Source organism: Mediterraneibacter agrestimuris (assembly GCF_943193195.1).
Lineage (GTDB): Bacteria > Bacillota > Clostridia > Lachnospirales > Lachnospiraceae > Schaedlerella > Schaedlerella agrestimuris.
In genome coordinates this window covers 1-57,671 of record NZ_CALPDG010000020.1, presented here as the reverse complement: position 1 = coordinate 57,671, position 57,671 = coordinate 1, and the positions used below count along the sequence as shown (strand labels likewise).

Annotated in this window: 50 protein-coding genes, 1 tRNA gene, 1 other RNA gene and 1 pseudogene; 4 read left to right on the top strand and 49 right to left on the bottom strand. The window is 43.6% G+C overall.

What is annotated here, in order from left to right:
* Nucleotides 1-105: 105 nt before the first annotated feature.
* Together NFS18_RS10975 and NFS18_RS10970 are read right to left on the bottom strand one after the other, a co-directional pair.
* Complete coding sequence (locus tag NFS18_RS10975) at nt 106-480, bottom strand: hypothetical protein (protein WP_251390077.1); 375 nt, start codon at nt 478-480, stop codon at nt 106-108.
* Between the two features lie 515 nt (nt 481-995).
* Nucleotides 996-2,305: pseudogene (locus NFS18_RS10970) on the bottom strand (RNA-binding domain-containing protein).
* Nucleotides 2,306-2,917: 612 nt separating this feature from the next.
* Between NFS18_RS10970 and NFS18_RS10965 the strand changes: the two are divergent.
* Nucleotides 2,918-3,391, top strand: a complete 474-nt coding sequence (locus NFS18_RS10965) for a hypothetical protein (RefSeq protein WP_251390076.1) — start codon at nt 2,918-2,920, stop codon at nt 3,389-3,391.
* Nucleotides 3,392-3,746: 355 nt separating this feature from the next.
* Here the strand turns inward: NFS18_RS10965 and NFS18_RS10960 are convergent, their stop codons facing one another.
* The 15 genes from NFS18_RS10960 to NFS18_RS10890 form a co-directional block, all read right to left on the bottom strand.
* A complete protein-coding gene (locus NFS18_RS10960) occupies nt 3,747-4,421 on the bottom strand; it encodes a V-type ATP synthase subunit D (RefSeq protein ID WP_251390075.1) in 675 nt (224 codons plus the stop codon).
* Nucleotides 4,422-4,588: 167 nt separating this feature from the next.
* Nucleotides 4,589-5,959 (bottom strand): V-type ATP synthase subunit B, encoded by a 1,371-nt coding sequence (locus NFS18_RS10955; protein WP_251390074.1) that lies wholly within the window; start codon nt 5,957-5,959, stop codon nt 4,589-4,591.
* Nucleotides 5,960-7,726 (bottom strand): V-type ATP synthase subunit A, encoded by a 1,767-nt coding sequence (locus tag NFS18_RS10950; protein WP_251390073.1) that lies wholly within the window; start codon nt 7,724-7,726, stop codon nt 5,960-5,962.
* Nucleotides 7,727-8,048: 322 nt separating this feature from the next.
* Entirely contained in the window at nt 8,049-8,369 is a 321-nt protein-coding gene (locus tag NFS18_RS10945) for a V-type ATP synthase subunit F (protein WP_251390072.1), read from the bottom strand.
* The gene (locus tag NFS18_RS10940) at nt 8,362-9,333 is read right to left on the bottom strand and encodes a V0D/AC39 family V-type ATPase subunit (protein WP_251390071.1); all 972 of its coding nucleotides are present in this window, start codon (nt 9,331-9,333) and stop codon (nt 8,362-8,364) included. The genes NFS18_RS10945 and NFS18_RS10940 overlap by 8 nt, the downstream gene beginning before the upstream one ends.
* Nucleotides 9,334-9,350: 17 nt before the next feature.
* Entirely contained in the window at nt 9,351-9,944 is a 594-nt protein-coding gene (locus tag NFS18_RS10935) for a V-type ATP synthase subunit E (protein WP_251390070.1), read from the bottom strand.
* A 19-nt stretch (nt 9,945-9,963) separates the two neighbouring features.
* Nucleotides 9,964-10,440 (bottom strand): V-type ATP synthase subunit K, encoded by a 477-nt coding sequence (locus NFS18_RS10930; protein ID WP_251390069.1) that lies wholly within the window; start codon nt 10,438-10,440, stop codon nt 9,964-9,966.
* Nucleotides 10,437-12,458: a V-type ATP synthase subunit I gene (locus tag NFS18_RS10925; RefSeq protein WP_251390068.1), complete on the bottom strand. Its 2,022-nt coding sequence runs from the start codon at nt 12,456-12,458 to the stop codon at nt 10,437-10,439. Before NFS18_RS10925 ends, NFS18_RS10930 begins: the two co-directional genes overlap by 4 nt.
* A 61-nt stretch (nt 12,459-12,519) precedes the next feature.
* On the bottom strand, nt 12,520-12,828 hold the full coding sequence (locus tag NFS18_RS10920) for an ATPase (RefSeq protein WP_251390067.1): 309 nt from the start codon (nt 12,826-12,828) through the stop codon (nt 12,520-12,522).
* A gap of 198 nt (nt 12,829-13,026) precedes the next feature.
* A complete protein-coding gene (locus NFS18_RS10915) occupies nt 13,027-13,518 on the bottom strand; it encodes a tRNA (cytidine(34)-2'-O)-methyltransferase (RefSeq protein WP_251390066.1) in 492 nt (163 codons plus the stop codon).
* Nucleotides 13,519-13,848: 330 nt separating this feature from the next.
* Entirely contained in the window at nt 13,849-15,018 is a 1,170-nt protein-coding gene (locus tag NFS18_RS10910; RefSeq protein ID WP_251390065.1) for an aminotransferase class I/II-fold pyridoxal phosphate-dependent enzyme, read from the bottom strand.
* Nucleotides 15,018-15,518, bottom strand: a complete 501-nt coding sequence (locus NFS18_RS10905; RefSeq protein ID WP_251390064.1) for an Lrp/AsnC family transcriptional regulator — start codon at nt 15,516-15,518, stop codon at nt 15,018-15,020. The genes NFS18_RS10910 and NFS18_RS10905 overlap by 1 nt, the downstream gene beginning before the upstream one ends.
* 54 nt (nt 15,519-15,572) lie before the next feature.
* Complete coding sequence (locus tag NFS18_RS10900) at nt 15,573-16,586, bottom strand: AIR synthase-related protein (protein WP_251390063.1); 1,014 nt, start codon at nt 16,584-16,586, stop codon at nt 15,573-15,575.
* 98 nt (nt 16,587-16,684) lie between these two features.
* Nucleotides 16,685-18,211: a VanW family protein gene (locus tag NFS18_RS10895; protein WP_251390062.1), complete on the bottom strand. Its 1,527-nt coding sequence runs from the start codon at nt 18,209-18,211 to the stop codon at nt 16,685-16,687.
* A 423-nt stretch (nt 18,212-18,634) separates the two neighbouring features.
* Nucleotides 18,635-20,551, bottom strand: coding sequence for a B12-binding domain-containing radical SAM protein (locus NFS18_RS10890; protein ID WP_251390061.1), 1,917 nt, complete (start codon nt 20,549-20,551; stop codon nt 18,635-18,637).
* A 486-nt stretch (nt 20,552-21,037) separates the two neighbouring features.
* Between NFS18_RS10890 and ffs the strand changes: the two genes are divergently transcribed.
* An RNA gene (gene ffs, locus NFS18_RS10885) (signal recognition particle sRNA large type) lies at nt 21,038-21,301 on the top strand.
* Between the two features lie 72 nt (nt 21,302-21,373).
* Here ffs and NFS18_RS10880 read toward each other — a convergent pair.
* Nucleotides 21,374-22,246 carry a DegV family protein gene (locus NFS18_RS10880; protein WP_251390060.1) on the bottom strand — a complete coding sequence of 291 codons (873 nt, stop codon included), beginning with the start codon at nt 22,244-22,246 and terminating at the stop codon, nt 21,374-21,376.
* A gap of 214 nt (nt 22,247-22,460) precedes the next feature.
* On the opposite strand from NFS18_RS10880, the gene NFS18_RS10875 reads away from it, so the two are divergent.
* Together NFS18_RS10875 and NFS18_RS10870 are read left to right on the top strand one after the other, a co-directional pair.
* A complete protein-coding gene (locus NFS18_RS10875; protein ID WP_251390059.1) occupies nt 22,461-23,042 on the top strand; it encodes a TetR/AcrR family transcriptional regulator in 582 nt (193 codons plus the stop codon).
* Nucleotides 23,043-23,272: 230 nt separating this feature from the next.
* Nucleotides 23,273-24,667, top strand: a complete 1,395-nt coding sequence (locus NFS18_RS10870; protein WP_251390058.1) for an alanine/glycine:cation symporter family protein — start codon at nt 23,273-23,275, stop codon at nt 24,665-24,667.
* Nucleotides 24,668-24,863: 196 nt separating this feature from the next.
* Here the strand turns inward: NFS18_RS10870 and NFS18_RS10865 are convergent, their stop codons facing one another.
* From NFS18_RS10865 to NFS18_RS10715, 31 genes are all read right to left on the bottom strand, one after another.
* Entirely contained in the window at nt 24,864-26,234 is a 1,371-nt protein-coding gene (locus NFS18_RS10865; RefSeq protein ID WP_251390057.1) for an MFS transporter, read from the bottom strand.
* Between the two features lie 35 nt (nt 26,235-26,269).
* Nucleotides 26,270-27,325: an NAD(P)-dependent alcohol dehydrogenase gene (locus NFS18_RS10860; RefSeq protein WP_251390056.1), complete on the bottom strand. Its 1,056-nt coding sequence runs from the start codon at nt 27,323-27,325 to the stop codon at nt 26,270-26,272.
* A gap of 229 nt (nt 27,326-27,554) precedes the next feature.
* Nucleotides 27,555-28,667 carry an ROK family transcriptional regulator gene (locus NFS18_RS10855; RefSeq protein WP_251390055.1) on the bottom strand — a complete coding sequence of 371 codons (1,113 nt, stop codon included), beginning with the start codon at nt 28,665-28,667 and terminating at the stop codon, nt 27,555-27,557.
* Between the two features lie 182 nt (nt 28,668-28,849).
* Nucleotides 28,850-30,199 (bottom strand): dicarboxylate/amino acid:cation symporter, encoded by a 1,350-nt coding sequence (locus tag NFS18_RS10850; RefSeq protein ID WP_251390054.1) that lies wholly within the window; start codon nt 30,197-30,199, stop codon nt 28,850-28,852.
* Nucleotides 30,200-30,502: 303 nt separating this feature from the next.
* Entirely contained in the window at nt 30,503-31,360 is an 858-nt protein-coding gene (locus NFS18_RS10845; RefSeq protein ID WP_251390053.1) for a DeoR/GlpR family DNA-binding transcription regulator, read from the bottom strand.
* 92 nt (nt 31,361-31,452) lie between these two features.
* On the bottom strand, nt 31,453-32,445 hold the full coding sequence (ydjG, locus tag NFS18_RS10840) for an NADH-dependent methylglyoxal reductase (protein WP_251390052.1): 993 nt from the start codon (nt 32,443-32,445) through the stop codon (nt 31,453-31,455).
* Nucleotides 32,446-32,526: 81 nt separating this feature from the next.
* Entirely contained in the window at nt 32,527-33,495 is a 969-nt protein-coding gene (locus NFS18_RS10835; protein ID WP_251390051.1) for a carbohydrate kinase family protein, read from the bottom strand.
* Nucleotides 33,488-34,327 (bottom strand): class II fructose-bisphosphate aldolase, encoded by an 840-nt coding sequence (locus NFS18_RS10830; RefSeq protein ID WP_251390050.1) that lies wholly within the window; start codon nt 34,325-34,327, stop codon nt 33,488-33,490. The genes NFS18_RS10835 and NFS18_RS10830 overlap by 8 nt, the downstream gene beginning before the upstream one ends.
* A gap of 56 nt (nt 34,328-34,383) precedes the next feature.
* Nucleotides 34,384-35,439: an NAD(P)-dependent alcohol dehydrogenase gene (locus tag NFS18_RS10825; RefSeq protein WP_251390049.1), complete on the bottom strand. Its 1,056-nt coding sequence runs from the start codon at nt 35,437-35,439 to the stop codon at nt 34,384-34,386.
* A gap of 20 nt (nt 35,440-35,459) precedes the next feature.
* A complete protein-coding gene (locus NFS18_RS10820; RefSeq protein ID WP_251390048.1) occupies nt 35,460-36,857 on the bottom strand; it encodes an MFS transporter in 1,398 nt (465 codons plus the stop codon).
* Between the two features lie 3 nt (nt 36,858-36,860).
* The gene (locus NFS18_RS10815; protein ID WP_251390047.1) at nt 36,861-37,547 is read right to left on the bottom strand and encodes a beta/alpha barrel domain-containing protein; all 687 of its coding nucleotides are present in this window, start codon (nt 37,545-37,547) and stop codon (nt 36,861-36,863) included.
* 16 nt (nt 37,548-37,563) lie between these two features.
* Nucleotides 37,564-38,640, bottom strand: coding sequence for a zinc-binding dehydrogenase (locus NFS18_RS10810; RefSeq protein WP_251390046.1), 1,077 nt, complete (start codon nt 38,638-38,640; stop codon nt 37,564-37,566).
* Nucleotides 38,641-39,065: 425 nt separating this feature from the next.
* Nucleotides 39,066-40,211 (bottom strand): lactaldehyde reductase, encoded by a 1,146-nt coding sequence (gene fucO, locus NFS18_RS10805; protein ID WP_251390045.1) that lies wholly within the window; start codon nt 40,209-40,211, stop codon nt 39,066-39,068.
* A gap of 149 nt (nt 40,212-40,360) precedes the next feature.
* Complete coding sequence (locus NFS18_RS10800) at nt 40,361-41,764, bottom strand: alanine/glycine:cation symporter family protein (protein WP_251390086.1); 1,404 nt, start codon at nt 41,762-41,764, stop codon at nt 40,361-40,363.
* A gap of 214 nt (nt 41,765-41,978) precedes the next feature.
* Nucleotides 41,979-42,076, bottom strand: a tRNA-Sec gene (locus NFS18_RS10795).
* 17 nt (nt 42,077-42,093) lie between these two features.
* Nucleotides 42,094-44,040, bottom strand: a complete 1,947-nt coding sequence (gene selB, locus NFS18_RS10790; protein WP_251390044.1) for a selenocysteine-specific translation elongation factor — start codon at nt 44,038-44,040, stop codon at nt 42,094-42,096.
* Nucleotides 44,037-45,473: an L-seryl-tRNA(Sec) selenium transferase gene (selA, locus tag NFS18_RS10785; RefSeq protein ID WP_251390043.1), complete on the bottom strand. Its 1,437-nt coding sequence runs from the start codon at nt 45,471-45,473 to the stop codon at nt 44,037-44,039. The genes selB and selA overlap by 4 nt, the downstream gene beginning before the upstream one ends.
* A gap of 122 nt (nt 45,474-45,595) precedes the next feature.
* Nucleotides 45,596-45,955, bottom strand: a complete 360-nt coding sequence (locus NFS18_RS10780; RefSeq protein WP_251390042.1) for a hypothetical protein — start codon at nt 45,953-45,955, stop codon at nt 45,596-45,598.
* Nucleotides 45,956-45,987: 32 nt separating this feature from the next.
* Nucleotides 45,988-46,761: an SDR family oxidoreductase gene (locus NFS18_RS10775; protein WP_251390041.1), complete on the bottom strand. Its 774-nt coding sequence runs from the start codon at nt 46,759-46,761 to the stop codon at nt 45,988-45,990.
* Between the two features lie 159 nt (nt 46,762-46,920).
* Complete coding sequence (locus NFS18_RS10770; RefSeq protein ID WP_251390040.1) at nt 46,921-47,646, bottom strand: Crp/Fnr family transcriptional regulator; 726 nt, start codon at nt 47,644-47,646, stop codon at nt 46,921-46,923.
* Nucleotides 47,630-48,997, bottom strand: coding sequence for an MATE family efflux transporter (locus NFS18_RS10765; protein ID WP_251390039.1), 1,368 nt, complete (start codon nt 48,995-48,997; stop codon nt 47,630-47,632). The genes NFS18_RS10770 and NFS18_RS10765 overlap by 17 nt, the downstream gene beginning before the upstream one ends.
* A gap of 164 nt (nt 48,998-49,161) precedes the next feature.
* The gene (locus tag NFS18_RS10760; RefSeq protein WP_251390038.1) at nt 49,162-49,353 is read right to left on the bottom strand and encodes a hypothetical protein; all 192 of its coding nucleotides are present in this window, start codon (nt 49,351-49,353) and stop codon (nt 49,162-49,164) included.
* A 49-nt stretch (nt 49,354-49,402) separates the two neighbouring features.
* Nucleotides 49,403-49,762 carry a DUF1667 domain-containing protein gene (locus tag NFS18_RS10755; RefSeq protein WP_251390037.1) on the bottom strand — a complete coding sequence of 120 codons (360 nt, stop codon included), beginning with the start codon at nt 49,760-49,762 and terminating at the stop codon, nt 49,403-49,405.
* Between the two features lie 65 nt (nt 49,763-49,827).
* On the bottom strand, nt 49,828-51,090 hold the full coding sequence (locus NFS18_RS10750; protein WP_251390036.1) for an NAD(P)/FAD-dependent oxidoreductase: 1,263 nt from the start codon (nt 51,088-51,090) through the stop codon (nt 49,828-49,830).
* Nucleotides 51,091-51,109: 19 nt separating this feature from the next.
* Nucleotides 51,110-52,552 (bottom strand): NAD(P)/FAD-dependent oxidoreductase, encoded by a 1,443-nt coding sequence (locus NFS18_RS10745; RefSeq protein ID WP_251390035.1) that lies wholly within the window; start codon nt 52,550-52,552, stop codon nt 51,110-51,112.
* Between the two features lie 131 nt (nt 52,553-52,683).
* The gene (locus tag NFS18_RS10740; RefSeq protein ID WP_251390034.1) at nt 52,684-53,394 is read right to left on the bottom strand and encodes an MIP/aquaporin family protein; all 711 of its coding nucleotides are present in this window, start codon (nt 53,392-53,394) and stop codon (nt 52,684-52,686) included.
* Between the two features lie 39 nt (nt 53,395-53,433).
* The gene (gene glpK / locus NFS18_RS10735; RefSeq protein ID WP_251390033.1) at nt 53,434-54,936 is read right to left on the bottom strand and encodes a glycerol kinase GlpK; all 1,503 of its coding nucleotides are present in this window, start codon (nt 54,934-54,936) and stop codon (nt 53,434-53,436) included.
* Between the two features lie 118 nt (nt 54,937-55,054).
* Nucleotides 55,055-55,624 carry a glycerol-3-phosphate responsive antiterminator gene (locus NFS18_RS10730; protein ID WP_251390085.1) on the bottom strand — a complete coding sequence of 190 codons (570 nt, stop codon included), beginning with the start codon at nt 55,622-55,624 and terminating at the stop codon, nt 55,055-55,057.
* Nucleotides 55,625-55,809: 185 nt separating this feature from the next.
* Nucleotides 55,810-56,481, bottom strand: a complete 672-nt coding sequence (locus NFS18_RS10725) for a thioredoxin family protein (protein ID WP_251390032.1) — start codon at nt 56,479-56,481, stop codon at nt 55,810-55,812.
* A gap of 18 nt (nt 56,482-56,499) precedes the next feature.
* Nucleotides 56,500-57,066 carry an alkyl hydroperoxide reductase subunit C gene (gene ahpC / locus NFS18_RS10720; protein WP_251390031.1) on the bottom strand — a complete coding sequence of 189 codons (567 nt, stop codon included), beginning with the start codon at nt 57,064-57,066 and terminating at the stop codon, nt 56,500-56,502.
* Nucleotides 57,067-57,285: 219 nt separating this feature from the next.
* Complete coding sequence (locus NFS18_RS10715) at nt 57,286-57,585, bottom strand: sensor histidine kinase (RefSeq protein WP_277613602.1); 300 nt, start codon at nt 57,583-57,585, stop codon at nt 57,286-57,288.
* Nucleotides 57,586-57,671 lie beyond the last annotated feature (86 nt).

Sequence of the window (57,671 nt, the reverse complement as noted above, 5' to 3'; positions counted from 1 at the left end):
CTTTTCTACATTTCCTATACCAACATAACATAGAATCAATAATCCCTCACATTACTCTATTTCAGAATACACTCTCTTCTCGATTTCAGAGCAGTCACTCTTTTTTTACGGACACCATGTTCCAACTAAGTGCCATCCAAGTCCTGGTGCGCCATATCCATCCATCTGATACAAAAGTCCTGGATAAACAGGTGTTCCGTATTTATAACTGCTGGTCAAATTCAAGCTCCTGTTCACTTGTTGATATGCCGAACAGGAATCTCCACTGCTTAAACATCTGGACCGAACTCGTACATAATCTCCCACATAGGTTGTTGGTGTTATATAGAAATTGGTGTCCCAGTCATCTTTTCCTTCTGTAAAAGAATATATATCTCCGTGTTTGATATCGAGGTAACTATTACCTGCATAAACAGGAATTGCTGTAAAACCTATCATTAAAAAGCACAAAGAAATAATACTTACTATTTTCCTCTTCATCTTATCCCACTCTCCTTTGTATTCAATTATTGATTCTTATGTTATGTTCCTTAGTTCATATCCTATCATTTACCACAATACCAAACAACTGATTGACCTTATTCTCACTAATTCTGACCCTATTCTCTTACTTTGTATCTGACCGCATTAATATTTGGCGCTTACTATAAAAATAATCCTTATTTTGCACAATCGGGTAGGAAGTAGATAATTATTTTATCTACCGACCTCCCACACCACTTATCCCGACTTTTTCATTATTCCGAAATATCCAGTCTAAAGTCACATTTATAAGGAATCTGTGTCAAAAAGTCGGGATAAATATTGTCTTACTCTAAGCAGTAGTGCCGCTTCAAAAGTTCTTCATCATCTTTCCAATTAATGTTGTATTCCGTTAGTTTCCTGCTAAAATCATATACTCTTTTTTGAAACCCGATATTCATTCTTATTATTTTCTAAATGCGAAAAAACGAGGATCGTTAAGTCCCCGCCTTTTCTTAGAAATATTTACTTTATTAAGGAAGACAATAATGGGTGTTCATGCCCTTTCCTTCTTGGATAAGCATACCGTTTTCAACCATTTTCTTTAGCAGCCGCCCACATGATGACTGGCCTATACCAAGCAGTATTTCTATTTCCTTTCTTGTAATAACGTCCCGTTGCTTTGTCAGAGCAATCACTTTTTCTTCTGGTGTGCATTTCTCTGGATTTACTTGCATTTGCCTTGCGGGTTCAGGCATTGCATTCAAATTAGGGAGGATAATTTTAAATGCATTATCAGATGTTTCTATCTGCGGCGTAATTCCAGTTCCCTCATACGCTTCCATGATTTTTATAATTCCGGTTCCATAGGCTTCTATCAACTCCAAACGGTAAAATACATTTGCCAGTTTGGAATTCCGACAGACGGAAATACCCATCGTTATATCTTTTAAGGACACGCCGCTTACCAGACCGCCAATAGAGGTGAATTCCAGTCTGTCTGCGTAAAGGCTAATGAAAGTACTGGCGCGGAATGAATATTCATGATGCACAAGAAGATTCAAAAGAGCTTCTCTGACTGCTGTTTCCGGATAATCCCGTCTGTCAATACGATATAACTTATCAAAGGTTGAGTGTGTCTGATTTCGGAAATCAATAAAATCATATGCTTCATCCATCTGCCGAAACAGGGAGCCGGAGAATTCTTTCCGATCCTTAAATTCACTCTGCCTTGTACCTTGAAAAACCGCGGCTTTAATTGTATGAACACACTGATCCGAAAGCAGTAACCCTAAGTTTGTATAGACGCCATCCTGTGTTACCATTCCTAATGTTTTCATTTGTGTGAGACCAAACTTTACATTTCGTTCAGCAAATATTTTTTTTGCACTTTCAAAGGTTAGTTTTTGTTCCAAAGACCGCATTTCCTCAAAATGATCTCCGTCGGTTTCCTTAATCATGCGACGGATCGCTGTATTTGTAGCCGGAACGGAGGAATAACCTTGGCGGACATAAACGCCTTCAGGACGCAAGCCTTTTTTGGCTATATAATATGGCCGCTCTGTTCCCTGCTGAATATCAACTGCAACAATTTCTTACCATCTACCGTTACTGTTTCATAATGAAGAAACATCATCAGATCCGGTTTAATTGCATCTCGAACCATATTGCTGATTTGCAAAGAAGTTTCGTCTGGGTTATCCAGTCCTGACACTGTTCCGTCATCCTGAACACCGATATACAGTTTTCCGCCCTCACAGTTTGCAAAAGCAATAATTTCTTTTTTTATATCCTCCACTACAATTGTTTTTAATTCAACCATTTCGCTTTCCTGAAAAATCATCTGATCTCCTCCTTAATCTTATTCTACCCACATTCTACTCATTCTTGTCAATTGTTTGGGTAGAATAAGTAGATAGAATTACAACAGTATCCAGCCCATTTTAAACCGCCTTCGGCGAAGGGCTGGATATATGAAGGAAAGGAATGGGACATAGTGAACAGTATCAAAATATTCTTGAATATGTAAACTCTAAATCTTCTGAGGCGGAGAAAAATCTTCCGGTTGAAGTAATCATGAAAAAAAGCTTAGAAAAAATATTTCTGATGTTGAAGCGAAACTTTTCACAATGGAATTTGTGAATATTGAAACTGTGAGAAATACGGAAGCAGTAAAAGTTAAATAAGGAAATGTTATTTTTATTAGGGTAAACGGCTCTACAGAAGAAGGTTGGTATAAACGTAGTTCTGAAGTAGTAATTGAATACTTTGAAACGGTTTATTATTATGTACGAGTTTAAGAGACGAACCGCTAAAATATTTGTGAGCGTAGAAAAATACGGCTTAAAGCATATTTCATAGTAGTAAATCTACACGAAAAAATAAATGTGTTGAAATAAAAGGTTTGGTTATCGAATAATTTGGAAATGATAGTGTATATAGTATTGAAAGTCTATTGAGTAGTTATTACCACGAAGCAACCAATAGGGCAACACGAGGGTTCAATCTTAGAGAACTAGCGGAGCATATTTTTGAACAAAAAGAAAATGTACTCGCGGATACTCGTGTTCTGATAAAAGAAATAGAAGAATTTTTTGTTAATAGAGATAAATATTTTGAACGCTATCTGGATCAAGAATCAATAGAAAAATTAGCTGAGAGAATATATGTGTTTTTGAATCTTAGGGATAGTGAAATACAGGAAGTAATTTTGAGAAAACGCTTAGAAGCTGAATTTGCTATGAAAATTGGTCATTTAAATAATATTGATAAAGAAGCGACGATAAAATTGGATATTAAGGATAATAGCATCGAATTTAGAGTAGTGAAAAATGAAAAATTTGAAATATTAAATACCATAGATTTAAACAAAGAAATTATTTATATGGATGATCCATTTGTTCTAGATGAGTTAAACCAATTTCAATAGCACTTTTTCTCTAACGAATATGCACATCGTCAAGATTTACTGGGAAAATTAGCAAGAGATAAAAAGGCTGATGGTTTTTCTGTTGTTGATGAACTTGTTGTACAAAAAAAGTTGGAAAGAATTTTTGAAAAAATGCAAGAGGTATGTGATGGAAGTATAATGTCGGATGATGGAAAAACTTTTGTTTATGAATCGGCTAATTTAAATGGTAATTTGAAAACGCTGCACAATCAGTTGTCGGCTATCTTCATCACTGTCCCTATTCTCTTATAAAAATAATTCTTATTTTGCACGACAAAAAGACAGGAAAGAAACCTGCATTTCTCTCCTGTCTCTTAGTTCGTAGTTATTGATATTATACCGCCGCTTCAGCTGCTTTCTGGCTATATCCATGTGCTTCCTCCAGCATCATGTCTTTTACCTTCATCAGACGGATCTGAGTACTTCTCTCGTTCTCATCCAGCTTCATTGTAATATACTTGATATTCTTTTCCGTCTCCGGAATAATAACGTGCTCCAGCGCATTTACACGCCGTCTCGTCTTTTCGATTTCTGCCGCCATAAGCTGACAGGCCTTTTCGCACTCTGCAAGGCGGATCATATCCGGCAGAATATCCGCCAGTGATTTCACCGCACCGTCCAGATCACTGGAGGTAAATGCGAAGCCATAAGAATAAATATCGTTCTCATCGGCTGTTCTTGTCTTATATTCAAACGTCGGAATATCAACACTCATGACATTTTTCTCACCCGGAACAAGGTTGATTTCCTGCTTCGGAGCCATCAGTGCCGTATTCAGCGCCGCTTCTGACATACCTGCCTTGGCGATAACAAAATTTTTATTTGCGGATACAATTCCCGCTTCCACCCGAAGTCTGACTTCCATGTTCTCACGAACCAGGTCCAGATACTGACGCATCAGTTCATCACGCTTATCCTTGAGCAGCTTATGACCGCGGATCGCCGTAATACGCTTCTTTTTCAGACGCGTCAGTTCCATACGGGTTGGATTTACCTGTGTGGATGCCAAGTGCTGTCACCTCCCTTTACTTTAAACAGTTTATTGAAACATTCCATGCATGGCTCGATTTCATTTCACTTTATCTCGCTGTAGGGCATCGCCCTATGCAAAACCCGTTCAGTGTTCATCTACAGGCAAGCCTGCATGACCACTGAACGCTTTTTATGCATGTCAGTTTATTTTCCATAATACATGTCAAGGAACTTATCATCAATACGTTTCAACTCTGTTCTAGGCAGCATGGAGAGCAGCTTCCATCCAATCTCCAGTGTCTCTTCAATACTTCTGTCCGTATTATATCCCTGGGAGACATACTGCTCCTCAAATGCATCCGCAAACTTGGCATACATCAGGTCAATCTCGGTCAGTGCTGCTTCACCTAAGATCACCATCAGCTCTTTTGCGTCCTTTCCACGTGCATAAGCAGAGAATAACTGGTTCATTGTATTGGAGTGGTCTGCACGTGTCTTGCCTTCGCCAATACCCTTATCTTTCAGACGGGACAGTGAGGGTAATACATCAATCGGCGGCTGCAGACCTTTACGGTACAGATCACGTCCGAGAATAATCTGCCCCTCTGTAATGTACCCGGTCAAGTCAGGGATCGGATGGGTCTTATCATCCTCAGGCATGGTCAGAATCGGAATCATTGTAATACTTCCGTTCTTGCCATTCTGGCGTCCCGCTCTCTCATACAGAGAAGCAAGGTCGGTATACATATATCCCGGATATCCGCGGCGTCCCGGAACCTCTTTACGGGCTGCGGACACCTCACGCAAAGCATCTGCGTAGTTGGTAATGTCAGTCAGGATAACCAGTACGTGCATGTCTTTTTCAAACGCAAGATACTCGGCTGCAGTCAGAGCCATACGCGGTGTTGCAATACGCTCGATAGCCGGGTCATTTGCCAGGTTGACAAAGAGAACAGTACGGTCGATAGCACCTGTCTCTTTAAAGCTTTCTACGAAGAAGTTGGACTCCTCGAACGTGATACCCATCGCAGCAAATACAACGGCAAACTTATCATCCGTTCCGCGTACTTTTGCCTGTCTTGCAATCTGAGCAGCCAGTTGTGCATGAGGCATACCGGATGCAGAGAAAATCGGCAGTTTCTGTCCGCGGACCAGTGTATTCAATCCGTCAATGGCGGAAATACCTGTCTGAATAAACTCCTCCGGGTAGCTTCTCGCTGCCGGATTCATAGGCAGGCCGTTGATATCCATGCGGGCATCTGGCAAAATCTCCGGACCATCGTCAATCGGTCTTCCAAGTCCGTCAAAAACGCGTCCGAGCATATCTTCAGATACGCCAAGCTCCATGCTCCGACCCAGAAATCTTACCTTACTGTTTGAAAGATTGATACCGGTAGAGCTTTCAAACAACTGTACCATAGCGTCTGTTCCGTTTACTTCAAGAACCTTACAACGGCGTACTTCGCCGCTTGCAAGCTCAATTTCTCCTAATTCATCGTAGGAGACATTCTCTACGCCCTGTACCAGCATCAGCGGTCCGGCAACTTCTTGTATAGTTCTATACTCTTTTGGCATTTAGAATTCCTCCTTTCCCAATGCATTAGCAATCTCAACATGAAGCTGGTCTTGTACTTTCTTGTACTCTGTATCCAGATTATCTTCTGTTGTATATTTGAAACGTCCGATCTGCTCACGAACCGGCATACTGATCAGTTTGTTCAACTGCGCGCCCTGTTTCAAAGCTTCTACAGCCTTCTCATAATACTCTGTTACGAGACACATCATCATATGCTGTTTCTTCAATGAAGTATAGGTGTCTACTTCATGGAATGAATTCTGGTGCAGGAAGTCCTCACGGATAGAGCGTGCAGCCTCCATCTTCAGACGGTCAGCCGGTGACAGTGCATCCATTCCTACCATCTTAACGATTTCTTCCAGTTCTGCTTCTTCCTGAAGCAGTGTCATCATCTTCTGACGACCTGCCATCCAGTCCTCTGCAACCTCTGTGTTGAACCATTTCGCCATATCATCCAGATACAGTGAATAGCTGTTCAGCCAGTTAATCGCCGGGAAATGTCTCTTATACGCAAGCGCTGAATCCAGTCCCCAGAATACCTTTACAATACGGAGTGTGGCCTGGGATACTGGTTCGGAAATATCTCCGCCCGGAGGGGAAACAGCTCCGATGACAGAAAGCGCGCCTTCTCTGTTATCTTTTCCAAGTGAGATTACATGTCCTGCTCTCTCATAGAACTGAGCAAGGCGGCTTCCCAGATAAGCCGGGTAACCTTCTTCACCTGGCATCTCTTCCAGACGTCCTGACATCTCTCGAAGAGCTTCTGCCCAACGGGATGTGGAATCAGCCATCAATGCAACAGAGAATCCCATATCACGGAAATACTCTGCAATTGTAATACCTGTATAAATAGATGCCTCACGGGCAGCAACCGGCATATCAGATGTATTTGCAATCAGAACAGTTCTCTGCATAAGAGACTCTCCCGTTTTCGGGTCTTTCAATTCCGGGAACTCGTTCAAAACATCTGTCATCTCATTTCCACGCTCTCCGCAGCCGATATATACTACGATGTCTGCCTCAGCCCATTTAGCAAGCTGGTGCTGGATCACTGTCTTGCCGCTTCCGAATGGTCCCGGAACGGCTGCTACACCACCCTTTGCAATTGGGAAGAACATATCTACAACACGTTGTCCTGTTACAAGCGGCATACTCGGCGGAAGCTTCTTCTGATACGGACGTCCGCGGCGGACAGGCCACTTCTGCATCATTGTCAGCTCTTTGTCACCGTTCTCTGTCTCAATAACAGCTACCACTTCTTCTACCGTAAATTCTCCGGCTTTGATTTCTTTTACTTTACCTTTGATTCCATAAGGAACCATAATCTTCTGCTGTACAACAATCGTCTCCTGTACAGTACCGATCACATCTCCAGTCTCTACTTCGTCGCCAACCTGTGCTGTCGGAACGAACTCCCACTTTAAATCACGTTTCAAAGACGGAACTTCAACTCCACGCTTCAAGCTGTTACCGGAAATCTTCATAATATCATCCAGAGGTCTCTGAATACCATCATAAATGCTTGTGATCAGACCAGGTCCCAATTCAACGGACAACGGAACACCCATAGATTCAACCGGTTCTCCCGGTCCCAGTCCTGATGTCTCCTCATATACCTGAATGGAAGCCTCATCTCCGTGCATCTCAATGATTTCACCGATCAGTCTCTGGTTACTGACACGAACCACGTCAAACATATTCGCGTCACGCATTCCCGTTGCAATAACAAGCGGTCCTGCGACCTTTTTAATTACGCCTGTGCTCATCTTGACGAATTACCTCCTACCTATAAAACTTGGTGAGGTTCTTACGAACCTAGTTGTTAGGTACACCCTGTCGATTTGGCGAGGTCTTTCCGAGCCTAATGACATGGGTGTTTCCTTTTTGGTGAGGTTCTTGCGAACCTAGTTGTTAAGCACACCCTGTCGATTTGGCGAGGTCTTTTCGAGCCTAATGACATGGGTGTTTCCTTTTTTGGTGAGGTTCTTACGAACCTAGTTGTTAGGTACACCCTGTCGATTTGGCGAGGCCTTTCCGAGCCTAATGACATGGGTGTTTCCTTTTTGGTGAGGTTCTTACGAACCTTCGCTACTCTTGTGAAAACAAAATATCTGCTCCGACTGCCTGTTCTACAGTCAATTTTACACCTTCTACTCCGGCTCCGGTATTACCCGATACCCCCGGTATCTGGATAATTGCGGGAAGTGTCTTCTCCTGATATTCTGCTATCTCGTCCTTCAGTTCTGCTGCAACAGCCTCTGTAATATAGATGATCCCATATTTACCTGTCGCAAGCTGCCTTAACTTCTCAGCGGCTTCTTCCCGGGTCTTAACAGGACAGATGCTAAGACCCAGTGTAGCGAAGCCGTAGATACTGTCATAATCGCCGATCACTGCAATCTTATACATACATCTCCCTTACCCTTTCCCGAATCGCTTCTTCCGGAAAATCATTCTGCTTTCCGGTCAGTATAATCCGAACTGTCTTTATTTCATTTTCTCTGGCAATCTGATAAGCCACCAGAGGTCCCACAGAAAAAGCATTGTATTTCTGTGGTTTAATTGTTTCTATCATACGGTTGTCGCACCAGCGTTCAAATGCGGACGGTGACTCCGACAGAGCCTGGGCGCCTCCGGCATAATCTGTACCGGCAAGGTATTCGCATATTGCGTCCATACCGGCAAGAGCTGCCTTGGAGAGCTGATCCACGCTGATCCCTTCACATTCGGCCATAGCACGTTTCATGAATTCCAGTGACTTTCCGGTCTTCCATGAGCGAACTGCAATCTTGATGTCCGCAATTGCCACGGTAGACTCCGCATAGTTCCTGATAATTTCATCTTCCGCGTTCTGTCCCGCCTCATAGATTGCTTCCAACGCTGCTTTATCAATAATCACATCACAAAGCTGCCCGTCTCTTGTATGAAGCAGTGTATCGTAGGCATCCTGCGCTGCCGCTGCCATCTTTCCCGGAAGCCGTCCGAATTCTTTATTCTCCACGATACTCAGCATCTCCGTACCCGGAATACTGCAGTCATCATAGAAAATATGTTCATTGCGGACCTCTGTGCATACTTCTTTAATCGCCGCTTTTAAATTATGGTACACTTTTGTATAGGAAAGAACCTCGAACACGGTCAGATCAGGAGCTGCCTCCCGAATCACTTCCCACGTCTTCTCTTCCTCCCGTTTCAGCATCGCTGCTGCGTCAAGTCCTGTATCTGCATCCCCCCAGCCGCGCTCACTTAAGAGTTCCAGACACTGCTGGCCACTCTGGCAGTTTACAAGCTGGTCAACGAAGGAATCCGTCAGCAGAGAAGCTTCCAGTGCACGTATCCGCGCAACCGCATAAGTATACTCTAAATCATTCAATTATATTTACCTCCTGCTTATGCGAACAGCAGTCCATGTACATGGTCCGATAATTCATCCCTGCGCGCGTCAAACATCGCTTTCATTGTGCAGTTCTCTTCAATACCGCCATATACCAGAATGAATCCGCCGGTCATTTCCTTCGGTTCCTTGGATAAAGTCAGGGTTCCCCCTTTGCTCTTAGCAGTTTCCTGAATCTCTGTTTCAAATCCCGCAGGCATCCGTTTCAAATCCTTCTCTGAGAAATAAATACTGCCGTCTCCCGTCTGTACATACTTCACAAGGATTTTGTGAATCATGGCAAAATATGCCTCATCGTCCAGATTCAGCACTTTGTCATATGCCTGTGCAAGCACATTGCCGATAATCTCCTGCTTTGCCTGAAGAAATGCTTTCTTGCGCTGCATATCACAGGAAGATTTAATCCGTTCTGCATGTGTCTTCACTTCCGCCTCGGACTTCTGGGAGATCTTCAGAGATTCTGCTTCCGCCTCTGCCTTTGCCGCATTCATAATCTTTTCGGCTTCTGCTTTGGCTTTGGCAATCTGTTCTTCTGCTGAGTGGTTCGCTTCATCCAGAATCTGACTTTTCATCTTTTCTAATCCACTCATCAATATGTCCCCCTCTGAATTAAATCTGAATTGCACTTACTGCAAGGAATGAGATCAGCAGTGCGAGAATCGCATATGTCTCAACCATTGCCGGGAACAACATTGCTTTACCAAACTGATCCGGTTTCTTTGCAATGATTCCGATTGCCGCTGCTGCAGTCTTTCCCTGAGACTTTCCGGAAATAAGACCTACAATACCGATCGGCAGACAAGCTGCAAGAATCAGAAGTCCTGTCTGAACAGAAACATCAGCAACACCGCCGCCGAGAAGACCTATCTTTGACAATGTAACGAAACCGATAATCAATCCATACAGACCCTGTGTACCTGGCAGAAGCTGCATAATCAATACTTTTGCAAATTTGCTCGGATCCTCAGACATAACGCCTGATGCTGCCTGACCTGCAATACCTACTCCAAGTGCGGAACCTGCTCCTGACAGAAATACCGCTGTTGCTGCTCCAAGAAGCGCATAAACAATACCTAACTGACTCATAACTTTGTTTCCTCCTTAACATCTGCATATTTTGTATTTGCTTTAAATGGATTAAATTCTCTTCCGCCGCCTTCGTAAAACTTACCAAAGAACTCTACGAACTGGAGACGGTTGGTGTGCACATAGGCACCCAGTAAATTAATTGCTAAATTAAATAAGTGTCCGAAAATGAAAACGGCAATAAATAAGATCACACCGCCCACACTCTTTCCTCCCATACTTCCCATCTGGTTGATAACAGAAGCAATAACTCCTGTTGCCAGCCCCAGCGCCAGAAGTCTGGAATAAGAAAGTACATCACTGAGCCATCCGCTCACATTATACAAGTCATATGCACCAAGTGCGATACGAAGACCAAAATTCTTGCTGCTTCGCCCGGACATCAATACGATCCCCACTGCTCCGATAATTGCCAGAGCTTTACCAAGAGTATTGACAAACGGTGGAAATACAATCTCCATCTGTGCGATAGATGCAAACAATTCACTTGGAATCAGCATGATCAAAAGTCCGCACAACAACGCATACCACAGTACTACATCGCATAGAAAATCCATGTACTTTTTATCTCTCAGGCACATATATCCCTTGAGTCCAAGACCTGTGAACAGGTGGATGACTCCGAATAACATGGAAAATACCAACAGCTTCATCGGGTCATCAAGCGGCGCGAACCACAGTGCTTTGATTCCAACCTCATGTCCCAAGAACACCCTTGAAATGACATTGACTGCATCTCCGAAATACCCGCCAAACAAGATACCCCAGAATAAAGTAGACAATCCGCACCAGAAGAACAACTGGAATGCTTTTTTCATGCCATCTCCCATTCGCGGGAACTTTATTAATAGTACGCCGCAGGCAATGGATACGATTGCTCCGTATGCCGCATCGGATAACATCATTCCGAACAGAAACACATAGAACACCGCCATAATGGAAGTCGGGTCTATCTCTCCTTTGCCCGGAAGTCCGAAAGCTGCCAGAACACCTTCCGCACCGGAGGCAAATCCATTGTTCTGAAGAAGTACAGGTGCTTCCTCATCTTCCTTCACTTCCTCAATATCGAGTACACAATCATACTGCTTTGCCAGTTTCTCCACCCTCGGTACATACTTCTTCGGCACATAGCCGCTGATCACAAATGTTCTTCCCGACTGTGGAATCTGTCCGAGCACCGCATATTTGTCAGCACGGACACGGTAATAATCTGCCAACAGACAGAGATCTTCTTTATTAACATTCAGACTGACCACATCCTGTTCAATCTGTGTAATCTTATCCTCTCTCTCTGCAATCTCACGCCGCATATTATCTACTGCCTGCGACGGAACTTTATCCCAAATCTGGGATGGTTTTGCGAACCCTCTTCCCCGAAGAGCCTCTTCCACCTGCGCCACTTCCCGGCGCATACAGAACACCGCCACATATGTGCTGTCCTGATCTGCGGAAATAATATGTGCATCCACGCCCCCTGTATCAGGTACGCGTTCTGCAAGTACACTGTAAACCTCTTCCAGTGATACTCCTGCCGGCATAACTCCGAGAAGCATGTCTGTATGGGCAGTTCCTTTATAGTTCATCGGAACACCCAGAGTAAGCCACGGCGTCAGACTCTCAATGCTGTTTGTCAGCTTCAGAATCTCTGCCTTTTGCTCGGCTTTTTCTTTGTCCAGTGTCTGAATCCGGCTTACAACTCTCTGTAATTCTTCCTTACGGTCAATTACCTGCCGGTACCGGTCTTCATCAACCAGTTCTTTCCCCGCAAGAGAAGCAAGCATGGACTGTTTTACAGGAGCATATACCTGCAGCAATTCCACTGCCTTATCTGCCGAAGCCGCAGCTTTGTCAAAACTCATTCTTGCATTTGTCGTATCCATCTTCTGAAAATCTTCATCCCCATCGTCAATGATGTGATTGATTTCCATGACGCCAAGTGCCTGCAGCTTCTCCAAAATAGCTTTTCGGTTCTTCTTCAGTGCGCAGATACTGATTCGCTGCATCTGCAATACCGCCATAGTCTGATCCCTCCTTTTCTTATATTTACTAAATCAGATAATACAAATATTGAGACTGACCTCAGACCAGCTTTGAAATCACAAGGTCAACCGCCTCATCCGTTTTCTGCACCGCTGTCTCTTTTAAAGACTGGATTTCGCCGGTAAGTGCACTCTCCGCAGCCTTCAACGTCTGTTCGCCCTCTGCTCTGGCTTTCTCCATCGCCTGTGCTGCTTTCTGCTTCGCCTGCTGAATCTCATTCTCCTTCAGCTGCGCTGCATCCTTTACAGCATCCGAAAGCAATTGACTGCCCTTATCTTGAGCCTCTTTTACAAGCTGCTCTGCCTGGGCTTCTGCTTCTTTGATCACCCGAATCGTCTCTTCTACCATACTTTTGTCACCGCCTTTCTAATAAGATATAGTTTTCCCACAAATATTCTCATTCATCGCGTAAACGTATGTCGTACTATAGAATATCATACTTTTTAGTAATAGTCTACAATTTCCGCCAACCTTTTTTACTATTTCCTTGTGCAGATTTTTGACATGTTTGTTAATTAAATATCATTCTTATAATTATTACTCATTTCACCAGTTTAAATCATGCAGCTGCCCTTCACAGCTCATGCCTGAAAATCCATTCTGTCTCAGCGCTTCGTAAAGTACGATTGCAACTGAATTTGCCAAATTCAAAGAACGGATTTCGCCCGCCATCGGAATGCGAATACAATTTTCCTTATTATGCACCAAGATTTGTTCCGGGATTCCGGCACTTTCTTTTCCAAACATAATGAAGCAGTCCTCTCCATACTTGACATCTGTGTACCGTTTTTGTGCTTTTGTAGTCGCCATATAAATCCTCGCATCCGGATTCTTTACCAGAAAATCCTCGTAATTAATGTAAGTCTTTACATCCAGATCTTTCCAGTAATCCATTCCAGCACGTCTTAATGATTTCTCATCCAATTTAAATCCCAGCGGTTCAATCAGATGCAGTCTTGTATTTGCCGCTGCACAGGTTCTTCCGATATTTCCTGTATTCGCCGGAATCTCCGGCTCAAGTAATACAATATTTAACATATTTTCTCTCTTTTCCTGTTAAATCTGCATAAAAGGTCAGGTTCCTGTCTGAACCCGACCTTTTTCTTCTCTCTCATTTACTATCTTACTACAGTTTCCTAATAATTTCCAGACCTTTTTTCATTACATCTTATCTGTTAGTAACAGTTCAGCCTTTCGGCTGCACTGTTACTCAAAACAGTCCACCGGACTGTTTTATCGCATACTTGGCAACTGAATCCGCCCTATTTTAAGTTCACCTGCGGTGAAAGGGCTGGATATATCGCTGTCATCACTTCATTGGTCGGACACCTTGCAGCGCAGTGCAAGATGTCGTGTAAACAGTAACTCTTATCTTTCATTCCGCAGTCTTTGTACAAAATGCCCCAGCCGTGCAAGCGCTTTTTTCAAATCTTCCAATGAATATGCATAGGAAATACGCAAGAATCCTTCGCCGCATTCTCCAAATGCAGTTCCCGGTACAACCGCAACCTTCTCTTCCATCAAAAGTCGCTCTGCAAACTGCTCAGATGTCATGCCAAATTCCTGAATGCTCGGAAATACATAGAATGCCCCGAACGGCTCAAAACATTCCAGTCCCATTCTGGAAAATTCATGCATCAGAAAACGGCGGCGCTGATTGTAAGCCTTCCGCATCTCCTCCACATCTGCCTCACAGCTGCGCAAACCTTCCACAGCCGCATACTGACTGGTAGTCGGCGCACACATAATTGCGAACTGATGCAGTTTAATCATCTGTTCCAGAACTCCATGAGGTCCGCAGCAATATCCGAGACGCCATCCAGTCATCGCAAAGCCCTTGGAAAATCCGTTGATCACAATAGATCTTTCTTTCATCCCCGGCAGGCTTGCAATAGACACATGTTCACCTTTATAACTTAACTCAGAATATATTTCATCAGAAATCACATATAAATCATGTTCTTCTACGAATTTTGCCACAGGCTCCAGATCCTCTCTTGTCATAATCGAACCTGTCGGGTTATTTGGAAACGGCAGCACCAAAATCTTCGTCTTGTCAGTTACAACAGCTTCCATATCTTTTACAGTCAGTTTGAATTCATTCTCTGCTTTTAGTTCCACGATCACCGGAACTCCGTCTGCCATAATCGTACACGGCAGATACGACACGTATGACGGCTGCGGGATCAGCACTTCATCTCCCGGATCCAGCATACAGCGCAGCGCCACATCAATAGCTTCACTTCCGCCTACTGTTACCATTGTCTCCTTTTTGGGATCGTATCTGACATGAATCTTACGCTCCATATAATTACAGATTTCATTGCGGAGTTCCTGCAATCCCGCATTCGATGTATAAAATGTTCTTCCCTTTTCCAGAGAGAAAATTCCTTCTTCCCTGATCCTCCACGGTGTATCAAAATCAGGCTCGCCTACACCAAGGGAGATCACATCTTCCATCTCTGCAGCCACATCAAAAAACTTTCGGATTCCGGAGGGCTGGACTTCAATAATTTTCTTTGATAATGGGCTTCTCATTATGGTGTCACCAGCATCCTTTCTGATTCTTTCTTCGGTACCATGATTGTTCCGTGATCTTTATATTTCTTCAATATAAAATGCGTTGCAGTACTCAGCACCGAATCAATCGGAGACAGTTTCTCGGATACGAACCGAGATACTTCCTTCAAGGATTTCTCATCCAATGTCACAAGCAGATCATAACTTCCTGAAATCAGATACACCGCATTTACCTCTGGATAGTTGTAAATACGTTCTGCAATACGGTCAAACCCCTGCCCTCTCTGTGGAGTTACACGTACCTCAATCAGCGCTACAACCTTTTCTTCACTTGTCTTATCCCAGTCGATCAATGTATGATAGCCACAGATAATCTTCTCCTTCTCCATCTCTGCAATTTCATTTGCCACATCTGTCTCTTCTGCACCGAGCAGCACACCTAGCTCTCCTAAATCTACCCGGCTGTGCTTCTCCAGATATTTCAGAATTTCGATTCTAAATTCCTGTTTCTTATTCATGCTTCCTCTCCTTTTCTATGGGCTTTTGCTTTCCAATTCGCTTAACTGTTCCATTTATTTTGCCAAATTCTTTAATCTTTTCTCCTGCCACAGCGCCAGCTCATCAGACGCCGGTCTGTCCAAAAAACGTGTTTCTTCTCCGCTTGTGATCACCCGCGCATTCTCTGCGGTGGTACTCCCAAGCCTGACGGCTCGCGCGCCGCACCCACGCAAAATTTCCAATAATGTTTCTCCACTACACGTAAACATCAGAACTGCTCCTGCCGAAGTCATCTGATATGGATTCAGCCTGTAGAACTCACATAATTCGATTGTTTCCTGACAGATTGTCATTTTGGACATATCTACGTGCAAGCCAACCCGTGCTGCCTCCGCAGTTTCCCACAGCGCTGCCAGAATCCCTCCGCTTCCAATCTGCTGCATGGCGCTTACATGTCCTCTCACGGCACGGATTGCTTCCGTCTGAACCAGTTCTCCTTTTAAAGCTTTCATCTGCCGTAAAAATGCCGGAGTAAACCGGCTGCCCAGCTCTTCTCCGCACTCTTCTAGAATCTGCTGCATCCCCTCCAGTGCAAGGGAGCCGCACAGGATAATTTCTTGTCCCGCAGATATCTGTTCCAAATACAGAAGTTCACGCTTTTTCACTGTTCCCATCGCAGTCACCTGTACCATCATCTGTGAAAGAGCCGGGATTGTCTCTGCACGGATTCCCCTAATGGAAATGTGCTGCGCATCGCAAAGCGCCCTGATTTCCTTCACCGCTCTCCGCATATCTTCCTCACTCGCAGAAGACGGCAGAAAAATCCTCCCCCGCAGTGACTGCGCCTCTCCGCCTCTTGTCATCAGGTCATTGACTGCCTTTGCCGCCGCTGAATATCCGACAAACATTGCATTTCCACAGGAAAATGCATCGGCAGTCAGAATAAGTGTTTCTTTATCCGACTTTAACGGCACCGCAGTACACATTTCTGCTTCTGACACTTTCAGCAAAGATTCTTCCTCTTCTGTATGCAGTTGTTTCAAAACAGACCGTCTCCAGACGGTCTGCGGCACATTTCCCGGTCGCATCTCTCTTTCCTTTCTTATAAAGCCGGATCTGCATAACAGTTCAGCATAAGACTTTGCACTTGCTGCAAAATCCGTAAGAACGTGTAATGAAGAAATAGTTACGGATTTTCTGAGTCCGGATATAAAATTTCATTGATCGTATTAAGTATCGTATTTTCGTCCTGTGTCAGGATTGCTTTGTTCATCTTCTCTGTTGCAGCAGGATCGTCAGATGCCGTTCCAACACCATACGTCTCAGGCGCCGCAACATAATTACTGTAATTGATAACATCCCGGCTGATTTCCACATCATCCTCATAGACTATCTTCCAAAGCTGTGCCGAAATCTCCGGATGTGACGCACTATGCCAGTTATAATACCCGATATAGTCCTCCGTTGCCACGAACCGTTTGCCTTCTGTTTCCTTACTCTCTGTTGTCTCACTGAAAAACTCTATTCTGCGGCCGGGATTTCGGGTCTCCTTTCCATATACGTTAAAGGTCACATTGCCCTCTGAAAGAATTGCTTCAATATATACCGGATGCTCCAGATTATTTTTAAAAACCAGATCCAGTACATCATCTGCAATGGCTGCATCTCTGGACGGCTCCGCATATGTTACAAGCATGGAATGCGGATATCGTTCCACAATTTCCAGTTCTGCAAACAAAAGCGCATTGTACAAGGTTGTAGATACCTGACAAATACCTCCGCCCATGGTATTTACAACCGTATTACTCTCATAAGAAGCAGCCTCCTTATATCCATTCTCGTATGTATATGGCTCCATCAATGCATTTGCTGAAACCTCGTCTCCCGGCTCCATCAGCGTACCGTTAATATGCATTGCACCAGATTCTACGTTTTTTGAACGGCCAGAACCATCGGCTCCATAGAAAGTTGTATGGGTGCCAAGCAGATCTGTTACTTCTGCCAAATCTTTTTCTGTGATTTCTGGTGCGGTTGCTTTTACAGCCACTTTCAGACTGACACCCTTTCCATCCCAGTCCTCATTCAGAATACGGTTCAATTTTTCTGCTGCCCCCTTCGCGTCCGGAGCTTCACCGTTCTTTTCCTTAATAACCGTTATATTACCATCCTTCTGTGTCACCGACGCATTGACCGGAAGCTGTACTTTTCCTTCACTTCTTGCCTGCAAAACAGTTTTGACCTTTTTTTCAGACACTTTCATTGGCAACACAATCTGAAAATTAAGCTTTCCCCTCTCAGACGCACGAATGATCTTATAAGAATCCACCGCACTGCCAGTTCTACCGTGTTCTCTCGCAGCATTTACCGCAGATTTTATCCCCTTCGCTTGAAAACCCATCTCTTCCAGTGTCGCTTCTATCGTACCGCCTGTCTCCAGTTCAAAGGAGAAAGTTTCCGAACTGTACTGCTTCACTGCAGATTCTACTGCCTTCAATGCTTCCTCTTCCTTCATACCTGAGACATCCACATTACCAATATGAACACCGTCTAAAATCTTGCCGTCATCATGTCTCTTCACAGCCTTACGGAAAAACAGTTCTATTCCACCCACTAATATTACCGCTGCCAGAAGCACAATTCCCAGCAGGATCAGATTGCGCCTGTCATAACGAGGCTTACGTCTTCTCCTGCGTTTTTTTTGTTTACTTCCCATTTTTCTTAACCCCTGTTTACTGCGCGGCTGTCACGTTGAGCATAACCAAACCGCTTCGTTTCAATTGTGTTTTTCTGCTGCAACAGTGCTGCCGGAAGGCTGAACTGTTACTTTTCTGCCCGCAGTCTATACCAGATACGGAACAATCATTGTCAGCAGCATAGCCGCTACAATAACAAGCACGACAATTGAAACAATCTTACGAAACTTTTTACTATACAGATTCATAATATCATGTCCTCTCATTATAATACAAAATAAAAAATATTACTTTTTATTCTATACTGATTACATTTGTTTTGCAAGTTATAAGTTACTGTTACCGACATCTTGCACTGCACTGCAAGGTGCCCGACCTTTGAAGTGATGACAGCGATATATCCAGCCCCTCGCCGAAGGCGACTTAAAATGGGCTGGATACTGTTACTGGAGCGCCCGTAGGGTGTGAACAGTAACAGTTATAAAACATACCCTTGCCTGATTCGTCAGCGGATTCCGGTTCTGGTAGTCGAACAACAGCAGTTCTCCTCCAATTCGTTCCAAATGGGTCATCTTCCGCATTTGCCGTTTATCATACTGCTCATATCCTTTCAGATAACAACGCTCTTTCTCTTCTCTGTCATAAAATGCTGCTGCCGTTTCCTTGTCTACAGTTGCTTCTCCGGCAAATGCAGGACGGTTTTTTACATTTTCCCGCAAATACAAATCATAAGTCAGACTTTCCCGATACTGCTTCTGCCATACATCTATAGCATCTGCAAACTCATTTATAAAGCCATGCTCTGACTTCAGATATTGCTGGATAAATGCCGAAAGTATCTCATATCTACTGATACGAGTATGGCTGACCTGACTCAAACCATTTTCTTCATAATAATCTCTCAATGCTTCAAACATGGAAAATGCATCGGTAAATTCACGCTCCAGTAATTCCAGTGTTTCTTCAAACTGCCCGCTGTTGTAATAAATTTCCACCATTTCCTCTATACCTTTAAGACATATTACATCTTCATATGAAAGCCATTTTGTAGAAAGCACTTCAAAAGGCGGTCTGTCCTGGTACAGCAGTTCATAATCCAGCTTTTTCTCTTCCATATAAGAGCCTTTCAATACTTTTAGAAAACCGAGCTGAAGCTGTTCTGGTTTCAATGCATATACATCATTAAAAGAATGCCGGAAAGTCTCGTAATCTTCATAAGGCAGCCCCGCGATCAGATCCAAATGCTGATGAACATTTCCCCATTGCCGCACCCTCCTGACAATTTCCGCCGCCTTTTCAAAATTCATCGTCCGATGAATTTCCCGAATAGTCTGTTCATTAGTAGACTGAATACCAATTTCCAACTGTATCAGCCCCGGACGCATGGACGCAATGAGTTCCAATTCTTCCTCATTCAGCAAATCTGCCGCCACCTCAAAATGAAAGTTGGTCATCCCTTGATCATGCTCTGCCAGATACCGCCAAATTGCCAGTGCATGGTCATGCCTGCAATTAAATGTCCTGTCCACAAATTTCACCTGCGGTACTTTGTGGTCAATAAAAAACTGCAATTCCTTTTTCACCAGCTCCAAATCCCGGAACCGCAGGCATTTGTCAATGGATGACAGACAATAGCTGCACAAAAACGGACATCCCCTGCTGGACTCGTAATAAATAATCTTATGCTCAAAATCTTCAATATGATGATAAACAAAAGGAAGAGCATTCAAGTCTTTCATTACCGGGCGGTCAGAGCAAGTAACAATTTCAATGTTTTTTATTCCTTTTTCCCGGGATTCTTCTATTTTTGTCTCCAATCTCCTGCTGTGAAATGTAATTCCATGAATTTTATTCAAACATCTACTGACGTTTTCCTCATTATCTTCACAGCAAGCGGATGCCCCTCCATCCTTCCTCCCTGCATAAAACCGCACCAGTTCCAAAAATGTTTCTTCCCCCTCGCCCCGTATAACACCCCTGACCTGCGGTAATCTCAAAAGTACATCCTCTGCATTCCACGAAACTTCCGGTCCTCCAAGCCAGATTTCCATCTCAGGCAGCACTTTATGAATTTCCCTGACGAGCTGATCCACATAAGTAATATTCCACAGATAGCAGGAAAAGCACAACACATCCGGTTTCTTTCTATATAAATCCATTAATATCTGCTCCAACGGCTGATTGATCGTACATTCTGCAATTTCTATATCTATATTACAAACTCCAGACATCCCATTTTGTTCCTGCCCCCGCTCAACACCTTTTTCCGAAAAATGCTTCTCTGCATAGGCTTTTAAATTATATACTGCCAGATTGGAATGGATATATTTTGCATTAACCGCTGTAAGTAGTATTTTCATAAGTTTAATCCTTTCTTTCTGCCTTCTTCGTCCGGCAGAGTACCTCGTAAAACTTCGTTTTTCTCGGTCACTTCGCTCTCTTCTGCCTTCTCCATCCGGCAGAATACCTTGTAAAACTCGCTTTCCTCAGTCGCTTAACTCGCCGAATCAGCCAAGCAACAGTTCAGCATAGGAGTTTACACGTTACAGTTCAGCATAGGAGTTTACACGTTACAGTTCAGCCCAGGACTTTGCACTGGCTGCAAAGTCCGTGAAATAACGTATAGGTAGAAATGCATCAAGCCACCACGAAGTGGTTTTGCATGGCTTGATGCCTGTAACAGGAAGCCGAAGGCTGAACTGTTACGTTTGCACTTACTGCAAACTCCGTAAAAATGCGTGCTGGGAAAATAGACTCTGCCTATATCATATTTTATCATACTAAAAAACCGCTGTAAATCCTCGTAAAGCATTGACATTTCCCCCAAAACCATGTACAATTAATTCTCGTGCAGCCGGGGCGCTAGCGGTGTCTTGTACCTGCAATCCGCTATAGCAGGGGTGATATTGCGCAGAGGGTGCTGCTTTGCAAAGCTGCCCTTGAAAAGTGGCGTTGAAAATCCGGGTCTCACGCAACGGAAATCCGTGAACCGTGTCAGGTCGGGAACGAAGCAGCACTAAGCGGAACCTTCCGGGTGTTGTGAGGGCGCCTGGATTGAGTCAACTGTCAAGGTAACGTTTGGGAAGCTTCATTCGAAGCGCAATGCACGTAAAGAAAAAGCACAAACAGGTTGTGATACTTCATGCATCACAACCTGTTTTTTATTTCCGTAAACCCTCTTACTATTTCCTATATTTCCGCATCGCTCCGATACCGATAGCTCCTGGTCCCACATGACACCCGATGCTTAAGTTCAGCACTCCAGGTAAGATTTCTTCCTCTGGAAATGCTTTCTGAAGCTCTGCTTTCCATTGTTTAAGTTCTTCTTCGGGCATCACTGTATTAGCAATTCCGATAGTTATCTCACCATTTTCATAAAGTTCTTTCAAACGTCCCTGCAAGTCTTTTTGCAGGGCTTTACACATTGTACGGAAAGCCGCCTTCATGCCGCGCACCTTAGCAAAAGCATCCAGCTTATCACCGGCGATTGTCAAAACAGGTTTGATATTCAGCATACTTCCAATCGCTGCTCCAGCGGGTGTCACACGCCCCCCCTTTTTCAAATACTCCAGTGTATCTACTGTTATATAAATACTCGCATCCAATGCTTCTGCTTCCAGCCTCTCTTTAATTTCCGCCCCGTTCATGCCTGACTCTGCCATCTGCACAGCATCCAGCACAGCCTGCATCTGTGTCACGGAAATCCGGTGATTATCTACTACATACACACGGCCGTCATAATCCTCCGCAAGCATGACCGCGCTTGCACAAGTGTTGCTCAGTCCGCTGGACATCGGAATATACACAACCTCGTCATGGGTCTTCAAAAGTTCAGCCCACAAGTCCATAACACTCCCTGGTGACGGAAGCGAAGAGGTAATCTCTGCTCCTTCTTCTTGCATACGGTAAAATTCCTCCGGTGTGATATCCACCCCTTCAAAATATGTATTTCCGTCTATGATCACCGGCATAGGAACAACGGCGATCCCCATTGCTTTTCCTGTTTCCGGAAGCATCCCGCAATTACTGTCTGTCATAATCGCTGTTTTCTGCATAACTTATCCACCAACTTACCCTTTCTCTAGCATATTGCATGTTACTTTAACACGTGTTAAGATTATAGCAACCGAATATCCAAATAACAATTTACAATAATTGTAATTTGTAAGTTATTTATACAGATATAAGAATTTGTATATTTATTATTCTGCCATACCGAGATGTTTGGCAGAATAATATCTTTGCAAATGCACATGAAAAGGGGAAACTATGGTTGACAAGCGAATCAAAAAAACAAAGAAGAATCTAAAAGCAACTTTAATTTCTATGATGTCTGATACCCCTTTTGAAGAGATATCTATTACCAGCCTTTGTAAACAGGCTGACATCAGCCGTATTACATTTTATACACACTACAGTGATAAATATGCGCTGATCGACGACATCTTTCAGGATATGATTCAAGCCGGTACAGAACTTTACCAGATAATGCAGGAAGAAAATAACCCTGAACGGGATTATGTGAAAGGCTATTGCAATGTGCTTCAGGCAATTCTGAAGTTATACTATACCCACTATGATTTTTTCTGCCACACACGTCCAGATAAAAATCCGTTTCTTGCCTTTTCTTTCTATAATTACGTGCTAAAAACAGTGGAGTCACATACCAATAAAGAAAGCCGGTCAATGCATTTTAGATATACACCGCGTAAAGTTGCCGGATTTATCTGTTACGGTATGACAGGATTTATCAACGAAAGTCACTCCGAAAACATTCCCCTCCCGGAAATTCAGAAAGAAGCATTGGAACTTCTGACTTCTCTTCTAACTTCAGATGTACTGACAAAATAACAGTGCGGCAAAAGACTGCACGTTTATACTGTTGTAACAGACAACCTTACGGCTGCACTGTTACATTCCGCTCTCTTTATCACATTAAAGTGGTATACTTTTCCGAAAATATATGGTACAATAACCACATATTTTGCAGTATAAACCGAATATCAGAATAACTGTAGAATTTGACATCTGAGGTATATCACTTAATTAATTTGCATCAAAAAAGAATGAGAGGTTTACTTATGTTAGAAACAATTACAGCAATAAACAGCGCAGTCAACAGTTTTGTCTGGGGCATCCCGGCAATGGTCTGCATCATCGGTGTCGGACTTCTGCTGACAATCCGTACAAATTTCCTTCAGGTCCGCAAATTTCCTTACGCTATCAAGACGACAATCGGACGGGTATTCCGCAAAAAAGAAGCTTCGGACGGGTCTATGACGCCGTTCCAGGCTGTCTGTACGGCTCTTGCCGCCACAGTAGGAACCGGTAATATCGCCGGAGTTGCCGGAGCAATCGCAATCGGAGGTCCGGGTGCAGTTTTCTGGATGTGGGTTTCTGCATTTCTGGGAATGTGTACCAAGTTCTCAGAGGTCACGCTGGCAATTCATTTCCGTGAGCGCAATGCACACGGCGATCTGGTAGGCGGACCGATGTATTATATCAAAAATGGTCTCAGCAAGCACTGGCACTGGCTGGCTTATGCATTTGCCGCTTTCGGCGTACTGACCGTATTTGGTACCGGTAACGCAACACAGGTAAATACGATTACGACTGCTGTCAACTCTGCACTGACTAATTATAATATTATCGGAGAATCCTCTATCAATACCTCCAATCTGATTCAGGGAATCCTGATCGCATTTCTGGTCGGATTAATTTTATTAGGCGGTATCAAAAGAATCGGACGGGTCACAGAACGGCTTGTTCCAATCATGGCATTACTCTATATTGTACTGGCTTTTGGAGTAGTCATTATAAATATCGAACGGCTTCCCGAAGTATTTTCTTCTATTATTTATGGTGCATTTAATCCAGCCGCAGTAACCGGAGGTGTCGTTGGCAGTGTATTTTTAAGTATGCAAAAGGGTGTTGCCCGCGGAATCTTCTCCAATGAGGCTGGTCTTGGTACAGGTTCCATCGCACATGCCTGTGCAGACACACAGAAACCTGTCAAACAGGGACTGTTCGGAATCTTTGAAGTATTTACCGATACGATTGTGATCTGTACACTGACCGCTCTGGTTATCCTGTGCAGTGGTATTTCGATTCAGTATGGCATTGATGCCGGTGCAGACCTGACAATCCGGGGATTCACCTCTACATACGGCAGCTGGATTTCTATCTTCACCGCCATTGCACTCTGCTGCTTCGCATTCTCCACCATTATCGGCTGGGGACTGTACGGCGCACGGTGTATTGAATTTTTGTTCAATGAAAAGATCATCAAGCCATTCATGGTTGTGTACTCACTCGTTGCAATCCTTGGCGCAACCGTTAACCTCGGACTTCTCTGGAGTATCGCAGAGACATTCAACGGATTAATGTCCATCCCAAACCTGATCGCCGTATTCCTCTTGTCAGGTACAGTTGTCAAACTGACAAAAGAATATTTTACAGGAGAAGGAAGAAAATAAAAAGTAACAGTTCAGCCCAGGACTTTGCACTGGCTGCAAAGTCCGTGAAATAACGTATATGTAGAGATGCATCAAGCCACCACGAAGTGGTTTTGCATGGCTTGATGCCTGTAACAGGCGGCCGAAGGCTGAACTGTTACAATAAAAATGACCCCTGCAGTTTCCGATCCATTTTCAGAAGCTGCAGGGGTATTTCTTATTTTCCAGCCTGCTTTCGTTCTCCGATTTCTTTCACGATCCGGTTATATGACCGTTTATTCAATCTGTAGAAGAACAGCACTGCCGCTGTAACAATCCAAAGCACACCCGGAATTGTCGTAAAAGAGTGTTTCATAACTGCCAGCACCAACTCATTTTGCTGCTGATTTGCCGCGTATCCGCATGCTCCCAGCACCGCCGCCAGAAGAGAGGTTCCGATTGCCATGCCAATTTTATTTCCAAGAGAGATAAATGCATACTGGAATCCGTCATTTCTCAGCCCTGTTTTCCATTCCCCATATTCTACACAATCCGGGATAATTGCATAGATCGCCGTATTGAACCCGGAGAAAAAAAACTGTGCCAGACAAGAAAATACATAAAACGGAACTGCAGATGTTCTTGCATTGAAGAAATACATACAAATCATGCTGATACCTGTAAGCAGCGAAAATATAGATGCCGTCCGCCCCTTATTGCTGGTCCACCCAAACACCATCGGAAAGCATGCTGCGCCAATGATAGATGGAATGATAATGCAAAGGGAATATACCGAAAACAATGCCTGATTTCCTTCCACATATGTAAAATAGTACAGTGCATCCGCATTTCTTCCATAGAGTGTTATTCCAAACAGAAACTGCCCTGCCACCGCCAATATATAAGGTCTGTTTTTCCCCACTGCCTGAAGCTGCTCCTTCAAGGAAATCTTTTTCTCTTCCGGTATTTCTACAACCTCTTTTGTTTTTGCAAAACAGAAAATGTGACATGCCGCAAAAATAATTCCATACACCGCAGCTACGATCAAATATCCCTGCTTTGCATTTCCGCTTCCAGCCCGCTCAATAAACGGAACCGTAATGATATTGATTATTCCAATGGCAATCATTGCACTAACAGAGCGAAATGTATTGATTTTCGCACGTTCCTCTATATTCTGCGTCATTGCCCCACACAATGTTCCATAAGGAATATTAACACAAGTATATCCCAACACCAAAATACAATATGTGACTGCCATATAGACGATTTTAGCTGTAGACGGCCAGTCTGGATGTGCCCAGAATGTCAGCATCAGCACAATCGCAGTCAACGGCGCCGCAACCAGAAGCCATGGGCGGTATCGTCCCCATCGGCTGTGTGTCTTATCCGACAAACCGCCGATGATCGGGTCATTGACAGCATCCCAGAACCGTGAGAACAGCATCAGTCCCGCAACAGCGCTCATTCCGATCCCAAATACATCTGTATAAAAAATCATTAAAAAATTCCCAACAAACATCCAGCTGAAATTGCACCCCACATCACCCATTCCGTATGCGATTTTACTAATCAGCGGCACTTTTATATTGGTATCTTTCTTTTCCATAGTCATTTCCTCCGCACGATATCACTGATTGATTGTTACTTCTCTTCCCAGATCTGAATCACTGCTTTTACAATATCCGCTTTGTTATTCACACTGTAGTCCATAGCCTTCTGCGCCTCATCTAATTTGAAAATATCCGTCACGATTCCTTTCAGGTTCACCTTGCCGGAAGCTACCGCATCAATTGCCATTGGATAAATATTACGATAGCGGAAGACTGTCTTAAAGGTCAGCTCTTTATCCAGTACAAGGCTCATTGGTAATGTCATTTCCCCGGTCTTGCTGTAGCCTACCAGAACAATATTACTTCCTTTTCTTGCAATCTGAATTGCCTGTCTCGTAGTGATTTCGGTTCCTGCAGTCTCCACTACAAGATCTGCCCCCCGTCCACTCGTCAGTTCCTTGATTCTTCTTTCCACGTCCTCTGTTCTGCCGTTGATTACAGCAGTTGCTCCAAGCTCCATCGCTTTTTCCAGACGTTTCTCCATAATGTCAACAACATAAACCTCTGATACACCTCTCGCTTTCAGCGCCATCATGGATACAAGTCCGATGCATCCTGCCCCCATAACAACTGCCTTCTGTCCCAGATGTGCATCTCCCTGAATTGCTGCATGAAAGCCAACAGCCAGTGGTTCGATCAATGCCCCTTCCAATGTACTTACATTATCCGGAAGCTTAAAGCAGAGGTCTGCCTCATGTGCAACATACTCCTGAAACACACCGTCTACCGGTGGAGTTGCAAAGAAGATAACATCTGAACAGAGATTGTATTTTCCTTCTTTACAGAACTCACAATGTCCGCATGTCTTGCCCGGCTCCAGAGCCACACGGTCACCAACAGACAGATGCTTTACATTTGCCCCAACTTCCACGACAACTCCGCCCGGCTCATGTCCCAGCACAAAAGGCGGCTCAACAACATAATCGCCGATTGCTCCCGTCTCATAATAATGCAAATCAGAACCACAGATACCTACATACTCCAGTTTCACCAGAACCTCATCCGGTGCGGGTGTCGGGATATCCCTCTCTGTAAATCCCATTTTACCGATTCCATTCATTACTGCAGCTTTCATTTTTCCTTCCATCACAATGTCCTCCTTTTACACACTCGATCACTTTTTGTTATAACTTTTATTAATCTTTTTATTAAAGTAATTACATTATTATTCAAACAGAGATATTTGTCAATAACCCTCCGGCATTTTCGCCATTTTTAACAAGATTGGAAAATACTTTTTGTGAACTTCATACAAAGAAATATTTTAAGCATCAAAAAAACGTCCTATCCTTTCACGATAAGACGTTTATACCTCGCTACATATTTTCTTCAAAATAATTTTTAACAAATGGGAGCGCCGCCCCGTATGCAGATGCCTCCAGTTTATATTTTCCAGTCCGTACATAAGCTGTATCCAGATCAAACAAGTTATGTTTTTTTATCTTTCGGCTTAATTCCGGCAGAAATTCTTCCAGATAACCGCCTACATAACCGCCTAACACAATCCGGCAGTCAAATGCCATTCTCAAATTGGTAACTGCAATTGCCAGATATTCCATGTACTCTTCCCAAGCCTGCATGCAATCAGGATCTCCTTCTCTCACCTTTTGGAAAAACAGTTCCAGATTATCATCTGTCCGCCGCTGCAGCACCTTCGCCGAACAATATGCATCCACACAGCCTTTTTTTCCGCAATAGCAGACTCTGCCATTTGCCTCTATGACCATATGCCCGAATTCTCCGCTCCGAAAATGTTCTCCCGGATACAGACTGTCATGCAGATATATCGCGCCGCCGACAGTACTGCTCAGCGACAAATACACAGTGTCGCAGTCCTGCTCAACCAATTCTGCATAAGCTGCACAATTAGCATCGTTTTCAAGACGATATGGATATCCGATCCGACTGTCCATATCCTGGAAGCTGATATTGGATGCCCCCAAAGCATGTGACTGCAGCAATACTTTTTCCTGATTCACAATTCCCGGTACAGAAATACCCACGCCTATCACGGGATTTTCCATATCCTCCGCTTCCCTGATAAATTGATGCAGCTCTTGTCCCATCTGTTCATAATATGCATCTGTATCTTCAAAGACCAGTCGGATACGTTTCCATCTCTCAATCTTCCTCCTCATATTCACAAGCACAAAATTAATATGATGTGCCGTTATATCCATGCCAACGGCATATCCCAGATTCTCGGCTACAGCCAGAGCCTTCGCCTTTCTCCCTCCCGTTGATTCATATTCGCCTGTCTCTACAATATACCCCGCTTCCATCAATTCTTTCACGTTTTGGAGCGTGGTAGGCATGCTTAAGTTCAATACCGATGCAATTTCATTCTTTGAAGCAAACCCTTTCACGGAAATAAAATTGGCGATGCGGATTTTATTAAGACGTTTTGGAGTTTTAATTGTATCCCTCATTGTTATCCCTGCTTTTCAAAATACTCTTATTTCTGTTTATCACTCCCATTATATATTAAATCTTTTATAAAAGCTATTATTTTTAATTACAAAAAACTGTTTGCATGCCGGAAAACCATCAGTTCGTATGAAAGCTCCCATATATCGTAGCAAATCTGTCCTTCTCGACAGCCTTTTTACTATTACTTACTGTTATATACCTCTTTATCCAATGCATGTTCTTTGAAGCTTACAATTACATTTGTAGCAGCATCCCCGATTACGTTCAGTGTAATTACCGCCATACCTGGAAGATAATTCATAGCCAGTACAAGGGAATATCCGATCATGCATAGTTCTGAACTCATTCCCAGCCCAGTCATAACCACATATACCATTGTTGTTCCCGCTACCGGAATCGCCGGTGTTCCCATTGCTGTACATATGGACAGAAAAGCTGCCAGTGCAAGTGTGGACGGCTTGATATCAATGCCGGCAGCTGAAGCAATGAAAGTAACTGCAATCATATGCATCGCTGTTGTTCCGTTCATATTAATGGTCATTCCTGTCGGAAGCACAAAGCTGCTGATTTCTCTGGAGCATCCTAATTCTTCCGTACAAGTCTTTGTATTCAGCGGAAGAGTTGCCGCAGAGGAATTTGTGGCTGCTGCAAACAATCCAATCTTCAATGTCTTCTTTACAAATGGAATTGGATTCAGCCTTGTCGTCAGAAAGATACCTATCGGATAGATTGTAAATACAAGAACAAGACTAACTATGATCGTTGTTATAATCCATACAAGAGTCGGTTTAATATATTCAACTCCATAAACAGCAAGTGTTCTTGTAATCATACAGAAAATGGCAAACGGACCGATTTTATTAATCAGGAAATTCAGAAATAATTGCACGACATCATTTAGATTTTCAATCACCTTACGAAGCGGTTCTGTTTTTGCTCCCAGTACTGTCATAGACAGTCCCAAAATAATTGCAACGACAACTACTGACAGAATACTGTTATTTGATGAAAATGCCTGGAAAATATTAGATGGTACTGCATTTACAACAGTTACGAGCGGATTGTAACCTTCCATCGTAACGGCTTCTGTTACCATTTCATTTGGAAGATTTACATTAAACCATCCCATTGTCTTTACAAAATATGCCGCTGTTCCTGCCAAAGCTGCAGCCACTGCATAAAAGCAGATATATGTAATAAATGTCTTTCCCGCAATCTTCCCCAATCTTTCCGGATTAGCCAGACTGCACATAGCAAGGCTCAATGATGTGATGACAAGCGGTACGATCGCCATCTGCAGCCCTCTCATAAACAGCTGCCCTATAATATACAAAATACCAATGCCCTCAATTCCATTTGTCTTAGTTACATCTTGAAAGAAAATTGCATCGAGCACGTTCCATACTCCGGTTTTCCCACTCCCCACAAGAAATTCTCTCAAAATCAACATCAGAAAACCCACTGCAAATCCAGCCGCCACCGCAATAAACATTCTTTTTACAATGGTATTCTTTTTTTCTTTTTCTCTCATCTTTTCATCTCCTTATTTTTCTGTGTTTTTTTGTTTTGCTCTCCGCTATGCATATATGCTAAATCCTGTTGAAATTTCTTATATTCATTGTACATATCATCCATACAGATGTCAATTGTTTTTCTTTATTACAAAGATTTTCTATGATTTTAACAGATTTTTGTATATATTTTTGTTTATTTTTTTTACATTTTTTCTTTGTTTTCTGTGTTTCAAATATAAATTTCTTTAAAAAAGACAGGATATCTCACTGCTGGCTCTTCTGCAGTGAAATATCCCGTCTTTTATTTTAATGTTTACAATTTAGTAAATCAATTCTATATCATGTTCCAGGCAATAATCAATCCATTCATCAGAAGGTCTTTTGTCTGTAATAATATAGTTTACATTTTCCAGGTCAATCAGATTTACAAAGGCTGACTGATCGAACTTTGAATAATCTACAAGCAGCGCTACTTCCTCCGCCTGCGCCAGCATCGCTTTTTTTATCTCTGCTTCACTCTCATTGGAGTCAAGCACACCCTTTTCCAGACTCAGCCCTTTACAGCTGATCAGCGCAAGGCTTACATTATACTTGGTAATATTACTTTTGGCGAGCTGTCCCTGCAAAGAGAGAGATTTTTTGTTAAATTCTCCCCCTGTTGAAATAATATTGAAAGCTGCCTGTTGAAACTCTCTGAGAGCCTCTGTTGAATTCGTCACCACAGTAACATCCGGAGACTGCGGCAACAACTTTAATGCTTCTACAACAGTCGTACTGGAGTCTGCAAGAATTGTATTCTTTCCCTCAAAAAGTCGTGCGGCTTTGCGTGCGATCTCCTGTTTTTCTTTCAGATGCTTGCTCAGACGTCTGTAAAAATGAATCCCTTCCTTCTGAACACCTTCATTCCAGATCGCACCGCCGTGAACCCTTGTTACAACACCATCCGCTTCCAATTTATCTAAATCTCTGCGTATTGTTTCTTCCGTCACCCTGCAAATCTTGCTCAGTTCTCCCACTGATGCCTTTTTGTGTGTCTGCACCGTCTGACGGATTACCATTAATCTTTCCTTGCCCGCCATGCTTTCTTCCCTTTCCAAACCCTCATCACCAATGATGCTTTTATTTAATAATAACTCTTCCGAGTTGGTTTTTGCAAGACCTTTCTCCTTTGAAAGCATGTTTTCTCCCTTTGAAACGCTCAGATTCAAAAACCGACCTATCATAAACGTTCTTTAAAATACAGCCATTTTATTGTTTCAAAAATGTATGTTTATTTATCAATCTCTTCTGCAAGTTCACGCATGTAAGCTACATCTTCTGCAGACAGTTCAAGTTCAGAAGACTTCACATTTTCCTTAATCTGATCAACTGTTGTTGAACCACTGAGCAGGTTCAAGAAGTCTCCCTGTGCGAGAATCCAGCCAAGCGCCAGATTTGCAATTGTACATTTATATTTTTCACAGAGCGGTTTCCATTTATCCATCATATCCATAGCCGCCTGCATGTTGTCCGGCTGGAACCATTTTTTCGGAATCTGTGCCCCTACCGGCTGATAATCCCTCGGCATTGTTCCAGAGAGCAGTCCCATTTCAAGCGGTGAGTATGCCTGAATCGTTACACCGTTCTCACGGCAGCACGGAATGATTTCATCCTCGATCCCACGGTCAAGGATAGAATATTTTGCCTGGACAATATCAAGATCTCCCCATTTCAAATATTCTTCAATATGATGAATATCTACATTAGCAGCTCCGATCGCCTTAATCTTTCCCTGTGCTTTCAGCTCATTTAACACGTCCATTGTCTTCTGGATCGGTACATAATACTCAGAACCTTCAATCGCCTGCCAGTGTGTCATATACACATCTACATAATCAGTGCCGAGACGCTCCAGAGAACCCAGTATTTCTTTTTTTACAGATGCACTGTTGAGATTCTTGTACAGCTGGATTCCATTTACCTTATTAAAGAGATCGCCCTTCATCTCCTGATCCCATGTAACGCCGCATTTTGTAATAATAACGACATCTTTGCGGTTCATTCCTTCCAGAGCTTTCCCGAGAATCTTTTCACTGTTTCCAAAGTTATATCCCGGTGCAGTGTCGATCAGGTTGACTCCCGCTTTCGGAGCTTCCCTGATTGTATCCACAACAGTCTGCAGCTCATGGTCTCCGCCCCATGCGCTTCCGCCGCCGATGGACCACGTTCCAAGACCAATTCTCGAAATATCTATTCCTGTTTTTCCCAGCTTCATTACTTTCATAATATTGTTTCTCCCTTTCTTAACCACTCACTTAACGTAACCGTTCAGCCTTACGCCTGCACTGTTGCCATTTAACCAACATTATTTGTAGTCTTCGCGGTATTTTGCAAGCATCTCATCTACAATTGCTTTGTCTTTGACACCACCGGTCGCTCCCACATACTGAACTGAAACTGCTGCAGTACAGTTTGCATACACAGCACATTCCCGGATATCTTTACCTTCCAGAAGACCAGTGATAAAACCTGATGCAAAATTATCTCCTGCACCGATCGTATCAATTGCTGTCACGCCCTTGCATGCCGGAACAACCATAGAACCTTCCGCATTACGGATATAGCATCCTCTTTTTCCGATTTTCATGATTACGTTTTTCACGCCGCATGCAAATAATTTATCAGCAACCTTAGCTTCATCTGTCTCACCTGTCATCTCACTGGCTTCCTCAAAGTTCGGGAAGAAATAATCTACATATCCAAGCGCCTCTGTAATATCCTCCAGTTTTTCGTTAAGCCGCGGCGAAACCATATCTGCACAGATAATCATACCTTCTTCTTTTGCCTTTGAAAACACACGGACCAGTGCGTCGTTATCAAACAGCGGGTTATTGAAAATGCTTGCAAAAGAAAGAATCTTTGCCCCTTTTAATGCAGACATATCTAAGTCGTCATATTTGAATTTCCACAAACTGCCCTGACGGTTTGTAATAAATGTACGTTCACCGTCTGCGGCTACCAGTCCTACATTAATTGAAGTATCAATAGCCGGATCTTGCTTAATGTACTTTGTATCAATACCGGTTCTCTCACAATGGCTCATTACAAACGCGCCTGCTACATCAACACCGATACAGCTCATCAGTGCAACCCTATGCCCCAGTCTTGTAATGATTGTAGACTCGTTGATCGCATCTCCGCCGATGGTCATTGCAATTCCATCCACAGGATAAGATACTACATCAAACACTTCTTTGCTGACTGGCCTAAGCGGCAGGTCTACGATCGCCGCCCCGATAATGATTACATCCATTTCTTTACTCACTTTATTCATCAGCCCTTCCGTCGTCACCGAATAATTTAATCTTATACATTGCACGTTCTTTTACTGCCTGCCTTACTGCACGTTCAACTGCTAAAAACGGCTCATCTTTGTGCTCATTAACCGCTTCCATAGCTGCCTGGCAAAGCTCTGTATGAATGTTAATTTTTGCAATACCAAGAGAAATTGCCTTCTTGATATCTTCATCGCCAATGCCTGATGCACCATGAAGCACAAGCGGAACATCAACTGTTTTTGCAACTTCTTCCAGTATGTCAAAGTCCAGCTTTGGCTCAGAGGTATAAACACCATGTACGTTTCCAATTGCTACTGCCAGAGAATCACAGCCTGTTCTGTCTACAAAATCCTTTGCCTGCTTCGGGTCTGTATAGTGATACTCTGATAATGCCTCCTCATAAACGGTCTCATTTCCTACATGTCCAAGCTCTGCTTCTACAGGAATGTTATATGCATGAAAATAATCTACGCATCTTCTGATTTCCGCTACATTTTCCTCATATGGAAGAGCAGAAGCATCTCGCATAACAGAATTCATGCAGTGATTTACGGCATTCTGGAGTATCGTCATGTTACGGCCGTGGTCCCAGTGAAGAATAACCGGAACAGTTGCTTTCTTTGCCATGGATTCCATCATATAGCAATAATCTTCAAATGAAGTATTGCCTGTAAATCCTGTGCCAAATGAAATAATAATCGGCGCACGTAATTCCTCTGCTGCATCTATTACACCCATAAGCATCTCTGCATTCCATACGTTAAAATGAGGAATCGCATAACGTCCTGCACTTGCTTTCTTTTCCCAATATCTGATATCTGAAATCATAATTTTCTCCTTTTCTATTTTAAAACTGCCCGAGTGCAAACTACAGTTTCATTAAATTAATCCGCTACTTTAACTACGCCCTTAACCATTTCTGTTTTCTTCACCGGGTCAATTGCCTCTTCAAATGCCATCTGTACATCCTTGTAATCATACACATTTGTTACCATATCTTTTACGTTAAATCTTCCTGATGCAATTGCTTCGATCGTCTGCGGGAAGTTATTGCAATACCGGAAAGATGTCTGGATCGTTACCTCTCGGTTAATTTTCAGGAAATCAATCGGAACTGGTTTGGACTGGGTGCCAACCATCATAATCTTACCGCCGCGTGCTACAAGCTGTACTGCCTGCTGCGCCGTAAATACTGCTCCCGCAGCCTCAAATACAAGATCAATGCCATGATCTCCGTACAGTTCCTCAGACCGCAGTACGGCAACTGTATCCTGCTCTTTTCCGTTGATAACTCGTGCAGCTCCCAGCTTCTTTGCAAGCTCCAGACGTTTCTCGATCACATCAACAACTGTAATATCCTTTGCCCCAAGGCTGACACACGCCTGCAATACCATCAATCCGATCGCGCCTGCACCGAGAATCACGATGCTCTTGCCCACTGTTGCTCCACCCAGAACTGCTGCATGCATTCCAACTGCCGCAGGCTCTACCAGAGCGCCCTCCAGTGTTGTCATGCCTTCTGGAATATGATAGGTCCACTCTTCTGGATGAGTCATGTACTGCGTCAGCGCACCCTTATAATTCGGCTGTGTCGCCATAAAGTCAACACCTGGACAGATATTGTAACGGCCTGTACGGCAATACTCACATGTGTCGTCCGGCACACCCGGCTCGATCAGCACTTTATCTCCTGCTTTGAACTTTGTAACTTTTGCTCCGACTTTAATGACCTCTCCTGCCACCTCATGACCAAGTCCGATTTTCTGATTCGGATCCTTCGGAGGGATAAATGGTCCGAACTCAAATCCGTGAATATCAGAACCACACATTCCCACATATTCTACTTTCATAAGAATTTCATGTTCCTTCGGCTCTGGAACTGGATATTCTTGTATTTCAAAATGCTTTGGAGTTACTAAAATTGCTTCTGAGTTCTTCATTTTGCTTACTTCCTTTCTGGTTAATCAACATTTCCGATGTCTTCTACAGATTCCCCTCTCGTTTCAACACCAAAGAAGAATACGCCTACTGCTATAATAACTGCAACAATTGTAATCAGCACAAATACACCATTGCTTCCGACAGAAGCCGCAACACTTGTTACTAGGAACGGGAAGAAGATATTGCTTACACGCCCCATTGCGTTACAAAAGCCAGAACCGGACATTTTTGCTGACGTAGGCCACATTTCCGGAACGTATACGGCAGATGCATAACATACATACATGTAAATAATCGTGTTCAGGATAAATGTTGTTACGATCAATGCTGTCATTGTTGTCTGCTGTGATGTAATAATACCCATTACCGCCATACCAAGTAAAAGCAGGACGCCTGTCAGTTTTCTGGAAATCTTATCCATGTACAGTGATGCAAGGAATATCCCGAACGGAGCTCCGAACAGACCAAACATTGTCATAAACTGCGACTGTGATGTATCATATCCAAGCGATCTAAGCAGAGACGGCATCCAGTTCATCAATGTATACTGAATTGTGTTCATACCAATCAATACAAGAGAACCTACGATTGTTCTTCTTAACAATTTTCCTTTGAACAATGCGGAATACGGAAGCTGTTTTACAGGTTTGGGAGCTTCTGTTACTTCCGGAAGCTTTTTTCCTGTGGAAGCTTCGATTTCTTTTTCAATCCGAGTCATGATAGTATCTGCTTCTTCTACTCTTCCCTGTGCTTCTAACCATCTCGGAGACTCTGGGAACTTCTTTGCAATCAGGAAAGATGCAATGATAGAGAGAATAGATGGAATCATATACTGAACTCTCCAGTTCATATTATAGCTGATACCTGTAGATACGATCAGCAATGCAATACCATTGCACAGCGGATGTGCCCAGTTTCCGATAAAAGAGTTACGGCTGGACCATACGCCGCGGTTCTTTCCCGGTACATATTCTGTAAATCCGGCAAACAAAACTACCAGAAGAGCGCCCAGTCCGAATCCCTGTGCCAAACGGAACACATACAGTACATAAACATTTGGTGCTGCTGCTCCGCCTATCATAGCAATAATGTGAATAATCTCGTACAAAAGAATACTTTTCTTACGTCCGATCTTATCCCCGATCGGTCCTCCGATCAAAGCTCCAAAAAGCTGTCCTGCTGTATATGTAGTTCCCCACATTGCCAAAAGAGTGGTTCCTGGTTCAAGCCAGTGAAGTTCGTTCAACAAAATATTCTGTACAGCTCCGCCGATTCCGTTAGACCAGCATACCAGCAGTGCAAAGGCTGTAACCAGCCACATTTTTACGTGCCATCCCGAATTCGGAAGGCGGTCAAGTCTCGCTCCGATATTTGCGCTTTTTCTCGTTTCCATGATATTTCCCTTTCTTAATCTCATTCTTTATTTATCCGCAAGTTCACTTTTTACTTCCTGTTCCATAATTCTCCATGCTTCTTCGATATCTTCAGCCTTATTCCAGAGAGCCGGCGGACCTAACACAACCATATCCGCACCCGCTTCATAAAGTGGTGCATATACACCCGCATTCATCGAGCCATCCGCCTCGATCAGGAAATCAAGCCCCATCTCTTCTCTCCATTTCACAAGTGTACAGATTTTGTCATACATCTGTGTAATTACCTTTTGTCCCGCATATCCGGCATCTACGATCATAATCGTCACCTTGGACAGCAGTGGCAGATAATAGCGGATTGCCTCCAGCGGAGCTGCCGGATTCATTGCGATTCCGGCTTTGCATCCGAGTGATATAATCTTATTGATGGTAACAAATGCATCGCTTTCAATGCAGTCTGTATGCGGCGTAATGTAAGCTGCTCCAGCCTTTGCACACGCTTCGATGTAATCCTGCGGATGTTTTACCATCAAATGTGCATCCATTGGTTTCTTAACGACCTTCTTTAAAGTTTCCATAAAATCAGGCCCCACACCGAATGTTTTTACATAATTTCCGTCTTTGATATCAATATGTAGGAAATCCGCATGTTCATCGATATATTTCACCTGATGCTCAAAATCAAACAAATCGCAACATCCCATTGAAGGTGCAAGAAGTAATTTCTTTTCCATAACAATCCCCCGCTGATCAATCCTCATAGTCATATGTAAAGATTACTTTAATTGCTTCCTTCTTAGCCATTGCCTCGAAGCCTTCCTCCCACTGTGACAGTCCAAGCCTGTGAGTGATCATCGGCTCTACCTTAATCTGTCCCGATGCAAGCAACCGGATTGCATTTCTCCATGAGGTGGAATCATACGCCATATGCCCGATAATGCTCTTGTTCCATGATGTAATATCATTAATTGAGAACTCCAGCGGTTTGAATCCCATTCCAACACGGACAACTTCTCCGTTCGGTCGAAGCATTTCGATTGCCTGTTTCAGAGCGATATTGGCTCCTGAACATTCAACAACCAATCCCAGATTGTCTCTTCCGCAAATTTCCGTACATCTCTTAACAACGTCTTCCTTAGAACCATTCACACAGTGTGTAGCTCCCAATTCCATAGCTACCGGGAAACGAACCGGAACATCCTCGTCAAGACCAACCATAACGATATTGACAGCTCCCATGATTCTGGCAACCTGTACCGCAAACAATCCGAGCGGACCTGTTCCGAATACAACCACATCCTGTCCCGGAAGAAGATGGCTTTGCTGGGCGATTGCTTTATAAGAGTTACAGATTGGATCAAGAACTGCTGCTTCTTCATATTTTACATTTTCCGGGATTTCCCAGATTGCATGTTTGTGAATTCTTAAAATTTCACCCGGAACCTTGCAGTATTTTGAAAAACCGCCGCCCCATGTATTATTATCAAGTCCTAAATTAACTTTGTTCTCACAGCAAAGGAAATCGCCTTGTTCACATGCCGGACAGACACCACACACATGAGCACTGTTGTCAGATACAACCCGCTGTCCTACTTTCCAGTCTGTTACCTTCTCGCCAACTTCTACGATTTCACCTGCAAACTCATGTCCACGGATGGAGTTGAATTCATCAGAGCCGTTATCCACTTTGTAGTGTTTCATATCCGCTCCGCAGATTGCCGCAGCCTTTATCTCAATGATAATATCTTCCGGACCACATGTCGGTTTCGGAACATCAATCAAACGATACCCACCAAATGCTTTTCCATATCTTGCCAATGCTTTCATCTTCTCATTCTCCTCTTTTTCCATTCTAGGTTCAGGTTGCCCTGTGTGTTAAAAATGTATTTGTTTCCGGCCAGGAACTTTTTTATTTGTTTACAGTTTATCTCATTTTTCTGTTTCAGTCAATATTTTTCTTTGTTTTGAAGATTTTTTGTGAATTTGTACAATTTATTCACAGATTTTATAGTATCTACACGTCCTTAAATGCTGATATTTTGTATATTTTTCACATCTTTGTTTTGAAGAAACACAGATTTTACATAATGCCAGAATTAAGAACTCTAAAAAAGACCGCTGCCAGAAATCTCCATCTCTGGCAGCGGTCTCTTCAATCTATATTTGTCTATTCAGCCTTGCTTCTTCATAGTCACAGAATCTTGCGGACTTCACAGTAAATGTAAAGTCCTAGGCTGAACTGTTACAATTTCCTACATCAGTTTTCTAAACAATGTTTTTAAATCTTCTACACTTGCATCTTTCGGATTACCCGGCGCACATGCATCTGCGTGTGCAGATTCCGCTAAGAACTGTAAATCCTCCTCCTTTAACGCTTCCAGTTTCGTCGGAATCCCTACGTCTACAGACAGCTTCTGAACTGCGTCAACTGCCGCCTTTCTGTATTCGTCCACAGACATCTCATCTACACCTTTTACTCCCATTGCTCTTGCAATTTCCCTGTACTTTTCTCCTGTACAGTCTGCATTGTACTCCATAACAATCGGAAGCATCATTGCGCAGGCAACACCATGCGGAGTATCATATACTGCGCCAAGTGTATGTGCCATAGAATGTGCGATCCCCAGACCTACATTGGAGAATCCCATACCTGCAATATACTGTCCGAGAGCCATGCCGTCACGTCCCTCTTTCTCACCCTCAACCGCGCCTCTCAACGATTTGCCGATAATCTCGATTGCCTTTAAATGGAACATATCTGTCATCTCCCATGCGCCCTTGGTTGTGTATCCTTCAATCGCATGTGTCAGAGCATCCATACCTGTAGAAGCAGTCAGACCCTTCGGCATAGAAGACATCATATCCGGGTCTACCACTGCGATGATCGGCATATCATGCGGATCCACACAGACAAATTTTCTCTTTTTCTCCACATCCGTGATAACATAATTGATCGTAACCTCTGCCGCGGTTCCTGCCGTTGTCGGAACTGCAATGATCGGCACACAAGGTTTCTTCGTCGGAGCTACCCCTTCCAGACTTCTCACATCCTCAAATTCTGGATTGGCAATGATAATACCGATTGCCTTTGCCGTATCCATGGATGAGCCGCCGCCGATTGCTACGATATAATCCGCCTCAGCTTTCTTAAAAGCAGCTACACCGTTCTGTACATTTTCAATCGTCGGATTTGCCTTGATGTCTGAATAAGTCTCATAAGCCAATCCTGCTTCATCAAGTACCTTTGTCACTTTTCCTGTCACACCGAACTTAATCAAATCCGGGTCAGAACACACGAAGGCTTTCTGAAAGGCTCTTGCCTTTGCTTCATTTGCAATTTCCTGAATCGCTCCTGCTCCGTGATAAGATGTCTCGTTCAGCATTATTCTGTTTGCCATGTCGTCCACTCTCCCTTTTCATTCAATAATATGCCTATATTTTACCACCTTTGTATTTCATATAGCAATAAAAAACAGCCTGAACAGTAACACTTCTAGCGCTATTATCCAAACTGTTTTGTTGTAAATTATTTACTTTACTAAATCTCTTAATTCCAAAAATCTGTCTTGGTTTCAAGATTGATATTCTTTGCCTTAAAGACTGGATTCTTACCTTCCTGTCTTTGCTTCTGGTAATCCCTAAGACACTGTACCGCCGGTTTACTAAGAAGAATAATAACCGGAATATTGATCAGAGCCATCAGTCCCATCAAGACATCTGCGGTATCCCATACAACGCTGAAGTCCATTGTCGCGCCTACGCACACAACAAGAACTGCTGCCATACGGAATACTGCCAGAAGCACCTTCTCCGGTGTCTTATCGCAGATATAGCGAAGTCCCATCTCGGCATAGTAGAAGTTCCCGATCAATGTGGTAAATGCAAACAAGAACAGTGCGATCGTGATGAATACACTTCCGAATCCGCCAAGAGAACCTGCTACTGCTTCCTGCACATACGGCATACCCGCCATTCCTTCCTCCGGCTGAACACCTGAGCACAGAAGCATAAATCCCGTTGCGCTGCAGATCAAAATTGTATCAATATAAACAGACAACATCTGTACAAGTCCCTGTTTTACCGGATGAGAAACACCCGCGGAAGCCGCTGCATTCGGAGCAGAACCAACACCAGCCTCATTAGAGAACAATCCACGTTTGATTCCCTGCATAATCGCAGATCCTGCAAATCCGCCGAAGATTGCCTGAATGTCAAAAGCACCTTTGAAGATCGCAGCAAATACAGCCGGAACCAGATTGATATGTGTCAGAACAACAAACAATGCAACTACCATATATGCCAGTCCCATGATCGGAACAAGGACTCCTGTAATCCTGGAAATTCTTTTACTCCCTCCGAAGATACAAATTCCGAAAATCACTGCCAGAACAACCCCTACCAGAAGAGGTGTCCTTGACGGATTAAAGAAATCATATCTGCGGAAAGAATCTGAAATATTAAAAGAAGCAACCATATTAAATCCGACCATATACGTTGCGATCAAAACAACTGCGAATAAAATTCCCAGCCATCTCTTTTTCAGTACCGTCTGAATATAATATGCCGGGCCGCCGTATGAACTTCCGTCTTCTGCCTTTCTCTTGTAAATCTGCGCAAGTGTACTTTCTACAAATGCAGACGCACTTCCCAGCAGCGCAATCAGCCACATCCAAAACATGGCACCCGCTCCGCCGATACAAAGCGCCGTAGAAATACCTGCAATATTCCCTGTCCCTACACGGGACGCGGTAGATACCATCAACGCCTGAAAAGAAGAAATCGCCTTTTCATCAGACTTCGGCTCCATAACTACCTTAAGTCCCTCTTTCAGAAACTTAAACTGTACAAATTTGGTTCGGACTGTAAAGAAAATTCCGGCTCCTATAAGAAGGATGATCAGAATATAGCTATACAGCCAGTTACTTAACGTTCCAATAATCTCTGCGAACAATGCCACATACCTCCTGCTTCTCTCTTTTTCCTTTGTAGAAAATAAACTCTATATAATAGAACATCGGTGTATAAAGGGTGTTCTGCGCCCTTTCACGCACCGACGTTACTTCATTATTCTATCATAAGACAGCTTCTATTGACAAGCAGATAACCCAAATACTGCAACACTATTGTTACAGTCAGCGCAATAAATACGCAGAGTTGATTGCCTTTGGCGCAGACGTGTGGGAATCGAACCCACCCAGGACGCTCCTAACGCCCCGCACTGGTTTTGAAGACCAGGAGGCACACCAGTTACCCGACCGCCTGCATATAAATAATTTAAGATTATATTATTTTTATGTCATCAATAAAAATCTCGGTTCTTATAGTCCATTCACTCTCTGCACTCGTCTTTCGCGTAATTTTCATTGAATCGGTGTATTCCAGAATCTGCTTTGCACATTTTCTGCTTGTTTTAAATGCATCTCTTACCTGTGAAATTGATATAACAGGATTTGCCGACAGCATCTCCGCAATCCGTTTTTTTGCCGAATCCATATAATCCGGCAGACTATAACAGTCATCACAAACTTTCACTACACTGCCGTCTTCACACAAAATATTCAAAATGTCATCCTTTACTTCTCCTGATACTCCCTCCAGTACAAGCTCGGAATATTTAACAAACTCATATCCTGCTTTTCCGAAAATATCTAAAAGCTGTCTGGATACCTTGTCAAATTTCCCATCCCTTACTGCCTCAAATTCCAATGTGGATACATATTCCCCTACACACTTCAGCACACCCTTATCCTCCCACATTTTCAGCACTAATGCAAATACATTTGGTTTAATCTTTTTAAAATATGTGGTCTGAATCTCTGCCTTTTTCATACCATGCCGATAAGGATACTCCTTTTCGTATGCTGCCAATACCTTCTGCAGCTCTTCCAGAGCCTTATCAACATAAATCCTATGCCACACATAGATATCCTTTTTCAGGGGAAAACTCTGTACCTGTCCGCCGCGTTCTAGCTCCTGCACATTTTTCTCTGTTTCTTCCATTGTAAAAGCCGTCCGCTTTGCAAGCTCTGCCACGGTAAAAAGCGCATCCTTCCGTGAACGGATATGAAGCTCGAGAACATCTGCAATAGACCCTTTTTCTTTCTGTTGTAATTCCTCAATCACATCTTTGCGGAAACGTTTTTTGATGCCTGGATTTGGTTCTAATATGATGCCCCCTCCAATGGTCTCCATAGGAGAATAAAAACGGACTACAAACTTATCTCCCCGGCGCAGTGCAATTTTCTCTTCCAGCCGGAGCTGCACATAACCGCTTTCCCCCGGCTTCAATTCCTCATGCTCTAAAAGCACGGCACGGCAGAGTACCTCACTTGTTCCTGTAAAGAGATGCAGACGCGCGCGGTTCGTCAATATCCGTGGAGAGGATTTCAGCATTTCCAGTTTTACATCCAGAAGATTTGTGTTCTTCATGCTGTTCACAGGAGCGAGTACACATCCTCTTCGTACTTCTTGTTTCTTTACATTGGAGAGATTTATCGCCACACGCTGTCCTGCGCAGCATTCCTCCTCGTCTGTGCCATATACCTGAATATTGCGTATTTTACCTCCCTTTTCCAGAGGATAAAGTTCCAGTTTGCTCTCCTTATTGATGACACCCGACACAAGCGTCCCAGTAACCACTGTGCCGAATCCCGGAATGGTAAATACACGGTCAATCGGCAGTCTGGGAATGGCAGCCGTATCCTTCTCTTCTACCTCTTCTTCTGTCATACGCTGAATCTCTTCTACCAGATTGGAAAGTCCTTCTCCCGAAGCAGCAGAAACCTTAACAATCGAAACATTCTTTAAAAAGGTATCTGACAGTTCTTCCCGGATTTCCTCTTCTGCCATCTCCAGCCATTCTTCATCCACCAGATCACACTTATTCAATACAAGAATACACTTGTCTATTCCAAGAAGCTTCAATATATCCAGATGCTCCCTTGTCTGGGGCATGATACCTTCATCGGCGGCTACTACCACCAGTACCAGATCCATCCCCACAACACCAGCCACCATATGGGGAATAAATTTCTCGTGCCCGGGCACGTCCACAATACCAGCCCGGTCTCCGTTCGGAAGATTAAAATGTGTGAAGCCAAGGTCAATGGTAATCCCCCGCCGCTGCTCTTCTGCCCATCTGTCAGTATTATATCCGGTCAGCGCTTTAATCAGGGTCGTCTTGCCGTGATCAATATGTCCTGCCGTTCCGATAATGATGTTTTTCATAGCTCTCCGCCTTTTGCTGTCAGCCTTTCCTTATCCAGTATCTGCTCTTGTTTGATCCTTGCGGCAATCTCCGGTATCTGTTCCTCGGTAATCGTCCTTGCATCCAGCAGAAACCGCTCCTGAGACACCCTTCCAATCACAGCTATGGAAAGCTTCCGCAGCCGTTCTTGCAGCAAAGTCACTGAGATTTCCTCCGGCAATATGGAAACTCCGCAGCTCGGAATCTCTGTTTCCGGAAAGCTACCACCTCCTGCCTGAGACATGCAGTCACACAGGCTGATCTCTGCCGGAAGACATTTTTCCTTAAGAAGCTGCTCTAATCTCTCTGCCCTTTTACGCACTTCTTCATAAGATTCTGTCAGCATCCGCAGCACCGGAATACGTTTCACTGCCTTCTCCTCCCTGAGATATTCCAAAAAACACTGCTCCAGAACAGCTACAGTATATTTATCAATACGGAGCGCCCTTGTCAAAGGGTGCTTCTTCAACCGATCAATATATATTTTCTTTCCTATGATGATGCCCGCCTGAGGACCTCCCAAAAGTTTATCCCCGCTAAAACACACAATATCCACTCCGTTATTTACAGCTTCCTGTACCGTAGGTTCATGAGGGAGCCCATATTTCTCAAGATTAATAAATACACCGCTGCCAAGATCCTCTACAAGAGGAATTCCCGACTGCGCTGCCAGCTGAGCCAGTTCTTTTGCCGGAACAGCCTTTGTGAATCCCACAATACTATAATTACTTGTATGAACTTTCAGAATCAACTTCGTATCATCATTCACCGCTTCTTCATAATCTTCGTAATGGGTTTTATTAGTACATCCCACCTCACGCAGAATAGTACCACTTTCTTCCATTACATCGGGAATGCGGAACTTACCGCCGATTTCCACCAGTTCTCCTCTGGAAACAATGGTCTCGCCCCCACGGCCCAGAGCACTTAAAACCAAAAGCACGGATGCCGCATTATTATTGACCGCCATAGCTGCCTCTGCCCCTGTAATCCGGCAGAGCAGTTCCTCAAAATGAGAATACCGTTCTCCCCGGTCTCCACTTTGCAGGTTATATTCCAGATTTGAATAGGAAGAAACAATCTTCGATATACTAGCGGCTGCTTCTGAATGAATCGGCGCACGCCCCAGATTTGTGTGCAGCACAGTTCCTGTGCCATTGATCACAGGTTTTAAATTTACGGAGCATATTTTCTTTGTACGCCTGAAAATGTCTGCCGGAAGATTCTCGAGAACGTCCAAAAGAATACTCTCATCTGTCTCTTGTTCAATCAGTCTGCGAAAATCAGCCAGTACTTCTCTGACAGCATCCATCACCGGAGTTCTCCCCCACGCTTCCACTGCTGCTTGAAGTTCTTCTGTCTCCAAAAGCATATCTACTTTGGGGATTTTCCGATACCAACTTTTCTTCTCCATCTCTCTTCGTCTCTCCCTGTCAGATTGATTCTTTCTATCTAAAAATATACCCCATATTCATTGATTTCTCAATATTTAATATCGTTTTCTCTCTTTCCCTCATAAACATATAATTACTACTTTTACAACGGATAAATATTCATTCTCTTGATCAGCCCCTCCTCTGTCATATCTGACAGAATCGCACAGACTGGAACAATGATACTGCCGTATGTAATAAAATACCAGACCATTTCATCCCCCTTATATTCTACACTGGTGATAGGGAATGGTCCGCGGTTAAACCCAAAGCGATTGTGATACATCATCTCGACTGCCATCTTTCCTTCCAGATGTATCGTATCTCTGCCAATCTTCAATTGCGAAGAATCATGCAGTACGCCATATTTATCAAATAAATCTGCCAGCTCTACATTATTTCCGATCGTCATACAATGTATGAACTGCTCTAAAAGTTCTCTTTTTTTTGTCTTCTTTACCATTTTAAATCTCCTTTTTTGTCCATGCACAATATCTAAAATCTCTCTGAGCGAAGCAATGCATCAATTCCACCGTCTACAAATAAAATCACACCATTAATTCCGCTCGCTTCCGGTGATGCCAGAAATACGATTCCATTTGCGATTTCTTCCGCATCCAGAAATTCCCGCTTGCCGTATCTGGTCGGGATCGGAATCAGAAGCGCCGCGTCCATCTGTGCTTCCGTCATTCCCTTTGTCATCGGTGTCGTTGTATTTCCAGGCGCAACGGAGTTGATCCTCAAACCATCCACCGCCCACGATGGCGACACACGCCGTACCCATCTGGCAAGTGCATGCTTGCTGGAGCTGTATGCACTTGCACGCTGCTCTGCCGGAATCTCTTTTGCAAATTCCAGCACACGCCTTTCATCCATAACATTTGAAATCATATCTACCCAGTCAGGACGTACAGTCTGATTCGTAATGGAGTTAGAAGAAGTCACAACACAACAGCCCCTCTTCTTAATCAATAAGTCCCTCACCCCTTCTGCCATTTCTACAGAAGCAAAGAAGTTCAGTGCAAAAATCATTTCTGCCGAGCGTACCGGTCCAACACCTGCATTACAGATAATTCCGTCAATTCCCTGAGGAAATTTCTCATGGATTGCTTGCAAAGCCGCCTGTCTTCCCTCAGGTTGTGATAAATCTGCACAAAAATCTCCATCCTTATAGTCTACATTATAGACCGTGTGTCCTTTTGCCTGTAGTTTTTCCCTTGTTACAGCGCCAATTCCGGTTGTTCCGCCTGTTATTACATAAATTCCCATTTTTTCCTCCTATATGTTTTTTCACATTTTGTTGTTTCCAGTATATAGAAAGAAAAGAAGGCAATAAGTTGTTCTGCCAACTTTTTACCTTCTTTTAATTAAATATTATTTTGACGATATAGTCATTTATTTCACAAATTCTGAAAATAAGTCTTCTCTTTATTCTCTGTTATATAATTCTGCTTCCAGAATTCGGAAATGATTTTTCCTGCAGTAGATCAGGTTTTCCTCTTCCATCAATCGCAGTTCATGGGATAAAGCGCTGCGATTTACACATAGAAATTCCGCCATTTCTTCCCTGTTATAAGGGATATCAAATTCATCCTTTCCTTCAAGACTTCTCTGGATTGCCAGAAATGTCAGGATTCGGTCACGCATCCCCTTTCTGGAAAGTATTTCAATCTTGCTCATTTTCTGCTGGTTCTCACCTGCGATCAAGGCCAGCACACTCTCCATCATAAGCAGCCTCTCAGTCTCTTCCACATACCCTGGTTTCGCAATTTTATCATAATCAACGACGTAAATTTGACTGTCCTTTACAGCCGTAATGTAATAGGTGCTGCTCCGCCTTTTTGTAGCTGCGATATCCACTCCCACCATATAGGAAGGCTCATATTTTAACATCAGACTCTGGCTTCCGTCCTTATACAGCTTTGTCGCATTCAGTTCCCCTGATTCCAGAATTCCAAAAAAGGACACTTTCTGACCATCTCTGATAAACAGTTCCCCTTTCTTCAATGCCATGCACTTTGGCTTCAGGCTCAAAAAAAGTTCCTGTGTACGCTCTAAAGTCAGTTGTTCAAAAAGTCTTGCCTTCCCGATTGTTTCCCAATTCAAAGTATTTCCCCGTTCCCTGTCATCATATTTTTCATCTTGCCGCTGCATTTTCCCGCTGACGCAAATGCTTTCCGATTATCAGCAAGTATGTCGCTGTCGACAAGACCGCAGCCATCACATCCATAACCGGTTCCGCATAAAATGCCGCTTTTGCGGTCAAAAGTGCCGGGAATATCAATGTCAGAGCCACATACCCCGTCTTACGGAACAAGGACAGAGCAAGCGCTGTTTTTGTCCGTCCAAGAGCCGTCAGTCCGTCTACCAGCACATATTGAAAGCTCATTGGTATCACACCTAATGTATACACCCTGATTCCCCACACTGCAAGCTCTGTCAGCTCTGCCTGCCTTGTAAATATTTTTACAAAATACGGCGAAGCCGCCTGTGTCACAAAAAACATCACCGTTGTAAAAATAATCCCCATTCTGAGAATACTCCACTCTGCTTTTTTTACACGTTCTGTCTGTCTTGCACCATAATTATAACTCAAAATTGCCTGTGTACCACCGCTGATGCCAATCAACGGACCGGAAATCAGCATCATATAGCTTTGAATGATTGTCGCACCGGAAATCAACAGGTCGCCCTGATCTGATCCGCCATATTTCTGCAGAACTGCATTTGTCACCAGAATAATCGCACTGTCCGTTGCCATAATCATAAAAGGTGAGAAACCAACTGTAATAATTTTAAGCATCGTCTTAATCGAATAATTTCCAAAACAGATTCCTATCGGTACTTTCTTGCCTGACAAGAATCCAACAGCAAACAGAAAGGATGCTGCCTGTGCGATCACAGTTGCTGCCGCTGCGCCTGCCACACCCATATCAAATCCAAAAATAAACACCGGATCTAATATAATATTCGTAACCGCACCTGTCAGTACCGTTGCCATCCCAATTGTTGAAAATCCCTGACATGTAATAAAATAATTCAATCCCAGAGACATCAGTGCAAAAAATGTCCCCGCCGTATAAATCGTCATATATGTATCAGCATACTCAAAGGTTACTTCACTGGCACCAAACCACATCAGCAGGCGGTCTTTCGACAATAAAAATGAAACAGTCAGTACGGCTGCAAATAAGAGCAGCATTAAAAATGAATTTGACATCAACTGGCGCGCTCTCTTTTCATTCCCTTCTCCCTGACGCATTGCCATGAGGATCGAACCTCCCAGCCCGACCAATGTTCCGAAAGAACTCAAAAGCGTTACAATAGGTCCGCAGATACCAACTCCAGCCAGCGCCAGGTCTCCAATTTCCGGAATGTTTCCGATATACATTCGATCTATTATACTGTATAAAATATTAACAAATTGTGCGATCATAGTAGGAATTGCAAGTCGAAAAACCAGTCTGCCGACCGGATCCCGTCCCAGATCATTTTCTTTTCTCACAACTCTTCCTCCCTCATGTAGTTCTTATCGGTGGTATACCTCCGCCATTACTTTCAGCATAATCTTTCTTTATTGTAGCAAACACAACTATTTGAATCAACCAAAAGAACACATATCCGTGCCAAGTCCGTAAGAACATATGATGGAAAAATAAATTGTACTTTTTATTCCCCTGTGCAGTTCATATCTGTAAGACCACAAGTCTTATCCTCATCGTCTCCTACACAGTTCATGTCATTCAGACCACAGGTCGTCTCCTCATCCTCAGACAAACAATTCATGTTGTTCAGACCGCAGGTTTTTTCCTCGTCAGCGGTAACTCCGTTCATATTTGTAATATCCAGATTTTTGCCCATTAGGGATCCTCCTTTTTACAACAGTAAGCCTCTGGCTGTACTGTCCCTCTTATTCTACATTTTTCGTTGCAACAATAGCGACTCCTGTTCCTGCCACATCTGAAATGATTACGTCGCCGATATGAACCGGCGCTTTCACGATAACATCTTTCAATGCCTCAACACACTCAAAGATTTTTCCTTTGGGAACATCTTCCTTCGTCTTTACAGACACCATATCGGCGCTCCCACCCTCTACACGTACGGTTGATGTCACAATCCGGGTCGGATTGGTCACTTCTTTTTTTGCATAGACTTCGCCGCGCCTGCAGGTATTGCCGCTGACATTTACCACTTCTGCGCCATTCATCACCACTGTCAGAGGACACCCCATAGGGCAGCTGATACAAGTCAGATTTCTTTCTTCCATTCTCTTATACCTCCTCGCTTCGTTACGAGCAATTAATTTCTCACGAACTTACAAATCTATTGTAACTATTCAATTTTTACAGTGATTTCCTGCAAATCAGCATACTGCATTAATTGTTCCTTTGTCAACTTAATTTCTTCCATTTCACCGGGAGCCACAATCTGCCGTTTTCTGTGAATCACTCTTTCCTCTCCAAAATACGCACTCACATAGCAATCCCTATATACATTTCCCACACGGAAACGTACAGTTATAGAATCCTCCATATGCTCAGGGTTGATCGTGACCGGAACTGTATAACGTACACCATCCACAGCCTTTAAGACAATGTCATGTCCGCCGCTGCGTTTTCCCACTCCTGTTTTAACGTAAACTGCCGCATTCTTGCCTGCTGCTGCCGCCTCCTCAGATACAAAGTCCACAAGGTCATGCACATGAAGTACATTTCCACAGGCAAATACACCTTCAATATTGGTCTCAAGGCTTTCATTTACCTTTGGTCCCGAAGTCACCGGATTCATCTCGACACCCATACCGTTTGACAATTCATTTTCCGGAATCAGCCCTACAGACAACAGCAGTGTATCACAGGAATAATACTCTTCCGTTCCCGGAACCGGTCTGCCCTTGGAGTCCACTTCTGCAAGTGTAATGCCCTCCAAACGTTCTTTCCCCTTGATGTCTACAACAGTATGGCTCAGCTTCAGCGGAATTCCGTAATCGTCCAGACACTGTACGATATTTCGCTTTAATCCACCGGAGTAAGGCATCAGTTCTGCGACAACCTTTACTTTGGCTCCTTCAAATGTCATTCGTCTTGCCATGATCAGACCAATATCGCCGGAACCTAAGATAACCACTTCACGCCCTGGAAGACAGCCTTCCATATTGACCAGGCGCTGCGCGGTTCCTGCTGAGAAAATCCCTGCCGGGCGATAACCTGGAATGTTAAGTGCTCCCCGCGAACGCTCCCGGCATCCCATTGCCAGAATGATTGCTTTCGCCTGAATCTCAAACAATCCATCTTCTCTGTTCATCGCCGTCAAGACCTTATCTGCTCGGATGTCCATGACCATTGTGTTTAACTTATATTCAATATCCAGCTTTGCTGCCTGATCGATAAAACGTCCTGCATATTCCGGACCTGTCAGTTCTTCTTTAAATGTGTGAAGTCCAAAACCATTGTGAATACACTGATTCAAAATTCCTCCCAATTCCTTGTCTCTTTCCAGAATGAGAATACTGTCAACTCCGTTTTTCTTTGCGGATACTGCTGCCGCCAGTCCCGCCGGACCGCCGCCGATAATGACAATATCATATTGTTTCATACTAAGTATCCTCCTTCCTTTATAAAGTATCCTTATTTGTTCCGACTACAATTTTTGAATTTCCACCCGATTTTGTAATGTCGAACATACTCATGTTACACTCTCTCGCCAGAATTTCCATTGTCCTCGGTGAGCAAAAGCCTGCCTGGCAACGTCCCATTCCTGCTCTTGTTCTGCGTTTTACACCGTCCAGAGACCTTGCTCCCAGCGGACGATGAATTGCATCCAGAATCTCACCTTCTGTCACCATCTCGCAGCGGCAGATGATATTCCCATAAGCAGGTTTTTCTTTCATCAAAACAGCCCTTGCTTCTTTCGTCAATGTAGACGGATCCAGAACACCTTTTCTCGTTGCTATGAAGTCTTCCTTCTTCTGAAGCCCCAGCTTTTTACTTACGATGTCTGCAACCATTTCTCCGATTGCCGGACAACTTGTTAGCCCAGGAGATTCAATCCCTGCACAATCGATAAATCCTTCAGCGCCTTCCGCTTCACCGATAATAAATTCATGATCGTCCTCATGTGCACGAAGCCCTGAAAATGATGTAATTACCTGACGCATTGGAAGGTTTCTCACATTCATTCCTGCTTTCTCAATCAGAAGATCCAGCCCTTCTCTTGTTGTATTGGTTCCCTCTTTATCTTCCACATCAATAGCTGTCGGTCCAACAAGCAGATTACCATGAATTGTAGGTGTCACGAGCACACCCTTCCCATATTTACCCGGAAGTGCAAAGATTGTTTTGCTCACATGTCCGCCTGCACTTTTATCCAGCAGACAGTAATCTCCACGCCTTGCGGTAATGTGTATCCTTTTCTCACTTACCATGTTGTGAATTTTGTCGGCATACACACCTGCGGCATTGACGATGCATTTCGTCTGGTATACCCCTCTGTTTGTCATCAGCTTATAACCGCCGTCAATCCTTTTGATATCTTCCACTTCGGTATCAAACTTAAATTCCACACCATTTACATTGGCATTCTCCGCCAGTGCAATATTCAGGCTGAACGGACACACAATTCCTGCTGTCGGCGCATACAGTGCTGCATACACGTTATCAGAAATATTCGGCTCCATTTCCAATACTTCTTCTTTGTTCAAAATCCGCAGTTCTTTCACACCATTTACAACACCTCTGTCATACAGCGTCTGCAGACTCGGCATATCCTCTTCATGAAGGCAGATGACCAGAGAACCATTTTTCTTAAAAGGAAAATCCAGTTCTCTGGAAAGCTCTTCCATCATCTGATTGCCGCGTACATTCAGCTTAGCCATCAGTGAACCTTCTGCCGCATCATATCCGGCATGGACAATAGCACTGTTTGCCTTGGAAGTTCCGCAGCATACATCTTCTTCTTTTTCAATGACACAGGCTTTTACTTTATAGCGGGACAATTCTCTTGCAGAAGCCGCCCCTGCTACTCCGCCTCCAATAATCATAACGTCATAATCAAACATGGCCATTCACTCCTTTTATCCTTTCACTTCATTTTTGGAAAGCCCCACAAATAGATACGTACTGCCCGCACCGTAATCAGTACGCATCTATTGTAGGGCTCTCTCTTCTCACACAATCTTTTATATAATTTTTACCACGGAATCACTCCATAAAGCAATACTGCTGCAACCGCACCAATGATTGGTCCGATAAGGGGTACAATTGCATATCCCCAGTTGGAATCCCCTTTGCCTTTAATAGGCAGAAGCGCATGCGCCAGACGAGGACCGATATCACGTGCCGGGTTGATCGCATAACCTGTCAGTCCGCCCAAGGACATACCGATGGATACAATGATTCCAAATACGAGGAATTTATCCAGCCCTGCAGCCAGCCCTGGTACATTTATTATACCTTTGATCGCAAATACGAGAACGAAAGTACCGATCGCCTCACTTAAAATGTTCAGCCCCATGTTCGGAATAGACGGGCTTGTACAAAATACGCCAAGCTTACTCCTTGCATCTTCTGTTGCGTCAAACTGTCCTTTGAAAAGCAAATATACGAGAACCGCTCCTACAAATGCTCCTGCAAACTGTGCAATAATATATCCCGGAACCAGCGCCCAGTCAAAACTTCCGTCAATTGCAAGTGCCAGTGTCAGCGCCGGATTGAAAGATGCTCCTGATGCTGCACCGAAGATAAATGCCGGTACCATAACCGCAAGCCCCCAGGCAAATGTAATCTGAATAGAGCCAGCGCCCTTCATTCCTGATTTGTTCAATGTTACGTTAGCTACTACACCGTCACCTAAAAGAATCAATAACATGGTTCCCAAAAACTCTGCTATATATGGTAACATATCCATTTCCTCCTCTTAATTGTCTATTATCCATTCCCTTCATTCCTGTTCTTCTTTTGCCCAGCCATATGCATATTTCACAGCTTTGTTCCAACCCTTGATTCTATCTGCTCTGTCTTCCTCTTTAATAGACGGCTCAAAGGTTTTATCAATTGCCCAGTTCTTAATAACATCTTCCTTACTCGTCCAGTAGCCGACTGCAAGACCTGCCAGATAGGCAGCTCCCATTGCGGTTGTCTCTACACACTGCGGACGGTTCACCGGAGCGTTGATGATATCAGCCTGTGTCTGCATCAGGAAGTCATTCGCACTTGCTCCTCCGTCTACTTTCAAAGCTGCAAGCCTAATTCCAGAGTCTGCTTTCATTGCATCCAGTACATCATTTACCTGATAAGCAAGGGATTCCAGTGTTGCACGGATAATATGATATTTATTGACGCCGCGGGTAATGCCTACGATTGTTCCTCTTGCATACTGATCCCAGTGCGGAGCCCCAAGTCCTGTAAATGCCGGAACAACATAACATCCATTTGTATCTTTTACTTTCTTTGCCATGTACTCGGAATCCGGTGAAGAATCAATGATCCTCATTTCGTCACGAAGCCACTGTACTGCAGCGCCCGCTACGAAAATAGAGCCTTCCAGTGCGTAATTTACTTTACCATCCAGTCCCCATGCGATAGTTGTTACAAGTCCGTTCTTGGAGAATACCGGTTTCTCGCCCGTGTTCATCAACAGGAAACACCCTGTTCCATATGTATTCTTTGCCTCTCCTGCTGTGAAACAAGTCTGTCCAAACAGAGCTGCCTGCTGGTCTCCTGCAGCGCCTCCGATCGGAATTGGTCCGCCTAAGAAGGACGGGTCTGCAGTTCCATATATACAGCTTGACGGTTTCGCTTCCGGAAGCATACATTTCGGAATTCCCAACTCTGCAAGAATCTCGTCATCCCATTCCAGTGTATTGATGTTAAACAACATAGTACGAGATGCATTGGAGTAGTCAGTTACATGAACAGCCCCCTTTGTAAGCTTCCAGATCAGCCACGTCTCTACTGTACCGAATAATAATTCACCCTTTTCTGCTCTTTCTCTTGCTCCCGGTACATGATCCAGTATCCATTTTACCTTGGTTCCTGAGAAATATGCATCGATTACAAGTCCCGTCTTCTCTCTGTACTTATCCGTCAGCCCTTTATCTTTCAGAGAGTCACAATACTCAGAAGTTCTGCGGCACTGCCATACGATTGCATGATAAACCGGCTCTCCTGTATTCTTGTCCCATACAATTGCAGTCTCACGCTGGTTGGTAATACCAATTGCAGCAATATCTTCAGCAGCAGCTCCGATCATATTCATCGCTTCAACCGCTACACCAAGCTGACTTGCCCAAATCTCGTCCGCATCGTGCTCAACCCAGCCTGGCTGTGGAAAGTATTGTGTAAATTCCCTCTGTGCCACACTGCACATCTCACCCTTTTCATTGAAAAGGATACACCTGTTACTGGTCGTTCCTGCGTCCAATGCCATTACATACTTTGCCATATCTTTTTCCTCCTTTTTAGTCCAGTACTTTTGTACCTTGTGTTGTGTTATAAATAAACTGCCCTTCTAAATAGCAATTTAATTCCATTATATGATTCTCCCATTGTGCTGATCACACCTACATCAGCCATACTGTCCGATTACTTGTAGATACTGCAATAGCTCCTGCACTGAGCGCCGACACTACTGATTCCTTATCACTGATCAGTCCACCTGCAATAATCGGAATCCGGGTTATATGACAAACCTCTTTGATTAGCTTGGGCATAACTCCCGGAAGCACCTCGATAAAATCTGGTTTCACATTGCAAGGCTGCTGCCGGATATTTTCCAGCGCCATAGAATCAAGCAGGAAATACCGTAATACGGTAAATAAGTTCAACTCCTTCGCCCTCTTTACAAGAGCCGGCTTCGTTGTGATAATACCATCTGCCATCGTGTTGCCCTTAATGAAATCTACGGTCACTTCCTTAGAACTTAAACCTACAATCAAATCCATGTGGATCATTGCTATCTTTCCGGCATCCTTCACCTTCTTCACAATATCCGCAATTGTACAGATATCTCCAAATAAAATAAATACGACTTGAATCTCTTCCAGAACACAGCAGTATTTCAAATCCCCCATATTTTTCACTGCCGCAATCACCGGATCGCTTTCCACCGCATCATAAAATTGTTGTTCCACGATATTCATTTCACTCCCTTTACCTTAATTGAAAATATAAAAAAGGAGGGCAACTCACATAACAACATCTCTGTTGCCGTTCATTGCTCTCCTCTCTCAGCACGTTATTTAATTTAGCTTCACTATAGCACAGAATAGTTACTTCTGCAATCACTTTTTATCTATTCTGTATATTCTCACAAACTTTAAAGTTTATTTTTAGATATTTTTACCAAAATTTCTGTCATCTCTTCAATTGTTTTCGGACCGATATATACCTCTTCATCATTCACAATTATCATCGGTACACGCTCAATCTTGTACTTCTCAACAAGCTTTGGGTAAAGCGCTGCGTCAATCATCTCAGCCTCAACCTGCCCGCTTAACACTGCTATCTGCTGGCAGGCGGCAACCACCTTAGGACAATGGTGACATGCCAGAGATACACAAATTTTGATATTCATTTTTCGTTCCAGTTTCCGAAGCATCTTCACTGCCCGGCTGCTGACTTCCTGACCTGGTCCCGCCAGATTGTAAATGGCAAGAACGAAAGAATTGATTTCTTTTCCTCCCGGCACGCCGTGAAATGCAATCCCGGCATAACGTCCATCTTTGTAAAGCCCCGTTACTGGAAGATATGCTGTATCCAGCTCCACAGCCTGTTCTGCCTCATCCGGCATATACATTTCCAGAGAAATCTTCGGGCTCAAGCTCTCGATAACAGTAAGAAAACCGGCAAGCTCCACTCCTTTCTCCGTCGTCATATCAATGACCGCTTTAAGCACTACTTCTTCCGTTAGTTTTAAGAAAATCCCACTCAATTCTTTCTTCAAATTCTCATCCAATAACTTGCTCTCCGGTGTAATATGTTCAATCATAATCCCACCTCTCTTATCCTACAGCATTCCAACCAGATCCAGACTTGGCGTCAGCGTCTCTTCGCCCGGTTTCCACCTCGCAGGACACACCTCATCCCCATGTTCCTCCACGAACTGAGCCGCCTGCACTTTACGCAGCAGTTCCTTTGCATTTCTTCCAATTCCCATATCATGCACTTCATATGCCTTAATCTTCCCCTTCGGATTCAGGATAAATGTTCCCCGAAGAGCCTGTCCTTCCGCTTCCACTAGTACCCCGAAAAATCGTGCCAGTACCCCCGCCGGATCTCCCAACATAGGATACTCAATCTTACGGATTGTCTCAGAGACATCCGCCCATGCTTTGTGTACAAAATGGGTATCCTCAGATACAGAATAAATTTCACAGCCCGTTTCCTGGAAATCTCCATAGAAATCTGCCAAATCCCCCAGTTCTGTCGGACATACAAATGTAAAATCCGCCGGATAAAAGAAGAATACCGACCAGTGCCCAAGCACATCCGCCTTTGTCACCTCACGAAATTCATCTTGGTGAAATGCCTGCACTTTGAAATCCGTAATCTCCTGATTGATCATGTTACCCATATACCTTGCTCCTTTCTAATTCGTTCTTGTAATCTCCTGTCTTTGACAGACCTATTATAATCAAGATATATTTTGTCAGTCAAGCTGTAAAAATGTAACAGTTCAGCCTTTGGCTGCACTGTTACTGAATCCGCCCTATTTTAAATTCACCTGCGGTGAAAGGGCGGATTCTATTTCTCCGGCACACGTTTTTACGGAGTTTGCAGCAAGTGCAAACTCCTATGCTGAACTGTAACGTAAAAATACCGTAAATATATTCCCCCGCTCCGGATCATATTCTCCTTTCATATATCCCCGCTCACCTCTGACAATCTCTCTTGCCAAATATAGTCCAAGCCCGACACCTTCTTGGTCTTTCACATCTTTTCCGCGGTAAAACCTCTGGAACAATTTAGAAAATTCTTCCCGTTCGATCTTCTGTCCCCGGCTGCACACATTAATACGGACATACATCTCGTATTCCATGATTTCCACCAGAATCATACTCCCCCGATCACTATACTTCACCGCATTATCCAACAGATTAAACCTGAATTATTCACGCCGCTATAAACTTGCTTAAAAACGGATAGCATTACTTTAAAGTAAGTAAAACCGTAACTTAA

What these genes read in the sequence shown, in the direction of transcription:
- NFS18_RS10975 (WP_251390077.1), bottom strand. Translation starts at nt 480, where the DNA reads ATGAAGAGGAAAATAGTAAGTATTATTTCTTTGTGCTTTTTAATGATA.
- NFS18_RS10955 (WP_251390074.1), bottom strand. Translation starts at nt 5,959, where the DNA reads ATGCCAAAAGAGTATAGAACTATACAAGAAGTTGCCGGACCGCTGATG.
- NFS18_RS10950 (WP_251390073.1), bottom strand. Translation starts at nt 7,726, where the DNA reads ATGAGCACAGGCGTAATTAAAAAGGTCGCAGGACCGCTTGTTATTGCA.
- NFS18_RS10945 (WP_251390072.1), bottom strand. Translation starts at nt 8,369, where the DNA reads ATGTATAAGATTGCAGTGATCGGCGATTATGACAGTATCTACGGCTTC.
- NFS18_RS10935 (WP_251390070.1), bottom strand. Translation starts at nt 9,944, where the DNA reads ATGAGTGGATTAGAAAAGATGAAAAGTCAGATTCTGGATGAAGCGAAC.
- NFS18_RS10930 (WP_251390069.1), bottom strand. Translation starts at nt 10,440, where the DNA reads ATGAGTCAGTTAGGTATTGTTTATGCGCTTCTTGGAGCAGCAACAGCG.
- NFS18_RS10925 (WP_251390068.1), bottom strand. Translation starts at nt 12,458, where the DNA reads ATGGCGGTATTGCAGATGCAGCGAATCAGTATCTGCGCACTGAAGAAG.
- NFS18_RS10920 (WP_251390067.1), bottom strand. Translation starts at nt 12,828, where the DNA reads ATGGTAGAAGAGACGATTCGGGTGATCAAAGAAGCAGAAGCCCAGGCA.
- NFS18_RS10915 (WP_251390066.1), bottom strand. Translation starts at nt 13,518, where the DNA reads ATGTTAAATATTGTATTACTTGAGCCGGAGATTCCGGCGAATACAGGA.
- NFS18_RS10910 (WP_251390065.1), bottom strand. Translation starts at nt 15,018, where the DNA reads ATGAGAAGCCCATTATCAAAGAAAATTATTGAAGTCCAGCCCTCCGGA.
- NFS18_RS10905 (WP_251390064.1), bottom strand. Translation starts at nt 15,518, where the DNA reads ATGAATAAGAAACAGGAATTTAGAATCGAAATTCTGAAATATCTGGAG.
- NFS18_RS10900 (WP_251390063.1), bottom strand. Translation starts at nt 16,586, where the DNA reads ATGCGACCGGGAAATGTGCCGCAGACCGTCTGGAGACGGTCTGTTTTG.
- NFS18_RS10895 (WP_251390062.1), bottom strand. Translation starts at nt 18,211, where the DNA reads ATGGGAAGTAAACAAAAAAAACGCAGGAGAAGACGTAAGCCTCGTTAT.
- NFS18_RS10890 (WP_251390061.1), bottom strand. Translation starts at nt 20,551, where the DNA reads ATGAAAATACTACTTACAGCGGTTAATGCAAAATATATCCATTCCAAT.
- NFS18_RS10880 (WP_251390060.1), bottom strand. Translation starts at nt 22,246, where the DNA reads ATGCAGAAAACAGCGATTATGACAGACAGTAATTGCGGGATGCTTCCG.
- NFS18_RS10875 (WP_251390059.1), top strand. Translation starts at nt 22,461, where the DNA reads ATGGTTGACAAGCGAATCAAAAAAACAAAGAAGAATCTAAAAGCAACT.
- NFS18_RS10870 (WP_251390058.1), top strand. Translation starts at nt 23,273, where the DNA reads ATGTTAGAAACAATTACAGCAATAAACAGCGCAGTCAACAGTTTTGTC.
- NFS18_RS10865 (WP_251390057.1), bottom strand. Translation starts at nt 26,234, where the DNA reads ATGGAAAAGAAAGATACCAATATAAAAGTGCCGCTGATTAGTAAAATC.
- NFS18_RS10860 (WP_251390056.1), bottom strand. Translation starts at nt 27,325, where the DNA reads ATGGAAGGAAAAATGAAAGCTGCAGTAATGAATGGAATCGGTAAAATG.
- NFS18_RS10855 (WP_251390055.1), bottom strand. Translation starts at nt 28,667, where the DNA reads ATGAGGGATACAATTAAAACTCCAAAACGTCTTAATAAAATCCGCATC.
- NFS18_RS10850 (WP_251390054.1), bottom strand. Translation starts at nt 30,199, where the DNA reads ATGAGAGAAAAAGAAAAAAAGAATACCATTGTAAAAAGAATGTTTATT.
- NFS18_RS10845 (WP_251390053.1), bottom strand. Translation starts at nt 31,360, where the DNA reads ATGCTTTCAAAGGAGAAAGGTCTTGCAAAAACCAACTCGGAAGAGTTA.
- ydjG (WP_251390052.1), bottom strand. Translation starts at nt 32,445, where the DNA reads ATGAAAGTAATGAAGCTGGGAAAAACAGGAATAGATATTTCGAGAATT.
- NFS18_RS10835 (WP_251390051.1), bottom strand. Translation starts at nt 33,495, where the DNA reads ATGAATAAAGTGAGTAAAGAAATGGATGTAATCATTATCGGGGCGGCG.
- NFS18_RS10830 (WP_251390050.1), bottom strand. Translation starts at nt 34,327, where the DNA reads ATGATTTCAGATATCAGATATTGGGAAAAGAAAGCAAGTGCAGGACGT.
- NFS18_RS10825 (WP_251390049.1), bottom strand. Translation starts at nt 35,439, where the DNA reads ATGAAGAACTCAGAAGCAATTTTAGTAACTCCAAAGCATTTTGAAATA.
- NFS18_RS10820 (WP_251390048.1), bottom strand. Translation starts at nt 36,857, where the DNA reads ATGAGATTAAGAAAGGGAAATATCATGGAAACGAGAAAAAGCGCAAAT.
- NFS18_RS10815 (WP_251390047.1), bottom strand. Translation starts at nt 37,547, where the DNA reads ATGGAAAAGAAATTACTTCTTGCACCTTCAATGGGATGTTGCGATTTG.
- NFS18_RS10810 (WP_251390046.1), bottom strand. Translation starts at nt 38,640, where the DNA reads ATGAAAGCATTGGCAAGATATGGAAAAGCATTTGGTGGGTATCGTTTG.
- fucO (WP_251390045.1), bottom strand. Translation starts at nt 40,211, where the DNA reads ATGGCAAACAGAATAATGCTGAACGAGACATCTTATCACGGAGCAGGA.
- selB (WP_251390044.1), bottom strand. Translation starts at nt 44,040, where the DNA reads ATGAAAAACATCATTATCGGAACGGCAGGACATATTGATCACGGCAAG.
- selA (WP_251390043.1), bottom strand. Translation starts at nt 45,473, where the DNA reads ATGGAGAAGAAAAGTTGGTATCGGAAAATCCCCAAAGTAGATATGCTT.
- NFS18_RS10780 (WP_251390042.1), bottom strand. Translation starts at nt 45,955, where the DNA reads ATGGTAAAGAAGACAAAAAAAAGAGAACTTTTAGAGCAGTTCATACAT.
- NFS18_RS10775 (WP_251390041.1), bottom strand. Translation starts at nt 46,761, where the DNA reads ATGGGAATTTATGTAATAACAGGCGGAACAACCGGAATTGGCGCTGTA.
- NFS18_RS10770 (WP_251390040.1), bottom strand. Translation starts at nt 47,646, where the DNA reads ATGCAGCGGCAAGATGAAAAATATGATGACAGGGAACGGGGAAATACT.
- NFS18_RS10760 (WP_251390038.1), bottom strand. Translation starts at nt 49,353, where the DNA reads ATGGGCAAAAATCTGGATATTACAAATATGAACGGAGTTACCGCTGAC.
- NFS18_RS10755 (WP_251390037.1), bottom strand. Translation starts at nt 49,762, where the DNA reads ATGGAAGAAAGAAATCTGACTTGTATCAGCTGCCCTATGGGGTGTCCT.
- NFS18_RS10750 (WP_251390036.1), bottom strand. Translation starts at nt 51,090, where the DNA reads ATGAAACAATATGATATTGTCATTATCGGCGGCGGTCCGGCGGGACTG.
- NFS18_RS10745 (WP_251390035.1), bottom strand. Translation starts at nt 52,552, where the DNA reads ATGTTTGATTATGACGTTATGATTATTGGAGGCGGAGTAGCAGGGGCG.
- NFS18_RS10740 (WP_251390034.1), bottom strand. Translation starts at nt 53,394, where the DNA reads ATGTTACCATATATAGCAGAGTTTTTGGGAACCATGTTATTGATTCTT.
- glpK (WP_251390033.1), bottom strand. Translation starts at nt 54,936, where the DNA reads ATGGCAAAGTATGTAATGGCATTGGACGCAGGAACGACCAGTAACAGG.
- NFS18_RS10725 (WP_251390032.1), bottom strand. Translation starts at nt 56,481, where the DNA reads ATGATTGAACATATTACACCGGAGAGCAAGTTATTGGATGAGAATTTG.
- ahpC (WP_251390031.1), bottom strand. Translation starts at nt 57,066, where the DNA reads ATGGGTAACATGATCAATCAGGAGATTACGGATTTCAAAGTGCAGGCA.